Genomic DNA, 57,671 nt, shown 5'->3' with positions numbered 1-57,671 from the left:
GGCGACGCGCAGGCCGGCTTCGTGCTGATGCTGCCGATGGTGCCGAGCCAGCGCGAGAACATGATCGCGTGGCTGGCCGCGCGTTGCGATCCGCCCGGGTACGGCAAGCTGATCGTCTACGCGTTCCCGAAGGACAAGCTGATCTACGGGCCGTACCAGATCGAGGCGCGCATCCAGCAGAGCACGGAAATCTCGCAGCAGATCTCGCTGTGGAACCAGATGGGCTCGCGCGTGATCCGCGGCCATCTCGTGGTCGTGCCGATCGAGAACTCGATTCTCTACGTGTCGCCGCTTTATCTGCGCGCGGCATCGGGCCAATTGCCCGAGCTGAAACGGGTGATTGCAGCCTACGGCGATCGCGTCGTGATGGAGGAGAACCTGAGCGAGGCGCTGGCCGCACTCTTCAAGGAGACGGGGCCGGTGGCTGTTGCGGTGCCGGCCAGCGGCGCAGCGGATACACGCGCCCGCGACGCGCTGGCTCATTACAACCGCGCGATCGAGCGGCTGAAGGCAGGGGATTGGGCCGGCTTCGGCGCGGAACTCGATGCGCTGCGGCCGTTGCTCGAAGCGCTGGGCACCGTTCGCGCGGATAACAAGAAGTGAGCGGGGTGCCGCCGAACGGACGCGCACCCCATACCATTCACGATGGCGCGATCGCCCACCGGTTCGTCAGGTCACCGGCGGCGCGTGCCCATGATCGCCCAACCCTCGCGCGTCGTCGTATTCCCGCGAAATATCCTTGTTCGTGTAGTCACCGAGTTTCGATGCGGCGACCACGCTCAGTACCGCACACACCAGCACGTACGCCGCGATCGCATACCCCGAATGGTAGTAGGCGAACAGCGCCGTCGCGATCAGCGGTGCCGGGCCACCGGCAATGACCGACGCGAGCTGATAACCCATCGACGCGCCGCTATACCGCAACCGCCCGGTAAACGACTCGGCGATCAATGCGGCCTGCGGCCCGTACATCATCGAATGCGGGACCAGCGACAGCACGATGGCCGCGAAGATCCATACCGGGTTCCGGGTATCGACCATCGCGAAGTAGAGGAATCCGAACACACCGACGACAGCCGCACCGATCACGTACATCCGCCGGCGCCCGATCAGATCCGACACGTGCCCGAACAGCGGAATGGTGAAGAACTCGACCACGGATGCCACCAGCACCGCCGTCAGCAGCAGTTCGCGCGACACGCCCAGCGCCGTGATCCCGTACGTGAACACGAACGCCGTATAGATATAGAACGGCGCCTGTTCGGCCATCCGCGCGAATGCCGACAGCACGATATCCCTCGGTTGCTTGCGCAACACTTCGAGCATCGGCGTCTTCTCGATCCGGCGCTCGGCCAGCAGCTTCGCGAAGATCGGCGTCTCGAGAATGTTCAGGCGGATATAGAGCCCGATCGCGACCAGCACGATGCTGAGGAAAAACGGCACACGCCAGCCCCACGCGAGGAAACTGCTGCCGGAAAACCAGCTCATGGCCAGCACGGCGAGGTTGGCGAGGAACAATCCGGCCGGCACGCCGAACTGCGGCCACGATGCGACGAAACCGCGATGTGCATTGGTGCGCGCCCACTCCATCGACATCAGGACCGAGCCGCCCCATTCGCCGCCCACGCCGACGCCCTGGATGAAGCGCAGCACCGTGAGAATGACCGCGCCCCAGATGCCGATCGCGGCGTAGGTCGGCACGAAGGCGACGGCGAACGTGGCGAGTCCCATCAGCAACAGGGTCACGATCAGGGTGGCCTTGCGTCCGATGCGGTCGCCGTAATGGCCGAAGATCGCCGCGCCGACCGGCCGCGCGACAAAGCCGACGGCATAGATCAGGAACGCCTGCAGCGTGCCGACGAGCGGGTGGGATTGCGGGAAATACAGCTTTGCGAAGACCAGGCCGGTGACCGTGCTGTAGAGGAAAAAGTCATACCATTCGATCGTGGTGCCAATCGTGCTGGCGATGACGGCGCGGCGCAACTGGCGCCGGGCTTCCTCGTCGGAGAGGGGCGTGGCCGCGGATTGTGTGGCAGCCATGTTGATATCTCCCGGATAAGGGCGATAGAGAAATCAACCATACGCCCCGAGATAGGTTCCGGCAAGTGCTCACGGCTAGTGGATTGCACGGTGTCTAGGCCTTTCAGTCAGACATCCTGATATATCGCAATGTGATATTTAATGGCTATTCGTTGCGACAAGGACGAGGGACGAGGACAGCGTGATGTTCAAACCGAACACGCGCGCGGATGCCGCTCCGCATTCACCTGCCGGGGCGGGCATGCATGTCGATGAACGCGCGGGTACGCGATGGCTCGGTGAGTTCCGTCCACTGCAGATGCGAGAATTTCGGATCGTCGCGCAGGGTGGCGAACTTGACGCGGTTCTTGTCGAACGTGGTGTATGGCCACAGCAGCACCGAATCTCTGGAGCAGAACGCCATCCGCAGCGACTCCCGGTTGCCGTGCGAAAGCTCGGTGCGCATGAGCCCGCGGCTTACCGTGCGCCAGAGCACGCGGGAGAACACCGTCCATCGCCCGAAGTTGAGCCAGACGACGTGCGTGGCTCTCGACCAGAGCAGGTCGCGCACGGCGCTGTAGTTCCCGTCGGCGACCCATCGGTCGCCGGCCGTCGCGGCGAGCACCGCGTTCTCGAACTGCTCGGGCGGAACGGCTTTCCAGTCTGGGCCCCAGTAGAGCTGATCGAGTTCGATGTACGGGCAGCTCGCGGCAGCCGCCAGCACGCTGGAGAAAGTGGATTTCCCCGACCCGCTTGTTCCGACGACGACGAAGCGCATGTGTTTGACCGCGGTGGAATGGCGAGGCCGCGTATTGTGCCTGATGTGCCGGCCCGATCCCGCTACACGCGCCGGCCCGCCCGCCCTTACTTGCCGCCGCGCGGCGCGCGACGCGTTGGCTTGGCCCGCGCCGCGGGCGGCGCGCTGTCGGTATCGTCGGCGTCCGGGAGCACCAGGTCTTCCATCAACGCGAGCGTGCGCAGGCAGAAATCGTTGCCGGCCTCGCGCTCGGCATCGGAGAAATGCGCCATCGCCGGTGCGATCGACGATTCGTTCGCGAGCTTCACGACGGCCTTGTCGACGACGTCGAGCCCCTTCCGGGTGAGGCGGACGATGAACCCGCCGGCGTGGCCCGGATCGGGCTGACGCTCCACCATCCCGAGGCTCGCGAGGCGGTCGATCTTCTTGGTGATCGCGCCCGACGTCACGAGCAGCGCGCGATACAGATCGGTCGGCCGTTTCGCATACGGGTGCCCGCTGCGGCGCAGTGCAAGCAGCACACGCATGTCGGACCCGCTGATGCCCCACATGCGCTGGCACATCTTGTCGAACGACTGCTCGACAAGGGTGCCGATCCGCATGAAGTAGATCGCCATCAGGAAATTCGACAGATCGAGTTCGCTGTGCTCGTGCTGCCATTGCAGCGTGATCAGTTCGATCAGGCTGTGACGCGGCAGGCTCGCCTTGGGAGCGGATTCCGTCTGCGCCGGCGCTGCTTTCGTGCCGGTTCGGTTGCGGGCGGGCTGCTTTGCGTCTGCGGTGCTCATCTCGATGGCTTCCTTGGAAGGGCGTGCGACCGGATCGATCGTAACGGGGCTATGACCGGCGTGGCTGACCGCCATTGTACGTAAGTTTCCCGGTCGCACGTTCGCGTCGATCGCTACCCGGCGTGTACGGCCGCACGCAGCATGTCGGCCACCTGCCGCTGCGCGAGTGCGGCGGCGCCGACCTCGCCGCGCATGCCGTAAAACGTGTGCAGCATCCCCGCATAACGCACGCACGTCGTCGCCACGCCCGCTTCGGCGAGCTTGCGCGCATAGGCTTCGCCGTCGTCGCACAGCACGTCGCACTCGGCGGTGATCACGAGGGCCGGCGGCAGGTCCGCGTGACTGGCCGCATGGAACGGCGACAACGTCCAGACCGACGGCGACACGCCGTGATCGAGCGCGTACTCGCGGAACGCATGCGCAACGTCGGCGGTGCGCTGCACGAAGCCTTCCGCATAAACGGACCGCGACGCGTGTTGCTGCGTGGCGTCCGTCGCCGGATACACGAGCGCCTGCGCGAGGATGCGCGGGTGTGTCTGTTCCCGCGCAAGCAGGCACACGACGGCGGCAAGATTGCCGCCGGCCGATTCGCCGAACACGGTCAGCCGCCCGGTCGACAACCCGTGCTCGTGCCCGTGCTCGGTTACCCAGCAGGTCGCCGCCCACACGTCTTCCAGCGCCGCCGGGAACGGATGCTCGGGCGCCAGCCGATAGTCGACGCTGATCACGGCCAGCCCGGAATCGTTGGCGAGATGCCGGCACACGGCGTCGAAGCTGTCGAGATTGCCCATCCGCCAGCCGCCGCCGTGAAAGGCCATCGTCACGCCGACGGCGCCGTCGGGATGGTAGATGCGCACCGGGATGCCGCCGTCCGGGCCGGGAATCGCGAGGTCGAAAACCTTGTCGACGCGCGGGCCGGGCGCCCGCGTGGCAGTGCGTGCGGCGATGCCGGCGCGCGCGTCGTCGGCGCTCATCTGCGCCAGGCTAGGCCGCGCGGCGGCCGCGTCGGCGAACGCGCGCAGCGACGGATGAATGAGGTCGCGTGGCGAAGGTTGTGTCATCTGGCTCATGGCGTAGGGGTTGCCGACGGGGCAAACGTGATGGCTGGAATGGCGGCCTTCACGCCGAGGCCGCCGTCGACGGTGACGATCTCACCGGCCATGTGGGCACTCAGGTCGGACGCGAGGAACAGCAGGTGACCGGCGATTTCCGCGGGCGTGGCCGCGCGCCCGATCGGGATCGCTTCGCCGACCCGCGTCCAGGTCGCTTCGTCCAGCCGCTGGTTCAGGCGCGGCGTGCGCACGAACCCTGGAGACACCGCGTTGATGCGCACGTTGTACGGCGCATACTCGACGCCCGCGCAGCGGACCAGATGGTGCAGCGCGGCCTTCGACGCCGCATACGCGACCTCGCTCGGCACCGCACGATCGCCGGCGAGCGAGCCGACGAACGCGAACGTGCCGCCGCCGTCGGCCTTCATCAGCTCGCCGCCGATCTGCAGCGCGAGGTACGCGTGGCGCACGACGATGTCGAATTGCTGATTCCACGACGCATCGTCCACGGCGGCCAGCGGCTTGATGCCCGCGACGCCGATGATGTCGACGACGCCGTGGATGCGGCCGAAGTGCTGGCGCGCCGTGTCGAACACGCGCTGCATGTCGTCGCGCGACGTAGCGTCGGCCGTACACGGAATGCCGTCGACGGCTTCGGCGATGCGACGCGCGAGTGTTTCGTCGCGATCGACGCAAAGTACACGCGCACCGGCCTGCGCGAGCGCATGAACCGTCTGCTCGCCGATGCCCTGGCCGGCGCCGAGCACCACGAAACCGCGCCCGTCGAGTCGCAGCAGGGACAGGTAGTCCGGCGTATCACTGCGGGTTTGATCGTTCGTCATCAAGGTTCTCCTCATGCTTCGATGGTGTCGCGATGCGTCGGCAGCAGTTCCTGCCACGCCGCATCGTCCGCGAGTGGCCGGTCGCACGCGCTGACGCCGCGCAGATCGAGCCCGAGCGCCGGCGGCGGCTCGTTGTTCATCACACGTTTGACCGCTGCCAGCAGCGCACGGCGCACCCGCACCACGGCCTGGTCCGCGGGCACCAGATGCTCGCGTGAACGGTCGTAGAGCGGCCCCTGGGATAGCCCGATCGTCGCGTCCTCGACTTCGACGCCGCGCAGCCCGGTCCAGTTTTCCTTCATCCGCTCGCGGCTCTGGCCGAACGAATCGGCCCAGCTCGCGTTGAACGTGCAGTTCTGGCGATCGTAATACTTCGGATCGTCGAGGCCGAGCAGTTCGATGATCTTGTCTTCCGTGACCGGCGAATCGCCGTGCACGACGATGTAGGTGCTCGTGTGCGTGTCGTCTTCAGGCACTTCGAGCACGGTGAACAAGAACGCCGGCGCCGGAATGATGCGACCGTACGGCACGATGAACGGCACGACGCGCGCATTGCGCACGCCCGGCTCATCGGTCTTGCGCAGCGCGACGTAGTGAAAGCCGAACGCGGTGTCCTCGATCTTCAGCGACGGTTCGAGATCGTTCGACGCGAGCGCGGCCGGATTCACGACGTCCGGATTACGCGTGAACGCGTCGTCCTTCCAGCCGGGCCGCGCCATGTTGGTGTGCAGCACGCCGACGTGCGAGCTGTCCTCGCCGCCTTCGACCAGTTGCAGGTAGTTGCACGCGACGTTGATGCGCAGCACGACGCGATGGTTCGGCGCCGCATCCATGAACGCGTAGCGCGAAAACGCGGGCTCCAGTTCCTTCGGGCCGACGTAGGCCCACACGATGCCGCCGGCCTCGCGCACCGGAAACGCGGGCGCCTTCATCCGCGCCGCGTATTTCGGGTCCGCGTGGTTCGGCGTTTCCAGCACGGCGCCGGACACGCTGAATTTCCAGCCGTGATACAGGCAGCGAATGCCGCCTTCCTCGACACGGCCGAGCGCGAGCGACGCGCCGCGGTGCATGCACAGCTCCTCGAGCAGGCCGACCTGGCCGTTCGAGTCGCGGAACGCGACGTACTGCTCGCCGAGCAGGCGCACGCGCAGCGGTGCGCAGTCCGGGTCCGGCAATTGCGCGGACGTGCAGACCGGGTGCCAGTAACGTCGCATCAATGCGCCGCCGGGCGTGCCCGGACCGACGCGGCACAGCATTTCGTTATCGTCGTGGCTCAACATATCGAACTCCTGTTTCAGACTGGGTTATGCGTTGCGCTGCGTGCGGGTGCCGGAAGACGACACGATCCGGTGGTGCGGAACCAGCTGTCGCCAGTCCTCGCCCGGGCCGATTTCGCCGGACACACCGATCGCACGACCCGATTCCGCGCGCAACGCCGGAATGTCCTGCTGATCGCGCTCCGCACGCGCACACGCGAGCAGCGTGCGATGCAGGCGGCTGATCGCGAGATCCGCGCTCGACAGCATTTCCTGCGACCGGTCGCGGATCGCGCCGCTCGAGATGCTGCATGCGGCGTCTTCCTGCGTGATGCTGTCGAATCCGGTGAAGTGGCCGCCGCGCTGCGCGTGACGATCCTGGCCATAGCCATTGGCGAACGACATCGCCGCCGGCGAGTCGCAGGTGTCGAGCGTCATTCCGTATTTGCGCAGCGTCGGCTCGTCGAGTCCCACGAACTTGAGCTGCGCGCTGCGCAGCGGCTCTTCGCCGACGGGCTTGTCGGCATCCCACCACACGTGGAAGAAATAGCAGCGCTCGTCGTTGATCGGCACCGCGGCGAGCCACACGTCGCCGTTCGCGTTGGCGATGAAGCCCGGCGTGATGAACGACGTGACGCGGGCGATGCGGTTGTCACCGGCCTGGCGGATCGCGACGTAGTGAAAGCCGAAATCCGTTTCATCCGCCTCGATCGCTGGAGCCGCGTCGAACTGCATGTGCGTGATCTTCCCCGCATAATCCAGATCGGAGTCGTTGGTCTGGGCCAGCGCGGAGCTGTGCAGCACGGTCAGATGCGACGAGTCGACGAGCCCTTCGATCACCTGCACGAAGTTGCAGTTGACGATCGCGCACACGTTGATGCGATGCGCATCCGGCTGATCCATGAATGCCCGGTGCGGGAACGGCGGCGCGTTGCCCGCCGGGCCGAGATACGCCCACATCAGACCGCCCGCTTCGCGCACCGGGTAGGTGCGGCCCCTGATGCGGTCCTTGAATTTCGGATCGGGAACGTTCGGCGTGTCGAGCACCGTTCCGTCCACCGCGAATTTCCAGCCGTGATAGATGCAGCGCAGGCCGTCGCCGTCCGCGCGGGCGAGCTGCATCGACGCGCCGCGGTGCAGGCAGCCTTCGTCGTAGAGGCCGGGCCTGCCGTCCCGGTCGCGCCAGACCACGAACCGCTGCCCGAGCAGCTCGATCGTTTTCGGGTCGCCGTCGGGCTGCGGCAGATCGGACGACTGGATCACCGGCAGCCAGAAGCGGCGCATCGCATTGCCCATCGCGGTGCCCGGGCCGGTGCGGCACATCAGTTCATTGTCCTGCTTGGTCAACATGTGGATTCCCTCGTTGCAGTGTTCAGCGGGTCGCGGGCGGCGGCCTCAGAGATCGAGTACCAGCCGTGCAGTCTTCGCGCGCGAGCAGCACGGCATGAAGCTGTCGTTGCGCGCTTTTTCGTCGTCGGTGAGATAGAGATCCCGATGGTCGGGCTCGCCGGCCAGCACCCTCGTCATGCAGGTGCCGCAAACGCCTTGTTCGCACGACAGCGGCAGATTGAAACCGGCATCCAGCAGCGCATGCGCGACGCTTTGGTCGGCCCGCACCTGGATCACTTCGCCGCTGCTGTGAATTTCGATTTCGAACGGACTGTCTTCGTCGGAGGGCTCGACCGGCGCCGCCGCGAAATATTCGCGGTGCAGATGCGCGTCGTCCCAGCCGAGCGCGCGCGCGGTCTGCAGGATGTGATCCATGAAGCCTGTCGGGCCGCAGACATACAGATGCTTGTCGGCCGACGGCGAGCCGATCGCGGCGCGCGCGTCGAGGTGCTGCTCGACCGGGCCGTCGTCGACGTGAACCTGTACCCGTGCGCGCGGATCGTCGACGGACGCCATCTGCTGCACGCGCTCGACGAATGCCATCCGCGCGAGCGATCGGCCGCAGTAGTGCATCGTGAACGGCCGGTGCTCGCGCGCCAGCTGCTGCGCCATGCTGAGGATCGGCGTGATGCCGATACCGCCCGCAAACAGCAGCGATTGCTCGGGGCCACGGTGCAGCGCGAAGTGATTGCGCGGCGTGCTGATCGACAGCACGTCGCCCGCGCGGACGTCGTCGTGCAGGCTCGCGGATCCGCCGCGCGATTGCGGATCGCGCAGCACGCCGATGCGATAGCGCGACGGCTCGCCGGGCAGGTCGTACAGCGAGTACTGGCGCACGAGCCCGCCGGGCAAGTGCACGTCGATATGCGCGCCCGCTTCGAAGTCGGGCAACCGATCGTCCGACAGCGACGCGAATTCATAACCGACGATGTCGTCGGCCAGCCACGTCTTCGCGGATACGCCGACGCGCAGCAACGCGTTCGGTGAGAGGGGGTTCTGTTCCATGATGAGCATTCGAATGAAAAAGGGGGGGACGTGCGTCACGCCGCGACCGCAAGACGGCGCCGGATGACCACCGGGGCCGCGCCCAGTTGTTGCTGAACGAGCCAGCGAGCGAGCCCCTGGTCCATCACGCGCACGTGCTCGGGAAACCATCCGGCCAACGCGCGGGCGAATGCACGGACGACCTGCGGCTGGCCTTCGGCCAGTGCGGCGCGAACCTCGTCGATCGACCGCAGCACGGCCGCGTGCTCGTCGATATGGCAGCCCGCGGAGCCATAGGCCGTGTCGCGCATCGCGGCATCCTCGTCGCCGAAGTGGTGATGCGCATGCTCGGCAAACGCGTCGAGCGCACGTTCGAGATCGTCGTCCGGCGTCGTGAGCAGCGCGTTCACGCACGCGACGAATTCGTGGTGCGTGTCGTCCATCGACCCGTGACCGAGCGCGTAGTCGTCGCTCCAGACGAAGCCGGCGGTGTCGGCCGGCGACGGCATGCTCCGGGGATGAGCGGCCGCCTGATGATCTTCTGACTCTTTCATTTTCCTGTCTCGCCACATGAACTGGATCAGACGAATCTCATTCGTCTTCCGTGGAAGATAGATAACGATGAACCAAAAGTCGAGGTAGGGAAAACTATGATGGGCCGAAATTTCGCGCAAATCGCCCGTACAAGCGCCTCTTCGAACAAGCATAGGGTAACTCACGACCCGGTTACTGGTTGACATGGAAGATGTGTGATTATTATCTTCCGTGGAAGATGTGAACTACATGGAGGCAGCAAAAATGTGTCTGAGGACAAATGGGTTTGGAGAAGGGATAACGCGGCGCAACGCGGTCCGGCTCGGACTGTCGACGCTCGCGATGTGCGCGTCGGGAGCGGCGCACGCGCAATCGAGCGTGACGCTGTACGGGATCATCGATACCGGCGTCGAATACGTGACGAACGTCGGCCCCCAGAAGCAGAGTGTGGTGAAGGTGCCGCAACTCACCGGGTCGTTGCCGTCGCGGTGGGGCCTTCGCGGCAAGGAGGATCTGGGCGGCGGCCTGAGCGCGGTCTTCGTGCTCGAGTCGGGTTTTTCGCCGGGGCAGGGGACGCTGAACCAGAGCGGCCGCCTGTTCGGCCGGCAGGCGTACGTCGGGCTGTCGGGGCGGTGGGGCACGCTGTCGGTCGGCCGTCAGTATTCGCAGATCTATTGGGCGATACCGGGCGATACGATGGGGCCGAACATCTATGCGGCAGGGCTGCTCGACACCTATCTGTCCCAGGCACGTCTCGACAATACGATCGTCTACAGCATTACGTCGTCGGGCCTCACCTTCGGCGTCAGCTATTCGCTCGGGCGGGACGCGGTCGCGCCCGCGGCCGCCGGCGGATGCGCGGGCCAGTCGCCGACCGACTACCGCGCGTGCAAGTCGATCTCCGCGATGCTGAAATACGAGGCGGACAGCTGGGGCATCTCCACCGCGTTCGATCGCAACTATGGCGGCGGCGGGCCCGACTCGCCGCTGCCGAGCAGCTCGCAGACCGACACCCGAGCCGTCATCGACGGCTACGTGAAATTCGGCACGGCGACGATCGGCGGCGGCTTCCTGCACCGCATCAACCACGGGGAGATGGCACCGGGCGTTTTCGATGCGAGCAGCAATTACTGGTGGCTCGGGGCGACCTATCTGCCGGTTCCGAGCATCGTCCTCGACGCGCAGTTCGGCCATCTCACCGTGAACGGATACGACGCCGGCGCCTCCGTGATTGCGGCGCGCGCGATGTATCTGCTGTCGAAGCGCAGCTCCGTGTACGTGACGGCAGGGCGCATCTTCAATCAACGCAACTCCGTGCTCACGATCGACGGCGGCACCGCGGGCACGTCTTCGTGGCCGGCGCCAGGCGTGGACCAGACCGGGGTGATGGTCGGCATTCGCCATATGTTCTGAAGAAACGGTGCGCGCGTCGTTCGTGCGGGCTTGCATCACGGCGAAGACATTTTTACAAGCTTCCACGGATGGTATCCGCTTGTATTTCGAGAGCGTACGCGCGCATCTTTCCACTCGATTTCCCGGGTTGAAATCGTAGATTTCTTCGCCTTTTAAGGGCTGGTCATGCGGAAACCACCTCTCACCGCGATACGGGAAAAATCCCGTATTGACATCTTCCGAGGAAGATATAATGATGCAATCCAGAAACGGTTCAGACGAAGCCCACGCGCGAGTCGTGGCAAGCGTTGCGCCGGTGAAACTCTGGAGGCACGAATGAAGATGCAGCCTGGAACATCCGGGCCCGGCGACGTTGCGACGTTGCGACGCTGCCGGTCAATGGACTGTCCTACGTCAAAGGCGCCACCGGCTCCGCGTTGAGCGAACTGACCGTGCCGGCACTGCTGGCCGAGACCGTGAAGCTTCACGGCGAACGTCCCGCCGTCGTATTCCGCGCGCAGGGCGTGCGCTGGAACTGGCAGGCGTTCGCCGACGAGGTCGATGCGATGGCCGCCGGCCTGCATGCGATGGGGCTGCGCCGGGGCGACCGGATCGGCATCTGGTCACCCAACCGGTTCGAGTGGACCGTGACGCAGTTCGCGACCGCCCGGCTCGGTCTGATCCTGGTCAACGTCAACCCGGCGTATCGGCTTGCGGAGCTTGAATACGCGCTGAACAAGGTGGGCTGCAAGGCCATCGTCGCGCCTGAGTCGTTCAAGACATCCCGCTACCTGGACATGCTGCAGACCCTGGCCCCCGAGCTGCAGCACTGCGCACCCGGCGAATTGCGTGCGGCAAGGCTGCCCACGCTGCGATGGGTGATTCGCATGGAGGAGGTGCGCACGCCGGGCATGCTGACGTATCGGCAGGTGCTTGAGCGCGGCGCGGGCGTGCCGATGGACGAGCTGGATGCGATTTCCGCGGCGCTCGATGCCAACGACCCGATCAACATCCAGTTCACCAGCGGCACCACCGGCGCGCCCAAGGGCGCCACGTTGACGCATCGGAACATCATCAACAATGCACGGTTCGTGGCGGCGGCCATGAACTTGCGGGAAACGGACCGGCTGTGCGTGCCGGTACCGCTGTATCACTGCTTCGGCATGGTGATGTCGGTCCTCGCGTGTACGGCCAGCGGCGCGTGCATGGTGTTTCCGGGCGAGGCGTTCGATGCGTCGGCCACCATGGCGGCCGTGAGCGACGAGCGTTGCACCGCGCTGCACGGCGTCCCGACGATGTTCATCGCGCAGCTCGACCACCCGGATTTCGCTCGCCACGATTTCTCCAGCCTGCGCACCGGCATCATGGCCGGCGCACCGTGTCCGATCGAGGTGATGAAGCGGGTGGTGGCGAACATGCACATGACGGAAGTCACGATTGCCTACGGCATGACGGAAACCAGCCCGGTGTCGTTCCAGAGCGCGACGGACGATCCGCTCGACAAGCGGGTGTCGACAGTCGGCCGCATCCAGCCGCATCTCGAGTGCAAGGTGGTCGATGCGGACGGGAAGGTCGTGCCGATTGGGCAGACGGGCGAACTGTGCACCCGCGGCTACTCGGTCATGCTCGGCTACTGGGATGACGACGCGCGCACGCAGGATTCGATCCGCGACGGCTGGATGGTCACCGGCGACCTCGCGACGATCGATGCCGACGGCTACTGCAATATCGTCGGGCGCGTGAAGGACATGCTCATTCGCGGCGGCGAGAACGTCTACCCGCGCGAGATCGAGGAGTTCCTGTTCCGCCACCCCAAGGTGCAGAGCGTGCAGGTATTCGGGGTGCCCGATCAAAAGTACGGCGAGGAGATCTGCGCGTGGATCGTGCTCAAGCCGGGCGAGGATGCGTCCGAGGACGAAATCCGCGACTTCTGCCGGGACCAGATCGCGCACTTCAAGATCCCGCGTTATATCCGCTTCGTCGAAGACATGCCGATGACGGTGACCGGCAAGGCGCAGAAGTTCGCGATGCGCGAAAGCATGATCCGGGAACTCGATCTGAATACCAGCAAAACTGCCTGATCAAGGAGATACACATGAAATCCGTCCGTTTCGAGCGTCACGATTCCGTTGGCCACATCGTGCTCGGCAACCCGCCGCTCAACCTGATTGCCACCGCGTTTTCTGAACACCTGAGCGACGCGATCCACGAGGCCAGCGAAGCGAACATCCGCACGCTGCTGGTTCGTGCGGAAGGCCCGAATTTCAGCCAGGGCGGCGATATCCTCGATTTCATCGACAAGGAATTCAACGCGTGGCGCACCTTCATCAGCGACATGCATCATTCGTATCGCAAGATCGAAGCGCTGCAGATTCCGACCGTGTGTGCGGTGCGCGGCCGGGCCTGGGGCGGTGCGTTCGAACTGGCGCTCGCATGCGACCTGGTCGTGGCGGCAGATAACGCATCGTTTCGCTGCATCGAGCCGTCGGTCGGCACCATACCCGTCTGCGGTGCCGTTCAACGGATCGCGGAACGGGCGGGGCCGGCGCGTGCGGCACGCTACGTCATGTTGAGCGAGGTGATGTCGGGCACGACGGCGGGTGAACTGGGGATCGCCGCGTTCGTGGTTCCGGAAGCCGATGTGGAAAAAGCGGCGCAGGATCTGGCGATCCGGCTGGCGAATGGCCCGACGCGCTCGTATGCGGCCATCCGCGCGCTGCTGAAAGCGTGGTCGGCGGGCGGTGTGCCGGGCGCCGACCAAGTGGTGCTCGATCTCGGGATGCCGCTGCACAACACCGAAGATGCGCGACGCGGGCGGACCGCGCGCGTCGAGGCGATGCAGCGGGGGTGTGGAACCGGAGCCGGTCGTTTTTTACGGGCGGTGATGCGGGGCGGGGGGCGTTCCAGTGGAGGGGGCGCTCATGCCAACAACGGGTACCTTTGATCCTCGGGCATTGCTCCGATCAGCTCCTCCCCGACCAGAAAGTCGCCGCAGGCCGGCCGCATCCGCGCCGGCCAACCTGTGTGACCTCGATCGAAAGGCTGCTTGGGGCCGTTTGCCACCCGGCATCGGGTCGGACAATGCGTCAACCGTTGCGCGGAAACCTGCTCGCAATCGGCCGGGTAGCGACGTGGTGGCGCACCACGTGTCCTTGTTCCGAGACCGATGTCTGGTGCGGCCGCGTGCGGTAACGCCGCGCGAAATGGCAGTTCACATTGGTCTCCGCGAATAATCGTCGAATCAACCGCGCTCCGGAATTCTGCGTTTGATCCACATACGGCCGGGCGGCTCGAAGTACGTGCCGAACCGTACGAGTCCGGCCTTCTTCAGATGGCACGTCATCTCGAAATTCACCAGTATGCCCGGATCGTCGTTCTCGAGGATCGCGACGTCGATCGAGCGGATACGTGGTTCATATTTCAAAAGCGTCGCTTCCATCTGCTGCTTGAGCAGGTGGGCTGAAGCGGGTAGCGCCTTGTAGATGTTCGTCAGGTCCGGCAGACCATAGTCGGGGAGGTGCTTGAGTGCGCCAGCCCGTGTGTTCAGGATGCGCTGTACGTTCTGCTGGACGCTCATGCATTCCAGTGTCCGGTCGTCATAGGCGCCAAGCGGCTCGCCGCCGATCTGGCCGAGCAGCATGTCATAGAGGGAGGGTCCCGGCTGCATGGTCATCCTCGTCCGTTACACGGACACGGCGGTGGTGGTGGGTTCTGTCGTCCCGGCCGCAGCGTCGTCACGATCGACAAAATCGATTGTCAGATTTCCGTCGGCCGAACCCGACAAAACGATCTTCGCGGGCGTGGTGCCAGCCGCCATGCGCACGAGCAATTCACGGGATACGGTGGGCAGGATGCGCTGGTCAAGGAACGCATCGACGTTGCGTGCGCCGGACTCGCGCGCCAGGCAAAGCTCCGCCATTGCCGCGACCAGCGAGTCATCGCACGCCAGTTCAACTTCGTGCTGCCGGCGCAAGCGTTCGGCGACTTTTGCCACCTTGAGCCGCACGATCGACGCGAGCGCAGTGGTGTCGAGCGGCCGATAGACGATGGATTGGAAGCGAGCCAGTAGGGCAGGCTGAAAGTGCGCCACCAACTGCGGGTGAATTGCGTCGAGTAGCGCCGCCTGCGTGATGTCCGGATTGTTCGCGGTCACGTCGTCGATTTGGGCACTTCCAAGATTGGAGGTCATCAGGATCACGCAGTTGCGGAAATCGATTTCTCGCCCTTCGCCGTCGCGCATCGTGCCGCGGTCGAACACCTGATAGAACATGTCCAGCACGTCGCGGTGGGCCTTCTCGACCTCGTCGAGCAGTACGACACTGTAGGGACGCTGCCGCACGGCTTCGGTCAGGATACCGCCGCGGCCGTAACCGACGTAGCCGGGCGGGGATCCCTTCAGTTGCGATACCGTGTGCGACTCCTGATATTCCGACATGTTGATGGTCGTGAGCGCCGTCTCCCCGCCGAACAGCAAGTCGGCCAGGGCCAGCGCCGTTTCAGTCTTGCCGACCCCCGATGTTCCTGCGAGCAGAAATACGCCGAGTGGCGCATGTTCATTCTTGAGACCCGCCTTCGCGGTACGCAGGCTCTCCGCGAGCGCGGTCAGCGCGTCGTCCTGCGCGACCACGCGCTTGGCCAACTGCTGCTCGAGGGTCAGCAGGCTCTGCAGTTCGTCTTCCATCAGGTTGCCGACAGGCACACCTGTCCATTCCGCGACGACGCGCGCGATCGCCGATGCATCGACGTCCACGAAGACCAATGGCGTCCTGCCTTGTCGATCGGCAAGCTGATGTCTGGTTTCGTCGAGCGGGTTGCGCTCGGGCATCGAGCTGCTTTCGCTGATCGCGGCCCGATGCCGGTGAACGAGACGCACCAGTTCGAGCTCACTGACATAGCGGGCCTTCAGGTCTGTCAGGACGTTGCGTGCCTCGGTCAATGCGCCTTCCAGCACCGCGCGTCGGCCCGCAACGTCGTCGATGCCGGCCTGCGCGTCCGAGTCGAGCATCGCCTGCTCCAGTTCGAGGGCGGCAACCGTTGCGCCTGCACGCTGCAGTTCTGCCGGCGGCGATTCAAGACCCATGCGCACGCGAGCGGCGGCCGTATCGATGAGGTCGACCGCCTTGTCCGGAAGTTGCCGGGCCGGGATGTAGCGGCGCGAAAGCTTGACAGCCGCGACGAGCGCCTCGTCGCGGATGTGCACGTTGTGGTATTCCGCATAGCGGTTCTTCAGGCCGCGCAGCATCAGGCAAGCCGCATCATCGTCGGGTTCGTCGACCTTGATGATCTGGAAACGTCGCTCGAGCGCGGCGTCGCGCTCGAAGAATTCCTTGTACTCGGACCATGTTGTCGCCGCGATCGTGCGCAGTTCGCCGCGCGCGAGTGCGGGTTTGAGCAGGTTGGCTGCGTCGGCACCGCCGGCGGAATTGCCTGCGCCGATCAGCGTATGGGCTTCGTCGATGAAGAGCAGGATCGGCATCGGGGAGGCCTGCACTTCGTCGATCACGTTCTTGAGGCGCTGCTCGAATTCGCCCTTCACGCCGGCGCCGGCCTGCAGCAGTCCGAGATCGAGCGTAAGAATGCGTACGTCGCGAATGACGTTGGGCACGCTCCCGTCGGCAACGCGCAGCGCGAGGCCTTCGACGAGTGCGGTTTTACCGACGCCCGGCTCACCGACGAGGATCGGATTGTTCTTGCGCCGGCGCGCGAGCACATCGACCATCTGCTGGATCTCGCGATCCCGGCCGAATACAGGATCGATGTCGCCGCGGCGGGCCTTGTCGGTCAGGTTGATCGCAAAACGGGCGAGTGCATCGCCTTCGGTGGTCCGCTGGGGCGCAGGCGTCATCGTCGCAATGCGCGCGACCGTCTCCCGGGTATTGTCTTCGGTAGGAGCCGTCGAACTGTCGTCCGTTCCACCTTCACTGCCTTCGTAGAACCGGCCCTCGCAAGACCGATGGGCCAGGCGAGGCAGAATCCGATGGACCTGCGCGCTGCTGACGGACCGCAGCGGCCATGCGTTCCGGGCACGCAGCACATGGGGCGTATCGGCAATCGCCTGCAGCAGGTTGCCGGACCGGATGGTTGCGTCATCCGTCTCCGACGACGCGTGCATCCATGCATCCTGCAGCATGGTCGCCAGTTGCGGGGAGAGCGCGGGCTTACCCCGCAGGTTGCGGGGAAGGTGGTCGATGGCGGCGATGAGCGCATCCCAGACGGTGTCGATGTCGATCCCGTAGTGCCCCAGGATCGCGGGAATATCGCCGTCCGCCGCTTCGAGCAGCTTGAGCAGCCAGTGCTCGACCGTGATTTCGTCCGCGAGACGCGTCTGGCATAGGCTCACGGCCGCTTCGAGCGCCGTGGCGCAGTGCGGATTCAGCCGACGGAGCAGGTGAGTAGTGTCGCGCGGAGTCATGTCGATGCCTGGATACGGAAGGGAGTAAGCCGCAACCATCGGCGTGGCTCGCTCCCGGGTAGAAAAAGGCCGGCCAGACCAGTTCAGGCCGGCAAAGGAACCGCTAAAAGACTCGGCGGTTCCGACCGTGCGATAAGGATCAGGAACGCTCGTTCCAGGTGTCCTTGTGGATGATGTTGCCGTCCTTGTACGACCACGTGATCGTCTCGTAGCGCAACTCGACGTTTTCGAGGTGGTTGTGCTTCTCGTAGTCCGGGTTCTTGATGTCGTACATCACCGGATTCACAGCGACGATCTTGACGTTGTCGAGCTTCGTGTTGAAATACTCCTTCTCCTTGCCCGAGTCGTCGATCTTGTACCACTTGATCTCGACCGACTTCAGCGTCTGGCCGCTCGTCACCGCCTTGTACAGATACGGCGTCGACGCGTCCGTCTCTTTCGTCAGCGTGATGGGCTTGTGAACACGCGTACCCGTCAGTTTGCCGGTGTTGCCGTCGGTCGGGATGTGCACGCCGTGATCGAATGCGACGAGCTCGACGCTGCCTTCACGGCCTTGAACCGTCACCGAACCCTTGATGTCGGCGCCGCCATCATCCTTGAGCCACATATAGGCAGGAATTGCCATTTCTTCACTCCTTTATACGTACTGCTAATGTTGCCCGGAGCGAGCCCCCGAGCCTCAGAATCCCGAAGCGAAATGCTTCAGGGGCTAAAGCCTGTTCTTTACTTGACCACACCGTGGTCGGAGGGGAGATCCGGAATCAGCGTAATTTCGACGCGGCGGTTCCTCGCACGCCCGTCAGGCATGTCATTGCTTGCGATCGGTCGCGTGATGCCATAACCCTGGATCGCAAATTGCGTCGCTGGAATACCCGACGCGTCGATCAGCCAGTCGCGCACGGCCTCTGCGCGCGCCGTGGAGAGTTTCAGGTTGCTGTCCGGATCGCCTACGTTGTCGGTGTAGCCGGCAACGAGAATTCGCTTGTCGGGATGTGACTTGATCATGTCGAGCGCGTCGACCATTGCGCGGTTCGAGCCGGGTTTCAGTTGCGCGCGACCGCTGTCGAACAGCGACATGCTGTCAAGCGTGACCACAGCGGGCGGCGGCGGTGGGGGCACATACGATGCGATCGCATCGTTCAGCACCGGCATCAACCGCGCACCGCGGTACATGCCGAATGACAAGCGCATCGGGATGCCGGTGCGTGCATATCGGTCAAGCTGATCACGATCGGCCACCAATGCCTGCAGCGCGTCGCGTTTCGCGGCGTCACGACCGGCCGGGATCGTCGAATAGCGATGGAGATCGGAACCCATTTGGGTCAGCAGGGCTTCGTTGTTCCTGGCCGCCCCCCAGAACGCGACGGCGGCGGCGCAGGCGAGCAGAGCGAGCGCGTGCGCGATGGCTGCCAGGCGAGGCGACATCCAGTATCGCCGGGGCATCGCCTCGATCAGCGGCTGAGGGAGCGGCCACGGCGCCGGCGACGTGAGGGAGGTTGCACGTCTCACGCGAGTCTGCATTTCGACATCGCGTTCCCACGGAGCGTCCGGTCCGCTTGCGGGGCCGCAGTCGACCCAGCCGGCGCCGAACAATGCCCACGGAGTCGCCGGCTGCAGTCGGTCCGCAAGCGCGCCCAGCACGATGCGCTGCGTCCAACCCACGATCGACGCAAGCGCGGCTGCATGCGTCGCGGCCACGCGATCGTCATGTGCACGCCGGACCGCATCCTCCGCCGCACGGATCACGGACTCGAAACGATCGGCGTCCGTCATTTGAGTAGCCGACGAAACGCCGTACCACTCCGGCATCGAGAAATCGGCCGGGCCGGTGGTAAGTCGCTGGTAGACCGCCACGTACCCTGGTAATCGCGTGCCCAGCATCCGGGTAGCATCGGCAACTGCCTGCCGAATGACGCGCAGCTTTTGCGTCAGCACGTCCACCCCCGCGTGCAACGCCGGTGCGACCGACAGCACGACGCCGTCGGGGGGCCGGCCGTCACGCCATTGCCTGACCGCTACGGCCAGTCGCGACAGATCCTGAGGGCGGTCGACACGCAGCCAGATGCCGCCGTCACCGACGTGCACGTGACGGGATTCGTCAATCCGGTCGAATAACGCGTGCAGGCCATCGCCGGTCATCAGCACGAGCGGCATGCGCGTGCGCAGGTTCACCGGAATGTCCGACGTCGCGGCGCCCAGCGCGGCAAGCACGTTCGCACTCTGCTCACGCGCGCGGGACAGCTGCCATGTGCACCACCCCATCAGCGCGAGCGTAACGACGGCGACGATTACAGTGAGCGTCCAGATGACACCCGGACCGAGCGGCAACACCAGCCAGATCACCGCGAGCGCCAGCGCGGCTGAGTACGCGAAGATGACTCGCGACGGATAGCCGAGCCCTTCGTGACCCCGATCGGGCGTCCGCGTCGAAGCTACAGACAGAACAGGCAGGTCGGACTTCACGGGAGCGCAGCCTTTGCGGTCACAAGATGTGCGAGCTGCGCGTCGAGCGCCGCGGACCAGACGCCCCATACAACCGCGGCGGCGATGCAGGCGAGTCCGGCGATTGCCCATGGGGAAAGCCGGTAGAACCAATCGGACAGCCGCCGTCCGGCACGATCGGCGATAAACGGCCGATCGGAGGTCGAGCGCAGCGTTTCCAGTTTGGCGTCGAGCGACGCAATCAACGCAGCGCGCTTCGCTTCACCGTCGCGAGCGTATCGGCCGACGAATCCCATCCCGAGGATCGCCGAGTAGCACTCGAGAAGGGCGACCGAAGGCGACGGCTCGCGCATGCGGGCGTCGAGTCGCTCGAACACGCGTTCGCCCGCTTCGTGCAGGTTGAACTGCTCCACCTGCAGCGGCTTGCTCTCCCATGCGGACCGGGAGTCGCCCGGCAGATGTCGCAGTGCTGCCTCGTCGAGCAGCCCGCACTGCGCGACCAGCGCCTCGTTGCGGACATCGTCCGGAAAGCCTCGTCGCTCCAGGTCGCTTGCGAACTGCGCGACGAGCTGCACGCACCGTCCGCGCAACGCGACCGGGTCAGGCGTCGTACCACCCGAGCCGAGTGTCGTCACGAGCAGCGCCGTGTCGCGCAGCAGATCGCGAATCCCGTCGACGGTCGGGCCGCCGGCGCCCGCCGCATTCTGCAGCAGGGCAATGTCGTTTCGGTTGGGATTCAGCGCGTTCATGCGTGCAGCACCGCGTAGAGTTCGAGCGAAGCGTCTGGTACCGACGCGGGCAGGTAGATCTGGCACGCCCGCGCGGCGAGCATCCTGGTGTGTACGGCGCTGGCCGAGTCCAGCGCGAAGTAGTGGTTGTCCAGACGCACCGGGATCGCTCCCGGCACGCGCTGGACCGCCTTGAGCGGAATGCCGAGCAGCGCGGAATTGATGATGTGTTCGACATCGTCAGGCGCGCCGATCTTGCACAGCCGCGGAAAGTTTTCAACAAGCTCGAACGCGGGAATCGGCGCGTTGACCGACAGGTACCAGTCTGCGGCGTCCGCAACGATGCGCTCATCGAGGAACTGGCCGGTCCAGGTGGTCGGCCCTTTGCGCGTGAGGCCGATCGATACGACCCGGGACGGAATGATGGCGTCGAGCAACGCCCGGATTGTCGACTCGAGCGTCGCGAACACCTCGTCGGCACGCACGTGGTCGTACGCCGGAATGTCGGTCAGTTGGGCGCCCGTCGAGAAGGTCATCAACGCGCCGGCCAGTTGTGCCAGGGTGGCGTACAGATGTTCCGGAGGCCGGCTCGGATGCGTAGAAAACAGCCGCAACTGCGGCCACGCCGCATGGATGCAGTGAAGCAACCAGAAGAGCTGCACGTCGGCCACGCCGTATTCGGCGACCTGCTCGATGCGCTCGCTACGGCGTGCACCGAGCGCGAGGCTCTTGGCGTGCAGGATGTCCGCAACGCGATTGATCCGCTCGCGATGGAGCGGATGGCTGCCGAGCGTGAGGCACGGCGGCACGAACCGATGATCGACCTGAAACTGGCCACTCGATCCACGCGTCAGTCGAGCGATTGCGCAGACCGTATCGTCGGCATGCGATTCGAAGTCGAACAGCAGGCGAATCGCATGCCGCTCGGCCGCGATTTCGGTCTCGCCGGTTCCATTCAGGTCCGTGACCTTCACGAATTCACGGTATGAGCGCCGCGGGCGAGCAAGGGAGGTTTCGTCGAAACGGCAGTTGCTGCCGTTCGCATCCGGCAGCGCCAGCGCTGCGAGCACGACGACGCTATGAACGTCCGCCGGCACGCCTTGCGTCAGATCGCGCGCGGAAGGCAGCGCATCGGCAATGGTTGTATCGACCGGGGTGCCGTCCGGAAAGCACAGCTTCAGGCGGGCGAGTTTCAGGCGCCCAGTCGCCAGCGCCTCCTCGTCGACCTCGACGGCAAGCGTTCCCCACGGCTCTGAAATTGCCGCGGAGGCGTACTGACGTAGCGCAAATTCGGTCCACCTGTCCTGCTGCTGAAAATGCTGCTGTGTCAGGATGAGGCCCTCGTGCCAAAGTGGCTTCTCGATTCGCATGGTCTCTCGTGTGGTGCGTCTGATCGTTATTCGGTACAAGGGCGTAACCTATACACGATCTTCTGATAAACATGCAACCAATAACGTTAAATCCAAGTAGTTTGGTTTACTAATGACGAGACTGGTGAGCACGGAAAAATGTCAAATATAGACACAATCTATTTCTAGATATTTTGTTTTTGAGATCAATCGAAGCGTCGCCTCGAAAGAGGTGGCACACAAATTGTCAATTCGCGAAACTCAAGTACATAGTGGGTTACACGTAGATTCAGTCACAATTGAAGCGATCTTTTGTGATCGACAAATTCTTTATTTTGATAACGTCGCGATTCTCAAATGTGAACATTAATTCACGATATGACTGTTTTTTACATTTAATTTAATGGCAATGACACGACTCGTTTTGACGGGCGTCGGGTTTACCGTGTATAAGTGCGATGCGATTTCGCCGTACGAACGGAGACCACACGATGAAGCGTCGATCGGGGCATGCCACGCATTGCATGCGTATGCGTTGCATCGAACAGGTCAGCATCGTGCCGAACGCATCGCGTGCCTGCCCATGCATGGCCATCAACAATTAAGGATTGCAAATGGATAGCTTCCAGAGAGAAATTCCGAAGAGTCGCGTATCAATCACGTTGGATCTGCATACGGGCGGGGCCCAGAAGAAGGTCGAGCTACCGTTGAAGCTGCTCGTCGCCGGCGACTTCAGCGCGGGACGCGAGCAGGCGCCGCTGGCCGAGCGGAAGAAGGTCAATATCGACAAGAACAACTTCGATGCTGTCCTGGCCGACTACGCGCCGGATCTCAAGATTGCTGCGGAAAACACCTTGGCCGGCGACGGCTCGGAACTCCCGGTGAATCTCGCATTCCGCTCGATGAAGGATTTCGAGCCGGAGCAGGTCGCTCGCCAGATTCCGGAACTGCAAGCGATGTTGGCGATGCGCAATCTGTTGCGCGACCTCAAGTCGAATTTGCTCGACAACGGCACGTTCCGCCGTGAGTTCGAGAAGATCCTGAAGGACCGGCGCCTCACGGACAAGCTGCGTGGCGAACTGGCACAGATCGCCACGGCCGCTACGCAACCGGAAGGCCATGCCTGAGCAGGGCCGGCCGAAGCGGGCCGTCACCGCCTCGAGCAACCACGCAGCCATACGGAACGGGACTGAGAGAACCATGAAACAGAATGAAGCAGGTCAGAGCGCATCGGAAACGGTCGTGCTCGAGAATGACAGCGTTTACGCCGCGCTGTGCAACAAGATCAACCTGAAGCCGGTCGCTGAAGCGCGGCCGCTCGAAGCGTTTCGCGATAACGATACGCTGTCGGAAGCGTCGGCCGACGAGCGTGTGGCGCGCGGGATGGATGCGCTGCTCAACCTCATCGCGAAGGAAAGCAAGCCGGTCGACCGCCTCGACAAATCGCTGCTCGATTTCTACATTGGGCAACTCGATCGCCAGATCAGCCGGCAGCTCGATGCCGTGATGCACACGCCGGACTTCCAGGCGCTCGAAGGTCGCTGGCGTGGCCTGAAGATGCTCGTCTCGCGCACCGACTTCCGCAAGAACGCTCGCATCGAGGTTCTGGACGTATCGAAGGATGCGCTGCAGCGCGATTTCGAGGATACGCCGGAGCTGATCCAGAGCGGCCTGTATCGCCTGACCTACATCGAGGAGTACGACACGCCGGGCGGGCAGCCGATCAGTGCGATGGTCAGCGACTTCGAGTTCACGCATTTGCCGCAGGACGTGGCGTTGCTGCGCAACATCTCGAAGGTGGCGGCCGCCGCGCACATGCCGTTCATCGGTGCGGTCGGTGCGGCGTTCTTCGGGAAGAAGTCCATGGAGGAGGTCGCGGCCATTCAGGACATCGGCAACTACTTCGATCGCGCCGAATACATCAAGTGGAAGAGCTTCCGCGACACGGACGATGCGCGCTACGTCGGCCTGACGATGCCGCGCGTGCTCGGCCGATTGCCTTACGGCAAGGATACGACGCCTGTTCGTGCCTTCAGCTACGAAGAAGCGGTGAAGGGCCCGGACCACGACAAGTATCTGTGGGTCAACGCGTCGTTCGCGTTCGCGGCAAACATGGTGCGCAGCTTCGTGAACAACGGCTGGTGCGTGCAGATCCGCGGCCCTCAGGCAGGCGGCAAGGTCGAGGACCTGCCGGTCCATCTGTACGACCTCGGCACGGGCGTGCAGCCGAAGATCCCGACCGAAGTGCTGATTCCGGAGACGCGCGAGTTCGAATTCGCGAATCTCGGCTTCATCCCGCTTTCGTTCTACAAGAATCACGACTTCGCGTGCTTCTTCTCGGCCAGCTCGACGCAGAAGCCCGCGCTGTACGAGACCAAGGAAGCGACGGCCAACAGCCGCATCAACGCACGCCTGCCGTACATCTTCCTGCTGTCGCGCATCGCCCACTACCTGAAGCTGATTCAGCGCGAGAACATCGGCACGACCAAGGACCGGCGTCTGCTCGAGCTTGAGCTGAACAGCTGGATCAAGGGTCTCGTGACCGAAATGAAGGACCCGGGCGACGAGCTGCAGGCGTCGCATCCGCTGCGCGAAGCGAAGGTGACCGTCGAGGACATCGAAGACAATCCGGGCTTCTTCCGCATCAAGCTCTTCATCATCCCGCACTTCCAGGTCGAAGGCATGGATATCGGCCTGTCGCTGGTGTCGCAGATGCCGAAGGCCAAGAACTGATCTGACGTATCAAGCACGATCCGCCGGGGCGCCGATGGTTGCCCCGGCAGCGCCTTTGTGTGCGTGCACCTGAGAGAAAACCCATGTCGATGATATTGCCGTCGCAGGCTTATGAATTGAAGCTGGCGCCGCATCCGGCACCGACGTCCGTGCTCCGATTCACGGGCCGCGACGCGGTGAGCGAGCTGTACCGCTACGATATCGAATTCACGAGTCCGATTTCGGGAATCCCGATGGACCAGGTGGTCGGCCGACCGGCGAAATTCATCGTCGCTCCGGTCGATCCGAACATGGACTATCTGCGCAGGATGTTCGGCGAGAACGCGGCGCAATTCAGCGAGATGTCGCCTGCATATACGGTCCACGGCATCGTGACGCAGTTCGACGAGTGCAGTACGTCGGCCGATCAGACACACTATCGGGTCCGGCTCGAGCCGAAGCTCGCCGATCTGAATCGAGGTGTCACGAGCCGGCTGTTTCAGAAGCAGTCGGTCGAGGAGATCGTTACCGACACGCTGCGTCATTACGGCTACCGGGCCGGGGTCGACTTCCTTTTTCAGTTGCGCGGCGAGTACAAGCGGCACGAATACGTCACCCAGTATCACGAGACGACGTTCGCCTTTGTCCAGCGCCTTTGCGCGGAGGAAGGGATCTGGTTCCGGTGGGAGCAGAAGAAGGATCATGCGGTGCTTGTGTTCGGCGACGACCTGGACGCCTATGCGCGCAAGCAACGCACCGTGTCGTACCGGCGCGACTCGGGGCTCGAGAGCTCGGGTACGGATGCGATCAAGACGCTCGAAAAGCGGACCCGACGCGTGCCTGAAGCGGTGCGGCTGCACGACTACAACCACCGGCAGGCCGGTGTGCCGCTGCTGGTCGAAGAAAACGCCGCGCGCGACGACAAGACGACGAATGGCGTCGATTATCGCTGGGGCGAACACTACGAGACGCCCGAAGAAGGCAAGCGCTTCGCTCGTTTGCGGCACGAGGCGTTACTGGCAACGCAGGTCACGTTCAAGGGTACCGGCAACCCGTTCTGGCTGGAGGCCGGTGAAGTCATGCGGCTCGAGCCGAATCCGGCCGACGCGCAGCACGGGATCTTTGTCACATCGGTGGAGTCGCAAGGCGGCCGCGACCAGTCGTATTGGGTGACTTTCGAAGGAATTCCGTCCGACCGCGTGTGGCGCACGTCGACGGCTGAGATTTCGCGCCCGGTCATCGACGGCATTCTGCCCGCGCGCATCACGTCGCCCGGAAACTACAAGTACGCGTACCTGACCGAACAAGGTTGGTATGTGATCAAGTTGCCGTTCGACCTCGATGAATGGAGTCCCGGTGGCACGAGCCGGCCGGTGCGGTTCGCCAAGCCATATAGCGGTGACAACTACGGTCATCATTTCCCGCTGATTGACGGCGCGGAGGTGGCGATCATTCACACCGGGGGCGATCCAAACCGTCCCGTGATCGTCGGTGCGATGCACGACAGCCTGCATCCGGATCTCGTCAATAACCTCAATCACACCCGGAACCTTATCCGTACGACCGCGCAGAACGAGTTGCGGATGGAAGACAAGGAAGGTGTCGAGCACATCCATCTGACGACGCCGTTTCAGGCCAGCGAGCTTAACCTGGGGCATATGGTCGACGGTGACCGCAAGGAGCGTGGGCACGGTGTGGAATTGCGCACCGACGGGCCGGCTGCTGTCCGGGGCGCAAAGGGCGTATTGGTTACCGCTGAAGGACAGCCAGGCGCTGCTGGGCAGCAACTCGCGATGCAGGACGCCGACATGACGCTCGAGCAGGCGGAACAGATCCTGCACACGCTGAATGACTCGGCAAACGCTGCGAAAGCGCTACAGGCTGACATCGATCAACAGCGCGTGCTGATCCAGCAAAAGCTCAAGCAACTTCAGAAACCCGTCATCGTCGCGACAGCCCCCGATGGCATCGGGCTCGCCAGTGGCCAGCAGATGCAACTTGCTGCCCGCAAGCAAATGTTTATCACTGCAGGTGACGGGCTCGACATTGGCGTCATGAAGCGTATCGCAGTCGCCGCTGGCGAGGCGATTTCGGTTTTTGCAGCGCGGCTTGGGATCCGGATCCTCGCCGCGAAGGGGAAGGTTCAGGTCCAGGCGCAGTCCGACACGATGGAACTGATGTCGATGCAGGACATGACAGCCAGTTCGTCAGATGGGGAAGTGGTCATCACTGGCCGCAAAGGTGTCACGCTCGGCGACGGCTCCGGCGCTTACATCAAGCTCTCGGGCGGCAAGATCATTCTCGGCAGTCCGGCCGGAGAAATCGAGCTCAAGGGCAACCTGAAAGTCGACGACCCTGACGGTGGCAGCTTCAAATTCCCGACATGGTCCAAGGCGCCGCTCAACGACGTGAAAGACGCAACGAACTTCGGATTTTCTGAATAAGCTCAATTATGACAAGCCAACCTGCACCGAAGAAGCCGCAAGTGCCCACGCCGGCCCAGACCAAGCTGAAACCGTTGCCGTTTGCCTTTCCATTCCTGCGTAAGGGGCGGGGCCAGTCAGAGGCCTCCGCCCAGTTCACTGACGAACACGAAATTTACCGGCTGCTCGCCGAACGAGAGCCATCAGGCGCGTATCTCGTCAGCCGCAAGGGGATGTGGCACGGCGGTATCCACATCACGGAGGCGGGCGCAGGGCAGTCGCTGGATCTCGATGCTGGCTTGCGCTGCGTCGCCGATGGCGTTCTGATCGCGTTTCGCGCCAACAAGACCTATCCGCTTAGCGAAATCTCCGAGGCTGGCAGCGGATCGCCCATTCAGGCGCCGTTTAGCACGGGCTTCGCGCTGGTACGACACACGATGGAGTTCCCGCAGGGCACGAGGCTGACGTTCTACAGCCTGTACATGCACCTGATGTCCTGGGAGGACTACACGAACTTCCCGAAGCGTGACAAGCCGTCGTACTGGTCGCGGCAATGGCAGGTAACTCAGCATGCGCAGGACAAGCCCTCACCGGGTCGCAACGGGCAAGCCCCCGATCCGTCGCAGCAGGGACTGCGGGTGCGCAAAAGCCACCCACGCGGAGAAACCATTGGCATCCTGCCGCAGGGCGCGAACGTCAGCATCGGCAAAAGGGAGAAGGACTGGGGCCAGGTAACGGACCTGCACGGGGCATCGCCGTATCCGCCCGACGCCGGTGGCTACGTCGAGCCCTCCCGTGCCATCGGCGGCTGGATTTATCTCGGCCAGGAAAACGGCGGGCCGGTCGTCGAGGAGGTCATTCTGGACTCGATGTTCGACCGCGTGATCGTGACGACGAATCAGACGTGCACAAAGGGGGATCCGCAAGGCGATGGAGGCGGCATTCCGGTCAAGGCGGGGGACCTGATTGGCCACCTCGGCCGCTACGACTCGCTGAATCAAAGCACGTCTGGAACCCGGATGGCACACATCGAGGTGTTCTGCGACGAAGGCATCCAGTCGTTCCTCGAACAGGGCCGCGCATGGGTCAACCAGCACGGACCGCACAAGGAGGACTGGGCGGCACTGGGCCTGCCATCCGCGCCAACAATCCTGCGGATTGCACCGGGCACGGTACTGTATCAACGTACCCAGGATAACAAGTTCGTTCCAGGCACTGACCCACAGTCGAGAAAGACGGACGCGGTCCAAGTGTATTCGCTCGCCGAACTGGCACGTGACCCGAAGCTGCGAATCCCCGAGCCGCATCCGAACCCCAATCCCGGTTACCCGGTGAATTGGTGGCATGTCGACGGCGTGAATGCACAAGGTCAATCGATCGACGGCTGGGTTTGCGATTTCAATCACGCAAGTGGGCGGGTGACGCGGGAATTCGCGCAGAAGTGGGTCGACTTTGAGTGCTTCGCGGACGCCCATGATCCGGCGCACACGATCTTTGCGACAACACAGGCGTGGGTTGATTATGCGAGCGGCGCCAATGCTGTCGACCTTGCTTCGCGTTCGAAGCTCAGTCCTTTGATGCTCAAGGTGTATGACGCCCTGTTCAAGAAAGGCGATGGCAAGCAGGCAGCTGATGAGCTATGCACGCTGTCGCAAACCGAGCGAGGCGGATATCCGTGGCTGATGCAGGCGGCATCCCGACTGATCGTAAAGCACGAAAGCGAGTGGGCCAATCCGTCAAAGTGGACGCAGCTGATTACCGAGCTGGAAAAGCAAACGGGCCCAAAGCCACATCACGAGGAAGAACGGAAGCGGATCGAGGCGCTTGCGTGGTGGGATGACGTGAAGGCCGGTATCCCGGGGCCGGATGTCTATCACGTCAATCCTATTGGATTAGTGGGAAATTTCAAGTGCAACTGCAATTGTATCAATGTGGATGAATTTTTGCAAATATATGAAGGGCAACACATTTCTTTTGAGATTGGCACTCAGAAACTTGATGCCACATCGAAGGAAAATTTAAGGATTCTTATCCAAGGAATTCTCGATTATTACGAAAAATACAAAAATAAAGAATGCAATATTCCGTATATAGCCTATATGCTTGGAACAGCTAGACTCGAGACAAAAAAATATCACAAGGGTGAGAAAATATTTATATATTTTGAACCTACGACCGAGGGTGGAGGAGAAAGTTATTTTAATAAATATGATCCAATTTTGGCCGATAATAAAAAGCGTCGACAACGTGCAAAGGATAATGGAAATACAGAGCAAGGAGATGGTTACACTTACCGCGGAAGAGGGTATGTTCAGGTAACGTGGAAAAATAACTATCGGACGATCGGGGAGCAGATCGGAGTCGATCTCGTTCACGAACCCGATCGGATGCTCGAGCCTGAAATCGCTGCGTGGGCGACTGTATACGGGATGGAAAGGGGTATATTCACCGGCAAGAAACTGGCGGATTACGTCAATGCTGATGAGCAGGATTACTTCAACGCCAGAAGAATTATTAATGGCCTTGATCAGGCCGACACAATTGCTTCTTTCGCAGTTCGATTTAAGTCGATTCTTGAGGCCGTGAAATGCTGAAATTTATAACATGCATGTTTATCGCCATTTCCCTGCCACTAGGTGCCCGCGCCGAAATTTTGAAGTTTGTTTCTGCGCGCGACGGCCATACATACGAAGCACGGATAACCTCGAACAATCAGATCAACTCTGTTTCTTTCTACGAAGATGAAAAACCACTTGGCTCGTACGATAATCTCATCGTGAATGAGTCATCCCTATCATCAAGTTTAGTGTCTGTCGTTGGATATGGGATTGCGCTAAAAATAGAATCAGAAGGATCGCGCACCAAATACGAGATTCTTGCGCCAATAGAGTTTGTTGACGGAAATCTGTATGTTGAATGTTTGTACAAAAATACTTACGACTCCGTCGAAGAAACACGAGCGGTTGGCGCAATTTGTCAAAGACAAGAACTTCATCAGTTTGATGTCTCTTCGTCAATCAATACCGCCAACCTAAATATTTATACTGTGAACCACGATTGGCTTAAGAGCTTGTCCCCTGGATCTTGCGCAAGCGCTGTGGGTGTTGAGGCCAGCTCGTACAGAATTGCTAGATGCGCGCCTGAAGGGGCATCGGAGACAAGCAAACAAAAGATTGTCGTGCTCGATCAACATAATAGACAGCTTTTCTCGATCGCCGGGTATGAATTTATTCCATTGAAAAATAGCTCTAAGTTCTTTTTGATGGCAAATCTAAAAGATGACGCGGTGTTGTTTAAGGGTGATTTTTCGTGCTATTCGATTGGATCAATTGTGTCCGATGCCACCAGCGGCACTGCCATGATTCACGGAATTTATGAGATTAACTACTCCATTTCGACAGCCGGAATTTGCCTAAATGGTACCTATAGCTATACCAAAAGAAATCGAAAAATCACATTAGAGGGAAATGTGGAAAATGGGATGTACTACCTCTTGGAGATGGGTTCCGACCGAATTTCCAGTGGAGCATTCATGTTGAATGGAATTGGAAATGGAATTAAAGGATTTTGGGTTGGGGTTCCACCCAAAGGACCATTCTCGGTTTATTGATGGCAATTAGATTTTCTGAAATTTACGAGGAAACACATCAAATGAAAAATCTCGCATACGAAGGCGACGCAACGAGCCACGGCGGCCAGATCCTGACCGGCTCTGATCGCATCAAGGTAAAGGGACGTCGAGCCGCCCGCGTCGGCGACAAAGTGTCGTGCCCGCTCCACGGCGACAACGAGATCGTCGAAGGCAGCGGAAGAATGAGGGATGGCACCACGCCCCTGTCGCGCGACGGCGATCACACGCGGTGTGGGGCGGTCCTCATTGCCTCTTCCACCGGGGCGCAGGTTCAGTAAGCGATGCCCGTCGATTTCAATCGCGTGCCGCCACGGGTAGAGGTACCACCCGCGCCGCAGCCGTCGATGATCGTCTGGACGATCGCGCTAATTCTCGTAATTGGCGTAGGGGCGGCGCTGGCGATCGTGCTCTGGCCCGCGGGCGCGCCGACGAGCACGCTGTGGTTCTGGTTCTGTGTCGCGGGCTACCCGTTCATGGTGTGGGCATTTCTGCTGTGCTCCTGGCTCGGGTATGGCTATGTCCGTCGCAATCAGGCGATTGCGATTAACCGTGTCAGCGATGAGGCAGAACAGGCTTGTCATGCCATGGCGGGCCGGCCAACGACGATACTGGGCCATGCATGGTGCTTTGCCGCGAACGATTCGGAAAACTCGCTCGAAGGAATACTGACCGGAACCGAACTGGCGAAACTACGGCCAAGCGGCGCGGTCCCGGATAGCGAAGTCCATGCACGATGGCTCGACATTCCCGAGATTCGTTTTCAGCCGGGTAACGAACTCGTCGAACATGCCCGCCATCACGCCGTGTGTATGTGGCTGATCGAGCGTCTGATCAACCGTCTCCTGCCGCAGCTCAGCGCTCTTCCACCACACACGAAGCTCCAGGTCGAGCTACATCATCGGTCCAGGCTGAAATCCGACGCTGTCGAGACCCGGCTACGGGAAGTGCTCGCCGAACAAGTGCCTGCATTGAAGGTGGAGGGCGTGGCAGGTGAACACACGATATCGCTCTTCCGGACGGACGCATGGCTTGACAAGCGAGACGTCAACACAGCCCGCTTGCTGTTGGCTATTGAGCTTCGCGATGCAATCAGTGCCATCCTGTCTGACGGTGTTGCAGAGGCGGGCGTCGCCCTGCTCGTTGGGCACCCGCGCCTTACGTCTCCGACCAATCCTGTCAGGCTACGGCTGCATCGGCCAAGCAAAGGCACGCTTGATGTCGCCGCTTCGACGATTGAGCGTGCAGCCCGTTGGGGACAATCCTCGCGCGACAGGCTGCAAACGGTGTGGGTGCATGGCCTGATCGATGACAGTGTGAGTGCGGTTCGGCAAGCCGCATCATTCCCGGATGAGACGCGATGGATCACGCTCGAGACGTCGGTGGGCGACTGTTCAGGCGCAGGGCCGTGGTTGGCCGTCGCCCTTGCCGCAGAAAGTGCTTGGACAACTGGCGATCCTCAATTGGTGCTATGTGGCGAAGGTGAGGAACTGATCGCCCTCATGTGTAGAAAGCAGACATGAACGACAACCAGAACGAAAACAAGACTCGACCAGCCGGCCTCTTCATTGGCATTGCGGCCGTCATCGTCTTCCTTGCGCTCGGTATAGCGATATGGGTGGAAGGGTCTCGTCACGGGTGGTCTCGTGATACCCGGATCATCATCGAACTGTCGCTGTTTTCCACCTTGCTGCTGGTGATCCTGCTGGTCAAGTACTTCGAGGTGGTGCTTCTGGGGATCGCCTCGCTGAGAGCGTCCCGCTGGTTTGCCCGTTACGACACTGGCAAACGCGCTGCGTCCGTTGACCACGACGATCAGGGCCAACCGCCGGGACAAGCCGACCGAGCTGCGGCACTTCGCAATGTCCTGCGCGACCGCAACGGCTGGCGCTGGCGCTACCGCGAACGATGGGTACTCGTCGCCGGCGACGTACCGCTAGTGAAGCGTCTGGCACCGGGGCTCATCGACAGGGGATATCTGATCACCGGCGACACGATCCTGCTGTACGCCAGGCAAACCCGCGACACGCTCGAGACCGAATGGCTCGACCAGATCCGCCGCCTGCGCCGCCGTCGCCCGATCGACGCAATTGTGGCGGTGACCCGTAACCGCAGTTCGGCCAATACGCCGTTCGATACCGACGAACTCGCCCAACGGCTTGCGCGCTACCCGCGTGCCCTGCGCTGGGCTGCGCCCGCGTATCTGCTCAACGTCACCGATTTCGGCAGCGTGACGTCGAGTCCCGACGAGGCGATCGCCTTGACATGGTCCAACGCACGCGTAAGCGCGAACGAGATCGACACGTCACTGCAAGACCTCACCTGCAACCTGGCGGACGCCGGTGTCGTACGCCTGACGAAGGATGCGGATGACCGTTACCCCGCCGAGCTGTCGCAGCATATTTCGAACCTTCGTAGTGCGCTGTCAGGTCTGGTACTGCAAACTTCCCAGTCACGTGTATGGCGGCACGCGGTCCACGGGCTCCTTTTCGCACCGCTGTTCAAGGAACGGGAGCTGGTGCCATCGCTGCCCGCCGAAGCGAACGACGACGAACCGCCGGCCGGACCTCAACACCGAACGATCTGGCAGACCGTCGCCGAGCACAGCCGCAAGATCCACGGTCGCCGCGTTGGCTTCTCGTTGTCGACGACCGCAGCATGGTTCACGACCGCCCTTGTCGGCTGCTGGATCGGCGGCACGATGCTGTCGGGATTCGTCAACCGTGCAACGATCCGGAACGCAGCCGATACGGTCGCGCAGCTATCCGCTGTCCAGGATCGCACGCAGGCCCTGCAAACCCTCAACGGTCTTGACCGGCAAATCGATACGCTGGAAGTCCATCAGCGTGAAGGCGCACCGTGGCCGGCGCGGTTCGGTCTGAACCGCGACAACGCGCTGCTCGATGCACTCTGGCCGAGCTACGCCAATGCGGCAAACCGCATCCTCGTTGTACCGATCCGCCAGAAGCTCGAGGCGCATCTACACCAGCTTGCATCACTGTCGGACGCCGAGATCGCCGGCGGCGGCAATACGCAGGTGCAGGCCGCGTACGACACGCTGAAGGCTTACCTGATGCTCGCGAAGCCCGAACGCGCGGTCGCTGCATTCCTGACCCCGCAACTCGTTGCGACCGCCGCCCCCGAACGCCCTGCGAACTCGCCCCTGTCGTCCGGCGCCTGGGAAGACCTGCGCCAGCACACGATTGCCTTCTTTGCGGGCCATCTCGGCCGCGACACCACGTCGAACATCTCCGCGCTCGCGATCGTGCCAGACGGCAACCTGATTGCCTCGGCCCGCCAGACGGTGATTGGCGTGCGCGGCATCCAGAACTCCAAGGACGCGCTCTATCAGCAGATCATCGATGAAGCGACGCCCAAGTATCCGCCAATCTCCCTCGCGACACTGCTCGGCGACACGACGAGTCGTGGCCTGTTCAACACGACGGCGACTGTTCCCGGCGTGTTCACGCGCACCGCGTGGGACGAACGGATCGCGAAGGCGATCGATGACGCCAGCACCCAGCGCGACGTCTCGGGCGACTGGGTGCTGTCCGACGCCAAGAGCGGCAACCAGACGCCGTCTACGCTGAAAGCCGAGCTGCGCCAGCGCTACTTCGACGATTATGCGCGTGCGTGGGCGCTGTTCCTTAACAGCCTGCGGTGGCAATCCGCGCCGACGTTGTCGGCCACGGCCGACCAGTTGACGTTGCTGGGCGACCCGCAACGCTCGCCGCTCGTCGCGCTGATGAACGTGATTGTTTATCAGGCGGGAGCGGGCGCGAACACGCAGTCACTTTCCGATAGCCTGATCAACAAGGCACAGCAGCTTGTCGGCGCGGACGAGAAAGATCCGTCAAAACAGGTCCAGCCGCAGCTTGCGCCGCTCGCAACGGCCTTTGGACCGATCTTGCGCTTGACCGGCAGCGATCTGGTGTCCGGCGCCCAATCCAACGACAAGGCCGCGGCGCAACTGGCTGCGACAGGGGACCTCAGTCTCGCTCGCTACCTCGAACGGGTCACCGCCATGCGCCTCAAGGCGTCGCAAATCGTCTCCGGCGCCGATCCGGACGCGATTGCCCGTCTCGCCGCGCAATCGGTCCTGCAAGGCAAGACGTCGGACATTTCGGACAGTCGCGACTACGCGAGCCGTGTGGCCGCAAGTCTGGGCGAGCAGTGGGCCGGCTTCGGCGAGCTTTTTCGGACGCCGTTCGACCAGGCATGGCAGGTCGTCGTGCAGCCAGCCGCGTCGAGCCTGAACGAAATCTGGCGCACTGCGATCGTGGCGGACTGGAACAAGGCGTTCGGCGGCCGCTATCCGTTCTCTGACTCGGACAACGACGCGTCGCTACCTGAAATGGCACGCTTCATGCGGCCCGACAACGGCGTGATTGCGCAGTTCGTCACGACTCAACTCGCCGGTGTGGTCGAGCGGCAAGGCGACCGGTGGGTCGCCGCGCAGGGTGCTGACCACGGTGCATTGACGATCGATCCGAGCTTCCTCAGCAGCCTGAATAAGCTGACCCGCGTCTCGACCGTGCTGTTCCCATCCGGAGATGCACGCGTGCGGTACGAACTGCAGGCCGTGCCGACACCGGGTGTGACCGACATGAAATTCGTGCTGTCCGGACGCGAGTTGCGCTACTTCAACCAGAAGCAGGAATGGGTGCCGTTCGAGTGGCCGGGCCAGTCGCTCGAAAACCTGTCTCACATCGAATGGCAGACCGAGCAGGGCGGCTTACGGTCAGCGCTCGATTCGCAGGGCCGGTTCGGCTTGATCCGGCTGCTGGAGCGCGCGAATGTGTCGTCGCAGGACAGCGCACGCTATTTGCTGACGTGGACACCCGATACGAGCCAGGGCATTCCGCTCAAGGTGCAGCTGCGCAGCGAGGCCGGTGCGGGTCCGCTCGACGTGCTGCAACTGCGCAACTTCACGCTGCCGACGCGGATTTTCCTGACGGGTTCCGCGAAGTCGGGAGCGAAGCTCTCGTCCGCGAATCCGCCGCCGCTGCCGCGGTCGATGATCGAAGCGGCCAAACACGCCGCGATGCCGCTTCCACGTGGCGCGTTGCCGGAGGTCGAATGAAACTGGGGGGACTGTTCAAGGGTCTTTTCCCTGCTCGCGAAGACGCCGAGCAGTTGGTACGTGCGCGGCTCGATGCGTGGAATGCGTGGCTGCTCCCGCTCTCGGGTGACAGCGGTGTGGGTCGCGATCCGGGCTACGAAGACGTGTTCTTCGAGCTTCGCGAAGAAACGCAAAAGATTTCCGGCATCGACGACGGGTTGATCGTCAGGTCCTGCGAGCATTTGATCAAGGAAATCGGCAAGGATCTGCGTCTGGCCGGGTACTTCGCGTTCGCGCGACTGCGTCAGGAAGGCACCGCTGGCTTCGCGGACGGGCTCGAATTGGCGGCCGCGCTCGTGGACCGATTCGGAGAGGCCGTCCTGCCCACGCGCGTCGAGGCAAAGAAGGGCGCGCTCGAAATGTTGGCCACCGCACGCGTGATCGAGTTGCTCGACAGCCGCGGTGCATTTGCGCCGGCCGACCTAGAGCGTGCGCTCGCCGCGCTCGACGTGCTGGTAGCCGCCACGAGCGCGTGGCCCGAAGCCGCGCGTCCGAACCTGCAACCACTCGTCTCCCGCTTCGAGCGCAAAGGCGAACCTGCCCGCGGGGCGGAATCGGAAACCGTCGCGATAGCAAGTGCGATCGTCTCAACGACGCCCGTCGCCATCGCCTCCGCACGCGATCTGCTCGATCAGGCACGCACGATGGCGGTCTGGCTGCGTGACCAGGAGAACGGCTACCTGCCGTCGGTCCGACTCGTGCGCTGCATCCGCTGGGACACGCTGCATGAGGTGCCGCCGGCGGATACCGCAACCCGCACGCGCCTCGTCCCGCCACGCGCCGAGCTGCGCCAGCAAATGAAACGACTTGTGTTGCAGAAGCAATGGCACGAGTTGCTCGAGCGCGTCGAGGGTGCGTTCATGGAAGGCGTGAACCACCTTTGGTTCGACCTCCAGTATTTCCAGCACGTCGCCCTCGATCACGCCGGGATGCCGTACAACACGTGCCGCGAACTGCTGCGCGCGGACTTCGCGCTGTTCCTCGAACGGCTGCCCGGCATCGAGCGGCTGGCATTCAACGACGGCACACCGTTCGCCGACGACACGACGCTCGAATGGATCGCACGACACGCGGTCGTGCGCGATCTCGAAGCGGGCGAAGTTGTCGCGCCGTTGCCGGTGTCTGCCGATTGCGAAGGCAATGCCGGCGACTGGCCGGAAATCGAAGCGCAGGCGCGGGAACTGGCCGGGCGCGAAGGCGTGGAAACCGCATTCGCGTGGCTCGAAGCGCTGCCGGGCATGAGGACCGATCGCCACCGCTACCTGCAACGGCTCGTGATGGCGCGCCTTGCCGATCATGCCGGCCGCCCGGATACGGCACTGGCACTGCTTGCCGAGCTCGACACGTCATCCCGGTCGCTGCCGCTGATGCGCTGGGAGCCGGCGCTGGTCTTCGAGGTCAAGCAACAACTGGTTCGTGCGTTGAAAGCAATAAGCAACCGCAAGGACGCCGACAAACCGACACTCGCTCGCCGCATCGGCGAACTGCAGGCGGAACTGACCGTGCTCGATCCGGCGCGCGCACTGACTCTCTCATAACAAGTATTACGATGGAAAATGACGACCCGATCCTGCGCTACTACGAAGCGGAAATGCGCTACCTGCGCGAGTCCGGCAAGGAATTCGCGAAGGCGCATCCTGACCGCGCGCGCTTGCTGAACCTCGATCGCGTCGGCGATCGCGACCCCTACGTCGAGCGATTGTTCGAAGGTTTCGCGTTCCTGACCGGTCGGCTTCGCCAGAAGCTCGACGACGAGCTACCGGAACTGACGGAAGGGCTGGTCAGCCTGCTATGGCCGCATTACCTGCGGATGATCCCGTCGCTGTCGGTCGTCGAGCTTGTCCCGCTTGCGGAAAAGCTTCAAAGAACCGAAGTCGTGCCGGCGGGCGTGCCGGTGCGCTCCGCCCTGATCGCCGTACCCCCCGCAAACGATGCCGAAGGCACGACGTCGAAAACGGTGCAGTGCGTTTACCGAACCACGCAAGCCGTCGCACTGCAGCCGATCACGATCACGCATGCCGGACCGGCGGTGCGCCACGACGGCCGCTCTGTGATCCGCCTCGGGTTCGCGCTCGACGGCTCGGCACGTCGCAAAGAGACTGACTTGTCGCGGTTGCGCCTGCACTTGAGTGCGGATCTGCCGACAGCGTTTGCGATGCACCTTGCACTCACGCGCCAGATCGACACCATCCACTGGCGCATTCCGGAAATCCGCGATGGCGAAGCGCTGCCGCTTGCGGGTGTCACGATCGAGCCGGCCGGCTTCTCGCCCGAAGAACGGTTGTGGCCGAAGGCCGATACGGCGTTCTCGGGTTACCAGCTGCTGCTCGAATACTTTACGTTCCGCGAAAAATTCCTGTTCGTCGACCTGTGCGGACTGGATATCACGAAGCTCCCCGAAAGCTCGACCCGTTTCGAGCTGGAGATCGTGCTGAAGTACGCTTATCCATCGGACCAGCGCTTCAGCGCGGAGAACGTGCGACTGTTCTGTTCTCCCGTGATCAACCTGTTCGAACTGGATGCAGAGCCGATCCAGATCGACCATCACGAAACTGAATACCGCGTGGTGCCGGCAGGCCATCAAGGCGAGCATGTCGAAACGTATTCGGTCGACGCGATCGAGGCATTCGACCACGAAACGGCCGAACGGTACGAATACGTGCCGTTCGCCACGTTCCGGCATCGCGGCGGCATGCTGCGCCATGAGGCACCGGAGCGGTATTTCCACACGCGGGTGAGGCCGGGCGTCTCCGGACTTCACGAGACGTGGGTGATTCTCGGCGGTCACGCCTGGGAAACGATGCAGACCTTGCCGGAAGAAAGCCTGTCGCTGCGTGTGACAGGAACGAACGGGCTGTTGCCGCGCAAAGGATTGCGGGAAGCGAGCCTCAACGAACTCGCGACCAGCACGCAGAACGTCGCCGGCGTGCGCAATCTCGTGTCGCCAACACTGCCGCTGTATCCGCCGACGGAAGATCGCTTCCAGTGGCGCGTGCTGTCTCATCTGGCGCCGAACTTCCTGTCGATGATGAACGCGGAAGTGCTGCGCGGAGCGCTCGCGCTTTACGACTGGACGGACGACGAACTCAACCGTCGGAGGCTCGTGGGCATTCTGCGGGTGTCGCAGGAACTGATCGAGGAAGTGTCCGGTGGTTCGGTCGAGCGTGGCGTACTGATCGAGGTTACGCTCGACAGCCACGCGTTTTCAGGTGAGGGCGACGTGATGTTGTTCGGTGAGTTGCTGCATCGGTTCTTCGCGCTCTACGCCGACATCAATCTGTTCACGAAGCTCGCGATCGTCAGCCTGCCGTCGCAGGCCCGCGTCGAATGGCCACGCAGCAAGGCCGGGCGGGCACCGCTATGAAGCCTCGCGATCTCCCCAATCTCGATCCGCTGTTCGCGTCGCTGTTGGCGCGCGCACCACGCATGAACTTCATGCAGCTGTGCCGGTTGCTCGAAGTCCGTATGCCTGACCTCCCGGGGTTCGGTGCGCGGGACACCCCAGAGCATGATCCGGTGCGATTCCGACCGCGGCCGCGCATGGGCTTCCCCACCGGCGAAGTTGCGTCGGTCGAGTTCGACGACGAACAGCCTGACGCGCCGCCGACCGTGCGCACGACGTTCATGGGTCTGTACGGCGTCGACGCAGCGATGCCTTCGCACATGCTTGACGAGATCGTGCTGCGTGAGGAAGGGCACGAGGTGGTCGAAGCATTTCTCGACCAGTTCAATCACCGGTACGTCACGCTGCTGTATCGCGCCTGGCAGAAGTACCGCTATCCGGAGCACTTCAGGCCCGGCGGTGTCGATGCGCATTCGCGCAGTCTGCTGTGTCTGGCCGGGTTCGGCTGGGGTGACAAGCCGAAGCGTGCCGGCCTGCCTGATTCACGGATGCTGGCGCTGCTGGGGCTCTTGATTCAGCGCACCCGCACCCCGGAAGGGTTGGCCGGCGTCGTCGCGTTGGCGATACCGCGCGTCGGTGTGCGGGTCGACGAGTTCTGGCCTGTCACGACGTCGACCGGCCGACCTCAGCCGCTCACTTCGACCGGCGATGCGATCGGCGCGCCGGAAAGCGGGAAGCGCGGCGGTCTGGGAGGCGGTTATGTACTGGGCAAACGCATGGCGTATCGCAGCCGGGCGGTGCGCGTGACGCTGCATCCCGCCGATGCGGAACAGGCACATGGCCTGCTACCCGGCGGGACGCTGCATCGCGATCTGATGGCTTATCTGCAGTTGTATGTGGGTGTCAAAGCCGATGTGCACGTGCGCATGGAAGTGTCGTCGCGCTACGCACCGGAACCCGCGATCGGTCGGGGCAATGCCGGTCCGGCGCCGCGGCTTGGCTGGACTACCGTGCTGCCGGCTGAAGAGGAGCGTGTCGTCAATATTCCGCTCGGCGTCTACGAAGCGTTCGCCGCGCCCGGGCCCAATCCACACCTTGCCGCAGCACACGCTTGACAGGAAACATGCCATGACCGTCCGATTCACAACGTCAGCGACTGCTTTGGTCTTACTGCGATCAGTGGGTGCCTCATGGCTGGCCCGCTGGCCGGCTGGCTTGTGGCGCAGTTGCAGGGCAACACATTTCCTTCCGGTTACGGGGCTCCGGCGTAAGGCCGCCGGAAATCGAGCGTGGATGCTCGTCCTCGCGTCGCTTGCGATCGCGACGTCGCTGACGACGGCCAACGCTACGGCAACCAATTCTCCATCAACCGCGTCGGGCGTAACCGCCAAGCCATCGCCGGATGTCTGTACGCACGCCGGCATGGCCGGAATTGCCCCCGTCATTGAAAGCAAGGACGGAATACCGATACTGCAAGGCAGGGTGACGGATACCGGTGACGTGCTGACCGAATCGTGCAAGGCATACCTGACTGGACGTCTCGACGACCTCGAACGGACGACGAGTGTCCAGTTGGCGGTGCTGGTCGTGCCGTCGATTGGACAGAATTCGATAGAGCAATTCGCCTCCACGGTTTTCGAGAAATGGAAGCTCGGCCAACGGAACGTCGACAACGGAATCCTGTTGGTGGCAGCGATACAGGATCGCCGCGTTCGAATCGAGGTGGGGTACGGGCTCGAAGGAACGCTCCCTGACGTTGTTGTCGGCGAGATCATCCATGACCGCATCGTCCCGGCATTTCGTGCGGGCAAGATCGAAACTGGGCTTAGCCTGGCAGTCGACGCGTTGGCAAACCGGCTTGCTTCGCCATTGCCAGAATCCGCATCAGGCTTGAAGGACGGACGGAAACCGGCATCAAACGAATCGAGCCCGTTACCGGGCGATTCTTTCTCGCTCTGGCTCGGGCTGGCGAACATTGTCGCTGGCATTGCCGCGGCAAGGTACTGGCCGCGGTGGCCAACCGTTTTATCGTCAAGTTATGCATTGACGGTGCTCGCCATGATCGTCGTCTTGCTGCTGGATCCGATGGAACTGGACATGGTGGGCACAGTCCTTCTCGTTTTCATGGTGTCGGCGTTGATGGGGCCACTCGCGTGTTTGCTCGGCTGGGGATTGCAAACCTGTATCGCACGATGCATTGGATTCTTTCGCAACGATGGCATTCGGAAGTCATGGTCATCCGTGGTGGAGGTGTATCAAGGCTCCGTGCTGATTCATCGAGGTATCGCGATCGCCGGTGTAACGCTACTGGTTCTGTTTCTTCTCGGCCTCGCAGTTGGCTTGTCGGTCGAGGACACGTTGATCCTGATCGGGCTGCTCGTGCTCGGTGTGCTGCTGATCTGTTTGTATCTCTTCGCTACGTTTGCAGGCAATTCGTCGTCGACATCCAGCTCCACGGGAAGATCGAGTTCCAGTTCCGGTTCGCCCGCATCAGACACGTTTTCCGGAAGGGGCGGATCAAGCGGGGGCGGTGGTGCATCGGGAAATTGGTAAGCAGCACAATCATCTCAACGAAGGTCGCACATCACACAATCGCGCTGTTCGGGGCATTTGAAATGAAAGACAAAATGAAGTCACTTTGGATCCTGGTACTTGGGTCGGTAGTTGTTTTGCTCGGAGGGTGCAGCTACAACGCCATCCAGTCAACGGACGAGGCGGTAGATGCTGCCTGGTCCGAGGTGCTCAATCAATACCAACGCCGCGCAGATCTTGTGCCCAACCTCGCGGCGGCGGTCAAGGGATATGCGTCGCATGAGGAAAGGGTTTTGCTGGAGGTCACTGACGCCCGGGCCCGCGTCGGCGGTATCCAGATCACGCCCGAGATGGCAAAGGAACCAGCCGCACTAGCGGCATTCGATCGGCGTCAAGGCGAGCTATCGGGCGCACTGAGTCGATTGATGATGGTCTCCGAGCGGTATCCCGACCTGAAGGCGGACAAGGTTTTCCGGGACTTGCAGGTTCAATTGGAGGGAAACGAGAACCGGATCGCCGTCGCGCGCGGCCGCTATATCCGAACCGTTCAAGCCTATAACGTCCAGATCCGGAAATTCCCTGGCGTGCTGATCGCAAAGGCGTTCGACTATCAACCGAGACCAAACTTCAGTGTGGCGAACGAGGCGGCCATTTCGAAAGCGCCAGTGATCGATTTCACTTCCAATGCGTCGAGCGTTGCGGGACAGTAGCCCGTCGCCGCCGAACAGGAAGACAACTCACAACACGCCTATTTAAGGAGTGTCAATGTCAATTCGTTTCGTAGTTTCGATTGCTGCTTCCGTCGTGCTCCTGTCCGCATGCGGCGCGTGGCAATCCGTTTCCGACGCCTCGTCAAGCGCGTATCACGCGGTGTTCTTCAAGCAAGTGAAGGTGCTCAACGTCGATCTGTCTGCTCGCGAGGCATTGAACCCCGACGACGCAGGCCGCGCGACTTCAGTCGTCGTACGTGTATACCAGTTGAAGGATCGCAAGATGTTCGATGGCGCGTCCTACGAGGACTTGTTGAAGAACGATCGGATCGTCCTCGCCCAGGACATGCAGGCGAGCGTCGCTTCCGTGCTGAATCCAGGTGCGTCGGCCAGCCTCACGCAGCCAATGCAGGCAGACACGAAATATGTCGCGATCGTCGCCTTCTACCGCAACCCTGGCAATGGCGACGGCTGGAAATACGTGATCGACAAGAAAAAGCTCAACGCGGACAAACCGCTGAAGCTCGAGCTCGTTGACCAGTTGCTCGTTGCTGCAGGAGGGGAGCCGAAGAGCGCCTCTCGATAAGCAAACGTCAATGGGATCTCTGTGAGACACGATCGATGAAAAGGTCGTGGCGTGACCTGATGCCCTCGCTCGACGCTTCTGCCCGATTGCAGAGGCACGAATGATATGAACGAGATCTCGCGATTGGATATTCAAATTATGTGACGCTCGATAGATTTTTGAACCGTTCACCGTAGTATGTGGTAGCGCCGTGGGTTCCTGGCTTAGACGATTACGTCAAATTTTTGCGCGCTATCAGTCCATCTTCGCCGAGTCGACCAACAGGAGTTCGCTTTGAGTTACGAAGCAACCGATAAAATTACGACGTGCGCCAGCACGAAGCCACACCAATTCTATTATCTTGACGTGCCGCAGGCGAAGAGCGCCGCACTAGCGGACGTGCTCGATTTTCACGGCGTGCGAGCAATCGGCGAACCGACGAAATACGTTACTCGTGAAGGCATCCGTCAGCAGCTCGGACGTGGGGACGTGGAAAATTACCAAGGTAATCTGATTAATGCCGACCCCACCGGCAAGAATTTGGTTTTCCCAGCTTCGGCGCCGCCGCATTTTGCGACCAATGATCGCGGATGGACTGCTGAACTGATGTACTCGACGGATGGTGGAAAGACCTTTGTCGCTATGAATTATATGGAGCACAGCTTCGACCCGTTCGAAGACTTAAATGACTATGTGATCGCGGCAACCCGAGATAAACTATTTGTCGCTAAAAAATAGCAATACAGGATCGATCGCCCTGATTTCGATCTTATGGTCGATCAGTATCCACTCGATCCAGCTGTTGATCTTCGCAAACCTTTACCGCCGGGTTTTCATTCGGATGGAGCATGAGCGCCAAAGAATAAATTAATGCCGAACGGACTTCGCACACCCTCTAGCCAGAACCAATTTCCCTGTGACCCGTCGATCAAGCCGACGAATCCAGACGCGCAGTTGGTCCCATAAGGAGTTGCGTTCCCCGAGCGCTATGAGCAACATCATTCGTATAGGGTGAATAGTCGTATGTTGCGCGCGGGCGTGAGGGAGCAAGAATACACGGCCGGGATCGTCGATGCGAAACAGGTGGTGAACCAACGGTGGTTCAGCCGAGGCGCGGTGGACGAGCGGAGGATCGCACTGCGATGGACTCCATTTATCGGGCTCGTTGTCGCGGAACTTTTCACGTGGGGCTTCTCACCTGTACGACATCGGCACCGACGTCCGTTCTCCGATTCACGGACTGCGACGCGGGGAGCGAGTTGCACCGCCATCAGATAGAGCTTGTCGGGAATAACCCTAGACTGATTGCGGATACTGGATGATGGTTCTGGAGTGACAGGGAGATTGGTTCGATTGCTGAAAATCCAACGACCACCGGAGACGAGGGCGTCAAAAAATTACTCACCCAATAAACCCCGGATACAAAGATCTTTCTGAACGACAGCGGTTAAAAAGAGAGATTTCCACCAAATTCAAACAAGACTTTTCATCGGAGTGTACTGATGATTAAGAATTATTTTTTCTTGTTGATCGCACTCGCAAGCTGCCCGGCATGCGCAAAGAATACGTGCACCGATATTCACGGTGTACAGAGTTACCCGCCGCTGAGCATAAAGAGTGGAACAATCTGCTTTGTTCGAGAGCAGGCATTGGATCCGAAGACTGGGGAACAAGTCGGCACGGAGGCGATTTCCTTGTATTACATCGCGAATGAAAAATCCCCTTTAAGGGCCGAAGGTCGTGGGCTACTCTATGATGATACACCTGGTGAAATTGTTGACGCATTTTCATTCAAAATCAATGAAGATTATCGAGAAAAAATCTTCGTAATCCACTCAATGACAGTGCGAAACTCTCTCGCGGAACCAAATTCGTCTGGAAAATTCTACTCTGTCGATGTTTTTGATCTGACCGGGAACGTCTTACGTCGTAATGAGCGCGCTTCCAATTGGTTTGGAACGGGTTATAGCTTCATATTAGATCGAACGGAAGTAGTATACAATTTTCCTTGCCAGTCAAGACTGGACGTTCGGCGGGCAATAAATTCGCCTTTCGCCTCCCTGATGAGCGGGGACGATAATATTCCTGTTCGATTGAAGTTTAAAAGCCACCTGTTCGAATTACCCAACATTAGCGACAAGACAAGAAAATTTCTGATCGAAGGAGATCGGCTTACAGTTGAAAAGGTTACAGCAGGATGGTGTCAAGTTAACTACTCAGAAGGCTCGAGGCCACTAGATATGTGGTTAATGTGCTCTTCACTTGAAGTTGAAGATCGTGCGAAGAATGTAGATTGATATTTTATTTATCGGAGTCGATCTCGTTCGCAAACTCGACCGGATACTCGAACCTGAAATCGCCGCATAGGCGACTGAATACGGGGTAGCTGCATAGTATGTTTATTTCCAAGTTGTTGGTGGCGGGTGCGACGCTGTTCGTTTTCACCCTCAGCGGATATGGGGCCGAACGCATCGCGAAATGTCTAGTGGTAAATGTAAGAAACAACGTGTTCGATGCATCTGAGTTGATAAAGAATTCTCGAATTTCTATCGAAAACGGACATCTCGGCTATCCGTTGGTTCTCGATTTTTATCGACCAATAAAAGATGGATGTGAAAAAACAGAATTTGCTCGATACACGATTGAAGGAGGCATCCCGATAGTAGAGTCGATATCTTTTATGCTTCTGGATGGCCACGTTAACATTTTTTCCATTGTTGCATGGGATATAAACAATCGCGGCGATGGTACCTATGGAAAGCTTTACCAAGTATACGCTTATAATTTTGATGAAAATGAAGCGCTAGTGGAAAACAAGCGCGTTTCTGAAGACGGCTCAATGACTGGGGTCGAAGGCTATACTGAAGGCCGGGAGTCTAAATTTCGATATAGAACAGCTTCGGATGTAAAGAGATACTGGCGCAGCAAGTCGCGATAGACTTCCGAGTTTAATCTCGCAAACCACTCAAGTGTTAAGCATCGACTCTTGGAGAAAAATATTTTCGACGGAAAAATTCACTCCATTAATAAGCTCTCTTTTCAAAAAATTTAATTGTTGATTTTAGATGAATAGGCAAAAATAATCGATCGACTCATGATCTGAAAAAAATCAACGTCATGAGTAAAATAATTATCTCAATTTTAGGGTGTACGATCGCTGCGATTTCGACCGACGGATGCGCATCTCGACCCCATCCATTTTCCGGCTGGTGGGAATGGAGTAATTGGCGGGCGCCTACATCGGTTTCGGCGACATCCTGATGTTCACCGTCGGAACCCACATCGATCCGGCATACACGCACCCAATCATGGGCGCTGTGCGCTGACGATCGTCGTGTTCGCCGGATCCGAGCTGTTCACCGGCACCGCGATGTACATGCCGTTTTCCGTATTCCGCCGCGACTCCGGGTTGCGCGAGATGGTTGCCGTGTGGGTCGCGAGCTGGATCGGGAACCTGCTCAGCGCACTGACGCTCGCGGTACATCCTGTACGCGGCCGGCGGCGGCGTGCTGCTGACCGACGGTTCCGCGACGTTCTTCAAGGCGGTCGAGCTCAAGATGACGACGCCGGCCGTGCCGTTGTTCGCAAAGGGCCTGACGTGCAACTGGCTCGTGTGCCTCGCGATCTGGATGGCGGCTAGAACGTCGAACGATGGTGCCAAGCTCGGGCTGAGCTTCGCGTTCGTGGCCAGCGGCGTCGAGCAGCGCGTCGCGAACAGGTTCGTCTCTGATCGCGCCGCATCCCGACACAGTCACGCTGGCGGGCGCGATCCACAACGAAGTATTCATGACGCTCGGCAACCTCGCGGGCGGCACGATCTTCATGGGCCTCGGCTACTGGCTGTAGGACGGCGGAATCGGCCATCCGTCGAAAACCACGGGCAGGTTATTGGCGATCAAGCGCACGAACGTGGAGGCGAAGGCAGAATGAAGGGCATGGTCCGACGCGCGCCGCACGGTTGAAACTTTCGCCGATCAGCCACCTGCAATCGCAGGCGGCTGATCAACACGTGCCTGTCTCACGCGAGAAAACCGCGCGATTTCGATCGGTGTGCCTTCCTCCGAAACGAAGTACCGCCACGCGACCCTCCGGCGTTCAACACACCCACACAAGCGCCATCAATTCACCCCGACCGCACTCCACGCGCGCGCGACCGTTGCACTCTCGGCCGAGTTCGCGCCATACAGATCGTTCGCCGCCTGGATCGACGCACGCCGCGCGTTCGGGTAGCTCGAGTTGGCGTTCAGGTACACGGTCAGCGTCCGGTACCAGATCTTGCCGGCCTTCTCGCGGCCCAGGCCGCTGAAGGTCGTGTCGCCATTGCAAACCAGTTGCGTCCTCGACAGACCGGTATCGGTCGACGGCACCACCGGGCCTTCCGACAGCAGGTAGAACAAGCGGTTGCCGACACCCGACGTGAAGTGCGGATCGTGGCGCGGATTCGACCACGAGAAGCCGCCGGACGGATAGCAGCTGAACGACCGGCCATCGAGATCCTGCTTGTACATCTTGCGCAGGCCGCCGCTCACCACGCGCGCGCCGATCACGTAGTTGCCGGGATCGTTCGGGTTGTTCGCGTAGAACTTCACGAGCGTGCCGAAGATGTCCGACGTCGACTCGTTCAGGCCGCCCGCGTCGCCCGAATAGTTCAGGTTGGCGGTGGCCTCGGTCACGCCGTGGCTCATCTCATGACCGGCCACGTCGACCGACACGACCGGCTTCGGCAGGCTCGTGCCCGGCTGGCCGTCGCCGTACACCATGATATGCGACGGCATCCATGCCGCGTTCGCGCCGGTCGTGCCGCTGCCGGTGTCGAACACCACGTGCGCGAAACTCTTCACGCCGCGCCCGTCGTTGAAGATACCGTTGCGGTTGTGCGTCGTCTTGTAGTAGTCCCAAGTTAATGCGAGACCATAATCGATGTCGGTGGCGACGGTCTGCCGGTCGGTGGTCGTGTTGTTGCCCCACACGTTCGTGCTGCTCGTGAAGATCGGCAGGTCGGTCGCTTGCTCGACGTCTTCCGCGATCAGCCCGCGGCCGTCATACACGGAGCCGCTGCCGCGATTCGGATCGAGCATCCGGTACGAGTTCGTGCCGGTCTGGTCGGTGGTCAGCGTCAGCGTGCCGTAGTACAGCGAGCGGCCGGTGCCGGTCGCGGCGGCGGTCTTGATCAGGTCCTGCGCATCGAGCACGGTGCCCGTGCGCGCGTCGACGTAGTACAGCACCGCATCGCCGTGCGCGTCGGTCGACTTGCCGTATACGCGCACCGCATACGCCAGCGTCGGCGTGACGTCGCGTGCGAACACGACGAGTTCTGCTTCGTCGACACGGCGCACGTCCGAATTGAAACGCGCGGCCGCGATGCGCTTGACCCGGGCCGCGCCCACGTCGGGCGCGTTGCGCACCACGAAGCGGTCGCCAACCTTGCCGACCTTGCCGGCGAGATTGACCGGCGCGGGCTGGGTCACGCTCGCTTGCTTCAGTTGCCCCTTGCTCGAATGGACGACGACGTCGCCGCCGATCACGGGCAGCCCCGCATAGAAGCGGTCGAAGCGCACGTGCTCGGTGCCGTCGGGATCGACGATCACGTCGCGGACCTGGAACTGGTCGCCGTCCGTCGGCGCGCCCGCCAGCGGCGCCGCGAATTTCAACGTGCGTGCGGCGCTGCCGGTAGCCAGACTGAAGGCGGACGGGTTCTGCTGGATCAGTTGCAGCGCCTTGTCGACCGCGGCCGACTGGTCGCCGGCTTGGGCAAAAGCGCTGAGACTCGCAAGGGTAATCGCGGTGATGGACAGCAGACGAGACAGTTTCTTCATGTAATCCCCCAGATTGTGAATAAAAGCGTGAATTTCGAGGAATGCATCAAGCACCAACCTTGATATAAGACATGTCGCGAACCGCAGACGCATGCTAGAAGGTCGCTTTTATAATTACAAGATATTTTCTGTCAGATTAATTTTTAACAATGACGATGTTAATCAAGTCAGGATTTGGTGAGAAATATGAAATGATCTTGTCGGCCGCGTCGACGGTATCGGCAACATCGCGCCGAAGGCGTGCGCGTGGCGAGTTTCTGGAGATTCGGCGTGGAGCGGGGCGGGGCGTGATACCGCCGGAGCGGAACGGGCGATATGAAGCGGAATGACAACGACAGCTGGAATCTGTTTTACTGAATATTGGCCTTGATTGTTACCTTCGCTTGCGTCGAAATAAAATTGACACAAGATGCTGTGTTTATCATCTATGGCGGCAACTGTCTTTAAATATGCAACGGACGTCCGGCATCCACGCAAGTGCGTCTGATGCAGGTACCGCGTAGGCGATCGGATCTGAAGTCGAAACGACACGACTCAGTGGTGACAAGAATACCATCCGTTGTCTGGCGCGAAATTCTGCATTGAATTGGAGATAAAAATAAGCAAATTCATATTTGGGGTAAACGATAGGGCGTTTGTCGCATTTGATTTTAAAAAAATTTCCTAAGATGATCTGGCGGGGATGCGCAGATTGGATTGTCGTCTGTCATCTTAAAATCATTACGACATCGGCCCTTTTTAAAAATAATTTATTGGAAAATTTCACCAGAGCCTCGGGTAGTCGCAAACGGGGCGGGAAGACCTATTCCTGACGGAAAACATTCCGAGCATGAGTGCTGAATGCTTCCGAAAAGCATGCAGCCCGAATCTCGGGTGAAGTGGATTTTATTTGCCAAAAAAATATCGAATCGTCAATCGCGCATTACGGAGGTGCTTATGTAAAAAACCAAGCTATAGATGAAATATGTGCGTCGAGACACAAAATCTATCTTTCATCGTGGAGACCGGAAATGGCTTCTTATTATGTCGATTTCAACAACGGCACCCAACAAACCTGGACGATGGCTGTCTATCAGACCCTGCCGAGTTCCATTGGGTTGGAGAGCGTGTCGTGGAAGCAAACGACCGTCCCGCAAAGCGGTTCCAGCGGTGTGACGTGGGATATTCTTTACAACGTCGCCATTGCCAATTACCAACAGATCGGCGGCATCGGGGTCTATAAAGCTAGTCAGACGTTGAAGGCGGAATTGGGGACGGCATGGGACTGCGTTTTCCAAGATAACGTCCAGCAACTGATCCCGGCGAGCGGATCCGTACCGGCCGATTCCATCGTCATCAATAACAAGTCGGCCAGTCTCGCGAACCTTGGCATCGGCATGAGCGGTCAAGGATCCGTGTACAAGAAGGGTGTGGTCAGCGGCGCATCGGCTCAGTTCCAGGTGACGCCGACTTATTGGGTCGGTTTGTTCAATTCACTCGTCCTCGGCGAAGTGATCTCGAGCAACGTCGTCGTCGGGCCGCTGCAGTTGACCTATCCTAGCGGGCTGAATCTCGCGACCGTCAATGCGACCATGGACGGCAGCACGATCAAGCTCAACATCACTTATGGCCAGCAAGTGGCCGTCGAAAACAATGTGGTGGAAAGGCTCATTGCTGCGCAACCGGCGAGATCCGGGCTTTTGCTCGAATACGATAACTAAACGGCCAGGCCACAGTTGTTATATGAGAGATAGGCGCCGTGACGGCGCCTGTCTCTTTACCCGCCATTTTTCGATCCGGATCATCGACATGCGCACTATTGCCAAGATTCTCTTTCCGACCTTGTTGGCTTGCCTTGTTTTCAACGGAGAAGCCAGCGCCGCCCAAACATCCTTCTGCTATTTCCATCACAATTGTCCCGCCGACGGAAAGCTGCCGAAAGGCCAGTTGCCCGAGCAATACACCAAGCGGCAGTGCACGAACGGAGGGGGAAAGAGCTGGGGCGACGGCCCGAAGAGCTGCGAGAACGTGAACAATTGACGGCGTCGGTGTTGAGGGCCGACTTCAGAGGGGATTACGAAAACGCCGACGCCGCCGCATTTCCGCCGGGCGGAACCGGTCGGTATGGAGAATCTTTCCTGTCACAACTGCTCGATCGTCGCGAAAAACCATCCGAGCGAAGCAGGCTGCGATTGGCTCGACCAACAAGGGGCCGCGAAGCGCCCCTTGTCTTTTGACCGGGTGAGCGGGCGTGTCCACGAAACGCTGGCCGGCCCAAAGCGCACAGCCGCGTCCTGCATTCCGGTATCGATCGGCGCTTATTGCGGGCACGTATCGCACGCTGTATCCAGCACCTCATGTCCCGCCAGGAATCGCAGGAGCGTCCAGTTGAACGTGCCGGCACGATCGACGTTCGGATGATGGCCGCTGCCGGGCAGCATGCCGAACCGGGCGCCTGGAATCATTGCGGCAAGTCGCTGGCCCTCGATGGCCGGATGGATTCCGTCATCCTCGCTTTGCAATACGAGTGTCTCGCTGCGTACGAGATTCAGTCGCCTTCGTACGTCGTAGCTTGCGATGCCGTCGCACAAGCGCGCCAGATAAGCCGGATTGGCCGCAGCCGCTTGTGCGTGTCCGATCTGATACGCGATTTCACCGTCCTCCGATTGCGCGTACTCCGCGCTGACCAGTAACGGCCACATGTCCTCGAACCAGCGGATCGCACCGTCGTCGCGCTGGAATCCGGCTTTCCACAGCTCGAAACGGCGTACCGCATCGTCGGCGGTCGAATTCGAGAATCCGTTGCAGACGACCAGCTTCCCGACGCGCGACGGTGCATCGATTGCCATCGTCAGCGCGATCGCACCACCGAACGAGAGGCCCACCAGCGTCGCGCTGTCAAGACCGAGATGATCGAGGAGATGCTCCAGAGCGCTGGCCAGCGCCGGGGTATCGAGCGTGCGATCCGGATGAGACGATGCGCCGTGACCGGGAAGATCAGGCACGATGACGCGATAACCTGCCTGGCGAAGGAACGGAATCTGCCGCGCCCATGCGCGGCCGCAGCTACCCAGATCGTGAATCAGCATGACCGGAATGCCGCTGCCGACGTCCGCATAATAGATGTCGTGGTCTCTGAGTGATAGTTTTGTCAATTGTCTGCTCCAGTGACGTGCGCACGGGCGCCCTCGTGGTTATCTTAATATTGAGATATATTGATGACAAGCGCTCATCGAGCGCATCTTCGAATGAGAGGACATGCATGACCGTGCGGGGCCAGGAAGATCACGTCGACCACGTCGTTGCGCAATGGCATGGCCAGCGTCCGGAACTCGACGTCGCGTCGATGGAAATCTTTGGACGGCTGGCGCGGCTCGCGAAGCATTGCGAAAAGGCGCGCGCCGAAGCGCTGTCGCCGTTCGGCTTCAAGGAAGGCGAATTCGATGTATTGGCAACGTTACGGCGGGCGGGCAAGCCGTACGAGCTGTCGCCGACGCAGCTCTATCGCTCGCTGATGATCACGTCGGGGGCGATCACCAACCGGTTGATGCGGCTCGAACAGGCCGGCTTCGTCGAGCGCGTGCCGAATCCGCAGGACGGCCGGGGACTTGCCGTGCGGTTGACGAAAGCAGGCCTCGAACTGATCGACCGTGCCGTCGACGTTCACGTCGACACCCAGAACCTGTTGCTCGGCGGCCTGGACGGCGACGCGCGTACGACGCTCGCCGCGTTACTGAAGCGCGCGCTGCTCGCGCTGCCGGGCGAGGCACTGCCGGCGGACGGCGAGGATTAGCGGCGACAGGGGAGAGCGTACGCTCATGCGATATCTGGCCGGGTTTTGCGAGGGGCCTGAAACAGTGACAACAACAACGATCAGGAAATAACGTGCTCAACAACAACGTATTGCGCCAACTTGATCTGCAGGACGTGATGGTGTTCCTGTGCCTGTACGAACACAAAAGTGCGCGACGCACCGCTGAAGTCATGAGCATCAGCCAGCCGACCGTCAGTTATTGCCTGAAACGGCTGCGCAACTGCTTCCACGACGCGTTGTTCGACGTCGATCACGGCAGTCTCGTCGCGACGTCCAAGGCCGAGGCCATCGAGCCTTATCTGCGTAACGTGATCGACGCCGTGAACCACTGCGCGGACATGGATGACGATCAGGTCGTCGCGTCGGCGCGCCGCGTCATTCGCGTATGCGCACCCGAGTACTTCGAGCTGCTGCTGTTGCCGGGCGTGCTCGAGTCGTTCATGAAGCGTGGCCGGGAAACCTCGCTGGTCGTCGACCGGCTTGGCCGCGAACTGCCGGTCGAACGGCTGCTGGCCGGCGAAATTGATTTCGCGATCGGCTTTGGTCCCGGTTATCACCGGCTCCATCCCGACCTGCAATGGGAATCCGTCCTGTCCGACACGTTCGTGTGCCTGACCGCGTCGCGCACACTTGCCCCGTCGACACGCGTATCGCTCGACGAGTTCTGCGACATGCACCACGTCTTTCCGACGCCGTGGATTTCCGAGCGGAACATGATCGACGGCTGGCTCGAAAAGCTCGGACGGTCGCGCAACATCGTCGCGCGGGCGAACACTTACCAGGCCTGCCTGAATATCGTCGCGCGGCTACCGGTCGTCCTGATCCTGCCGCGGCGCCTGATTCCCTACCTGTCGATTCCGGCCGCCGTGCAGATTTGCGAGGTGCCGCTCGGCTTCCCGACCTTCACCCTCGACGTCATCTGGTCCACCCAGATGGAAAAGAACCCCGACATCCGCACGATGCGCACGCTGTTCAAGGATCTCGCGAGCGCGAACGCACTCGAGCCGGGGGAACTGCCCCGAGCGTAACAACCGGCCCCGGCCCGCGTCCGGTTTGTTGACGGTGAGGAAGCAAAGGCCGGCTTCCTTGCAGGACCCTAAACAAAATTTACATTCTCCATTTAATTTTTAAAACGGTCTGCCCAGCCGTGTCGGTAGATTGGTCAGTGTTCGACGAAGCCGCGCTTCGAACTCAAGACCAACCACACTGAGAGGCAACCATGATGGATGTAGTTGACGTAGTCACTGCGCAGGTTCAGCACAAACCATTGCCGCGTTTCGGCTTCGAGTTGATCGAAAGCCTCGAACCGGGCCAGAAGGCGATCGATCTTGTCGATACCGACCAGTTGTACGAGCAGCTCGCCCACTCGGGCGTCGTGATCTACCGCAATTTCGCGGACTCGCTCGAGGATTTCAACCGTTTCGTCAGCCAGCATTCGGCGCGCGTCACGTTCGACCCGGCGCGCAAGACCTCGACGGAGAACACCGCGGAGATCGATGCCGGCGCGCTCGAAATGGGCCTGCACCGCGAAAACGGCAACCTGCCGTTCACGCCCGACCTGCAATGGTTCTACTGCCTCGAGCCGGCGCGCGTCGGCTCCGAGACGACGATCTGCGACGGGCAGCGCGTGCTGCACGAACTGACGCCGGCCGTGCGTCGCCTGTTCGAGCAGCGCCAGATCAAGTATGCGCGCCGCATTCCCTGGCCGAACGTGCAGCGCTTCCTGAGCATCGAGCTGCAGGTGCCGGCCGACGAAGTGAACGACTCGCATCTCGAGGTCGTCAACCAGCGCGTGCGCGGCCAGCAGTATCGCCGTCTCGACCCGTTCCTCGTGTCGTCCGAGCGCGTGACCGACGCGATCACCACCAGCTGCTTCTCCGGCCGCCGCGCGTTCTGCAACTCGCTGCTCGGACCGAGCGTGAACTACGAGCCGCCGCTGATCACCTGGGCCGACGGCACCGACATCGATTTCGAGGTTTGGGACGAAATCAAGGACGTGACCGCCCGCTACACGTATGACCTGTTCTGGAACAAGGGCGACATCGTCGCAATCGACAACAGCCGCGTGATGCATGGCCGCCGCCGCCTCGCGGACACGGGACGCCGCATCTTCGGTGCCCAAAGCTATCGCAAGGAAGCCATCGCATGATCAGCGCACTCATCGAACGTCATTTCGCCGAAGCACCGAACCGCGTCGTCGTGAAGGAAATGGACGGCCGCGAATACTCGCTGGACGAACTGCGCGCGGACGTCGCGCGTATCGCCGCCACACTGCAGGACGTGTACGGCGACTGCAGCGGCCTCGTGTTCGGGGTCGCCGCACGCTCCAGCTACACGTGGGTCGCGACGATGCTCGCCATCTTCCGCGTGAAGGCCGTGCTGCTGCCGGTACCGATCGAATTCTCCGACGAGCAGATCGGCAGCCTGCTGCACAAGGCGACCGCGATCTTCACGCAGGATGCGCATACCGCCGCGCGCATCGGCGCGATCCTGCCGGGCATCGCCTGCCTCGACGCCGCGAGCGGGCGCGACGCGTGGCCGGCAGCCGGCGCACGCGCCGGCGAGCGGATCGAGCCCGGCATCTGCGGGATCATCCATACGTCCGGCACAACCTCGAAGCCGAAGGGCGTGAAGATCCGCGACGAGGCCGTCGGCCTGCTCGTGACCAATGTACTGAAGCGCGTGCCGGCCGGCCCGCTCGACTACCTGTCGATCGTGCCGATGAGCCTGCTGATCGAGCAGGTGCTCGGCGTGTTCCTGCCGGTGCTGTCCGGCGGCTCGCTGACGCTGATGCCGGCGAACTACGCCGAGTACGGCTCGCGCAGCGGAAATGCGCGCGACTACCTGGACCTGATCGCCCGCGTCGATCCGAACTTCCTGTACCTGCCGCCGAAGCTGCTCGAGGAAGCCGACGCGCTGCTCGAATCGACCAGCGTGACGCAGCTGTTCGGCCGCCGCAACCCGCACATCATCACGGGCGGCGCGAAGATTCCGGCCACCGTGCTCGAATCGCTGGACAAGCGCGGCGTGCAGGTCTACGAGGCCTACGGGCTCAGCGAGAACAGCTCGATCATCTCGCTGAACTACCCGGGCCAGCGCCGTATCGGCTCGGCCGGCACGTTGCTCGACGGAATCCTGCCGGTGATCGTCGACGGCGAGCTGCGGGTGCGCACGCCGACCCTCTGCGCGGGCTACTACAACTCGGACGACACGTCGTGCGAGCTGACCGACGGTTACCTGCATACCGGCGACATCGCCGAGATCGTCGACGGCTTCCTGTACATCACCGGCCGCAAGAAGCACGTGATCATCCTGTCGACGGCACGCAACATCTCGCCGGAGTGGGTGGAGACGGTCTACAAGGAAAGCGCGCTGATCGACGACATCGTGGTGTTCGGCGAAGGACGCGAGGAGCCGGCGGCGATCGTGCTGTCCGCGCACGACGAAGCGGCGGTGCGCGACGAGATGGCGCGGCTCGAACCGCGGCTCGCGGATTTCGCGCGGGTTCGGCGGGTCAGGGTGGTGACCGATATCGAGCGCTTCCGCAAGGACTACTACACGGTCACCGGGCGGCCGCGCCGCCAGTTGATCGAGCGCGATCACGCGGCGTCGCTGTACTGACCGGGAGCCCAACGTGCACATCGTACGAACCTTCCATCCGGGTCACGGCGCCTATCGCCAGATCCAGCTCGCGGTCACGCAGCATTACTACCAGGCGCACGGCGCGCGGCCCGAGCCACGGCCGGACCAGTTCTGGTGCCTGACCGACCGCGCGATGTCGTTGCCCGGCTATGCGTGCGTGGGGCTCAGTTGGGGGGACAGCGCGCCGCTGTTCTCCGAACACTACCTCGACGAGTCGCTCACGCGCCTGTACGGGCTGTCGCGCGCGGAACTCGTCGAACTCGGGCAGTTCTCGTCGTTCGGCTCGAAGGGCGCCGGGCGCTACCTGATCTCGAATGTGTTCCGCACGCTGGCCCAGCATCACTACCGGTACGTGCTGATGACGGCGACGGAGCGGGTGCGCCACATCGTGCAGTCGCTGCAGATCGCCTACGACGATCTCGGCCCCGCGTGCGTGAGCCGGGTACGTGACACGCATGTCGACTGGGGCACGTACTACGACAACGCGCCGCGCGTCATCATGGTGAAGATCGACGACCTGGCCGCCCGCAACGATCTGCCAATGTGGAGCCCGCTCGACGATGCACCGTCGGCGCGCATGCCGCTGAGGCAGGTCGAACTGGCCGCAAACGGTCACTGATCCCGACGGGCCGCACGCATGTGCGTCGGCCTGTCCCGTCATTTCAGGAACGTCCCCATGTCCGATTCCAAACGATACGAAAACTTTCTCGTGTTCCTGGCGCCGCTGATCAACAGCGTCGGCGGGATCGCGATCGACCTCTATGCGCCGAGCATTCCGGCCATCGGTCGAGAACTCAACGTCGCGCCGAGCATGATGCAGAACACGATCACGATCACGCTCGTGTTCTATGCGATCGGCCAACTCGCATTCGGCATGCTCGCCGACTGGTGGGGCCGCCGCCCGTCGGTGCTGTTCGGCCTCGCGCTGTTCATCGCCGGCAGCGTGCTCGCGGTCGTCGCCCCATCGTTCGAGGTGCTGATGATCGGGCGCGCGATCCAGGGCTTCGCGATCGGCTCCTGCCAGGTCGTCGCGCGCGCCGTGCTGGTCGACCGGCTGAAGGGCGACCGCTTCCGCGTCGCGATCGTCTATCTCAGCCTGGCATTCGGCCTCGGCCCCGTGATCGCGCCGTATATCGGCGGACACGTACAGGAATGGGCCGGCTGGCGCTGGAACTTCGTCGTCTATTGCGGGTACGGCCTCGTCGTGCTGTCGTTCGCGTTCGCCGGTCTGCGCGAGACGTTGCGGCCGGAACTGCGGCGCACGCCGCGGCAAACCATCGCGGGCTACCGTGAGATCCTGTCCGATCCGCATTTCCTGTCGGCGGTCGCGATGCTCGGGATGAGTTTTTCCGCGTTCCTGATGTGGAACGTGATCGGCCCGTACATCGTGCAGTTCCGTCTCGGTCATTCCGCGTCGTATTTCGGCTCGACGGCGCTTGGC

47 protein-coding genes and 1 pseudogene (2 of these 48 only partly in view) are annotated in these 57,671 nt (G+C 61.5%); 31 read left to right on the top strand and 17 right to left on the bottom strand.

The genetic code is table 11. The features are described from left to right. Positions 1-603 carry the end of a UPF0182 family protein gene (locus VL15_RS09005; protein ID WP_048245020.1) on the top strand. 2,157 nt of this gene lie to the left of the window's left edge, so 603 of the gene's 2,760 nt are visible here — the last part of the coding sequence; its start codon lies off the left edge, out of view; its stop codon occupies positions 601-603. A gap of 66 nt (positions 604-669) precedes the next feature. Here the strand turns inward: VL15_RS09005 and VL15_RS09000 are convergent, their stop codons facing one another. From VL15_RS09000 to VL15_RS08960, 9 genes are all read right to left on the bottom strand, one after another. Then, complete coding sequence (locus VL15_RS09000; protein WP_048245018.1) at positions 670-2,040, bottom strand: MFS transporter; 1,371 nt, start codon at positions 2,038-2,040, stop codon at positions 670-672. 223 nt (positions 2,041-2,263) lie between these two features. Beyond that, positions 2,264-2,797, bottom strand: coding sequence for a toxin (locus VL15_RS08995; RefSeq protein WP_048245017.1), 534 nt, complete (start codon positions 2,795-2,797; stop codon positions 2,264-2,266). An 86-nt stretch (positions 2,798-2,883) separates the two neighbouring features. After that, a complete protein-coding gene (locus VL15_RS08990; protein ID WP_230684393.1) occupies positions 2,884-3,564 on the bottom strand; it encodes a MarR family winged helix-turn-helix transcriptional regulator in 681 nt (226 codons plus the stop codon). A 113-nt stretch (positions 3,565-3,677) separates the two neighbouring features. Next, on the bottom strand, positions 3,678-4,625 hold the full coding sequence (locus VL15_RS08985) for an alpha/beta hydrolase (protein WP_048245015.1): 948 nt from the start codon (positions 4,623-4,625) through the stop codon (positions 3,678-3,680). A gap of 5 nt (positions 4,626-4,630) precedes the next feature. Next, positions 4,631-5,458 (bottom strand): SDR family NAD(P)-dependent oxidoreductase, encoded by an 828-nt coding sequence (locus tag VL15_RS08980; protein ID WP_048245013.1) that lies wholly within the window; start codon positions 5,456-5,458, stop codon positions 4,631-4,633. A gap of 11 nt (positions 5,459-5,469) precedes the next feature. Further along, a complete protein-coding gene (locus VL15_RS08975) occupies positions 5,470-6,738 on the bottom strand; it encodes a Rieske 2Fe-2S domain-containing protein (protein WP_048245011.1) in 1,269 nt (422 codons plus the stop codon). A gap of 24 nt (positions 6,739-6,762) precedes the next feature. Beyond that, on the bottom strand, positions 6,763-8,064 hold the full coding sequence (locus VL15_RS08970) for a Rieske 2Fe-2S domain-containing protein (RefSeq protein ID WP_048245010.1): 1,302 nt from the start codon (positions 8,062-8,064) through the stop codon (positions 6,763-6,765). Between the two features lie 45 nt (positions 8,065-8,109). Next, complete coding sequence (locus tag VL15_RS08965; RefSeq protein ID WP_048245007.1) at positions 8,110-9,108, bottom strand: PDR/VanB family oxidoreductase; 999 nt, start codon at positions 9,106-9,108, stop codon at positions 8,110-8,112. Positions 9,109-9,143: 35 nt separating this feature from the next. Next, positions 9,144-9,641: a bacteriohemerythrin gene (locus VL15_RS08960; RefSeq protein ID WP_230684391.1), complete on the bottom strand. Its 498-nt coding sequence runs from the start codon at positions 9,639-9,641 to the stop codon at positions 9,144-9,146. A 244-nt stretch (positions 9,642-9,885) separates the two neighbouring features. Between VL15_RS08960 and VL15_RS08955 the strand changes: the two genes are divergently transcribed. From VL15_RS08955 to VL15_RS08945, 3 genes are all read left to right on the top strand, one after another. Continuing rightward, positions 9,886-11,034: a porin gene (locus VL15_RS08955; protein WP_053077609.1), complete on the top strand. Its 1,149-nt coding sequence runs from the start codon at positions 9,886-9,888 to the stop codon at positions 11,032-11,034. Between the two features lie 335 nt (positions 11,035-11,369). Further along, positions 11,370-13,094, top strand: a complete 1,725-nt coding sequence (locus tag VL15_RS08950; protein WP_048245002.1) for an AMP-binding protein — start codon at positions 11,370-11,372, stop codon at positions 13,092-13,094. A 14-nt stretch (positions 13,095-13,108) separates the two neighbouring features. Further along, entirely contained in the window at positions 13,109-13,957 is an 849-nt protein-coding gene (locus VL15_RS08945) for an enoyl-CoA hydratase/isomerase family protein (RefSeq protein WP_230684389.1), read from the top strand. 297 nt (positions 13,958-14,254) lie between these two features. Here VL15_RS08945 and tssE read toward each other — a convergent pair whose 3' ends face one another. The 6 genes from tssE to tssK form a co-directional block, all read right to left on the bottom strand. Continuing rightward, positions 14,255-14,680, bottom strand: coding sequence for a type VI secretion system baseplate subunit TssE (gene tssE, locus VL15_RS08940; RefSeq protein ID WP_048245091.1), 426 nt, complete (start codon positions 14,678-14,680; stop codon positions 14,255-14,257). Positions 14,681-14,695: 15 nt separating this feature from the next. Further along, positions 14,696-17,425 (bottom strand): type VI secretion system ATPase TssH, encoded by a 2,730-nt coding sequence (gene tssH / locus VL15_RS08935; RefSeq protein ID WP_048245000.1) that lies wholly within the window; start codon positions 17,423-17,425, stop codon positions 14,696-14,698. A 139-nt stretch (positions 17,426-17,564) separates the two neighbouring features. Then, on the bottom strand, positions 17,565-18,050 hold the full coding sequence (locus tag VL15_RS08930) for an Hcp family type VI secretion system effector (protein WP_048244999.1): 486 nt from the start codon (positions 18,048-18,050) through the stop codon (positions 17,565-17,567). A gap of 98 nt (positions 18,051-18,148) precedes the next feature. Then, positions 18,149-19,888, bottom strand: coding sequence for an OmpA family protein (locus VL15_RS08925; protein ID WP_048244997.1), 1,740 nt, complete (start codon positions 19,886-19,888; stop codon positions 18,149-18,151). Continuing rightward, complete coding sequence (locus VL15_RS08920; RefSeq protein WP_048244995.1) at positions 19,885-20,616, bottom strand: DotU family type IV/VI secretion system protein; 732 nt, start codon at positions 20,614-20,616, stop codon at positions 19,885-19,887. Before VL15_RS08920 ends, VL15_RS08925 begins: the two co-directional genes overlap by 4 nt. Next, positions 20,613-21,965, bottom strand: a complete 1,353-nt coding sequence (gene tssK / locus VL15_RS08915; RefSeq protein WP_048244993.1) for a type VI secretion system baseplate subunit TssK — start codon at positions 21,963-21,965, stop codon at positions 20,613-20,615. The genes VL15_RS08920 and tssK overlap by 4 nt, the downstream gene beginning before the upstream one ends. A gap of 593 nt (positions 21,966-22,558) precedes the next feature. On the opposite strand from tssK, the gene tssB reads away from it, so the two are divergent. From tssB to VL15_RS39825, 19 genes and pseudogenes are all read left to right on the top strand, one after another. After that, positions 22,559-23,071 carry a type VI secretion system contractile sheath small subunit gene (tssB, locus tag VL15_RS08910; protein WP_048244991.1) on the top strand — a complete coding sequence of 171 codons (513 nt, stop codon included), beginning with the start codon at positions 22,559-22,561 and terminating at the stop codon, positions 23,069-23,071. Between the two features lie 73 nt (positions 23,072-23,144). Further along, a complete protein-coding gene (gene tssC, locus VL15_RS08905) occupies positions 23,145-24,677 on the top strand; it encodes a type VI secretion system contractile sheath large subunit (protein ID WP_048244989.1) in 1,533 nt (510 codons plus the stop codon). A gap of 83 nt (positions 24,678-24,760) precedes the next feature. Next, positions 24,761-27,100: a type VI secretion system Vgr family protein gene (locus VL15_RS08900; protein ID WP_048244987.1), complete on the top strand. Its 2,340-nt coding sequence runs from the start codon at positions 24,761-24,763 to the stop codon at positions 27,098-27,100. A gap of 8 nt (positions 27,101-27,108) precedes the next feature. Next, a complete protein-coding gene (locus tag VL15_RS08895; RefSeq protein WP_048244985.1) occupies positions 27,109-29,673 on the top strand; it encodes a chitinase in 2,565 nt (854 codons plus the stop codon). A gap of 14 nt (positions 29,674-29,687) precedes the next feature. Then, the gene (locus VL15_RS41835) at positions 29,688-30,689 is read left to right on the top strand and encodes a hypothetical protein (protein WP_155420167.1); all 1,002 of its coding nucleotides are present in this window, start codon (positions 29,688-29,690) and stop codon (positions 30,687-30,689) included. 41 nt (positions 30,690-30,730) lie between these two features. Continuing rightward, a complete protein-coding gene (locus VL15_RS08890) occupies positions 30,731-30,988 on the top strand; it encodes a PAAR domain-containing protein (RefSeq protein WP_048244983.1) in 258 nt (85 codons plus the stop codon). Between the two features lie 66 nt (positions 30,989-31,054). Beyond that, positions 31,055-32,230: a hypothetical protein gene (locus VL15_RS08885; RefSeq protein WP_230684387.1), complete on the top strand. Its 1,176-nt coding sequence runs from the start codon at positions 31,055-31,057 to the stop codon at positions 32,228-32,230. Further along, complete coding sequence (locus tag VL15_RS08880; RefSeq protein WP_048244979.1) at positions 32,227-35,790, top strand: ImcF-related family protein; 3,564 nt, start codon at positions 32,227-32,229, stop codon at positions 35,788-35,790. The genes VL15_RS08885 and VL15_RS08880 overlap by 4 nt, the downstream gene beginning before the upstream one ends. Further along, positions 35,787-37,367, top strand: a complete 1,581-nt coding sequence (gene tssA, locus VL15_RS08875) for a type VI secretion system protein TssA (protein ID WP_048244977.1) — start codon at positions 35,787-35,789, stop codon at positions 37,365-37,367. The genes VL15_RS08880 and tssA overlap by 4 nt, the downstream gene beginning before the upstream one ends. 11 nt (positions 37,368-37,378) lie before the next feature. Next, a complete protein-coding gene (gene tssF / locus VL15_RS08870; RefSeq protein ID WP_048244974.1) occupies positions 37,379-39,193 on the top strand; it encodes a type VI secretion system baseplate subunit TssF in 1,815 nt (604 codons plus the stop codon). Continuing rightward, positions 39,157-40,287: a type VI secretion system baseplate subunit TssG gene (gene tssG / locus VL15_RS08865; protein ID WP_048244972.1), complete on the top strand. Its 1,131-nt coding sequence runs from the start codon at positions 39,157-39,159 to the stop codon at positions 40,285-40,287. Before tssF ends, tssG begins: the two co-directional genes overlap by 37 nt. Before the next feature lie 178 nt (positions 40,288-40,465). Continuing rightward, the gene (locus tag VL15_RS08860) at positions 40,466-41,725 is read left to right on the top strand and encodes a TPM domain-containing protein (RefSeq protein WP_048244971.1); all 1,260 of its coding nucleotides are present in this window, start codon (positions 40,466-40,468) and stop codon (positions 41,723-41,725) included. A 74-nt stretch (positions 41,726-41,799) separates the two neighbouring features. After that, on the top strand, positions 41,800-42,414 hold the full coding sequence (locus tag VL15_RS08855) for a LemA family protein (RefSeq protein WP_048244969.1): 615 nt from the start codon (positions 41,800-41,802) through the stop codon (positions 42,412-42,414). A 55-nt stretch (positions 42,415-42,469) separates the two neighbouring features. Further along, positions 42,470-43,000 carry a type VI secretion system lipoprotein TssJ gene (gene tssJ, locus VL15_RS08850; RefSeq protein WP_048244967.1) on the top strand — a complete coding sequence of 177 codons (531 nt, stop codon included), beginning with the start codon at positions 42,470-42,472 and terminating at the stop codon, positions 42,998-43,000. A gap of 273 nt (positions 43,001-43,273) precedes the next feature. Continuing rightward, positions 43,274-43,717 (top strand): T6SS immunity protein Tli3 family protein, encoded by a 444-nt coding sequence (locus tag VL15_RS08845; protein ID WP_048244965.1) that lies wholly within the window; start codon positions 43,274-43,276, stop codon positions 43,715-43,717. A gap of 764 nt (positions 43,718-44,481) precedes the next feature. After that, positions 44,482-45,276 carry a hypothetical protein gene (locus VL15_RS41830; RefSeq protein WP_155420166.1) on the top strand — a complete coding sequence of 265 codons (795 nt, stop codon included), beginning with the start codon at positions 44,482-44,484 and terminating at the stop codon, positions 45,274-45,276. 98 nt (positions 45,277-45,374) lie between these two features. Next, complete coding sequence (locus VL15_RS41825) at positions 45,375-45,917, top strand: hypothetical protein (RefSeq protein ID WP_155420165.1); 543 nt, start codon at positions 45,375-45,377, stop codon at positions 45,915-45,917. Positions 45,918-46,349: 432 nt separating this feature from the next. Next, positions 46,350-46,400: pseudogene (locus tag VL15_RS43760) on the top strand (hypothetical protein); the annotation flags it as partial. Between the two features lie 85 nt (positions 46,401-46,485). Then, positions 46,486-46,941, top strand: a complete 456-nt coding sequence (locus VL15_RS39825; protein WP_268991191.1) for a formate/nitrite transporter family protein — start codon at positions 46,486-46,488, stop codon at positions 46,939-46,941. Positions 46,942-47,097: 156 nt separating this feature from the next. On the opposite strand, the gene VL15_RS08835 is transcribed toward VL15_RS39825, so the two are convergent. Beyond that, positions 47,098-48,795 (bottom strand): M4 family metallopeptidase, encoded by a 1,698-nt coding sequence (locus tag VL15_RS08835; protein ID WP_048244961.1) that lies wholly within the window; start codon positions 48,793-48,795, stop codon positions 47,098-47,100. 1,010 nt (positions 48,796-49,805) lie between these two features. Between VL15_RS08835 and VL15_RS08830 the strand changes: the two genes are divergently transcribed. Together VL15_RS08830 and VL15_RS08825 are read left to right on the top strand one after the other, a co-directional pair. Then, on the top strand, positions 49,806-50,495 hold the full coding sequence (locus VL15_RS08830; RefSeq protein WP_048244960.1) for a hypothetical protein: 690 nt from the start codon (positions 49,806-49,808) through the stop codon (positions 50,493-50,495). An 88-nt stretch (positions 50,496-50,583) separates the two neighbouring features. Then, positions 50,584-50,814, top strand: coding sequence for a hypothetical protein (locus tag VL15_RS08825; protein WP_048245088.1), 231 nt, complete (start codon positions 50,584-50,586; stop codon positions 50,812-50,814). Positions 50,815-51,092: 278 nt separating this feature from the next. Here VL15_RS08825 and VL15_RS08820 read toward each other — a convergent pair whose 3' ends face one another. Then, complete coding sequence (locus tag VL15_RS08820; RefSeq protein ID WP_048244957.1) at positions 51,093-51,929, bottom strand: alpha/beta fold hydrolase; 837 nt, start codon at positions 51,927-51,929, stop codon at positions 51,093-51,095. Between the two features lie 107 nt (positions 51,930-52,036). Here VL15_RS08820 and VL15_RS08815 point away from each other — a divergent pair, with 107 nt between their 5' ends. The 6 genes from VL15_RS08815 to VL15_RS08790 all read left to right on the top strand — a co-directional run. After that, positions 52,037-52,567 carry a MarR family winged helix-turn-helix transcriptional regulator gene (locus tag VL15_RS08815; RefSeq protein WP_048244955.1) on the top strand — a complete coding sequence of 177 codons (531 nt, stop codon included), beginning with the start codon at positions 52,037-52,039 and terminating at the stop codon, positions 52,565-52,567. A 92-nt stretch (positions 52,568-52,659) separates the two neighbouring features. Continuing rightward, positions 52,660-53,616 (top strand): LysR family transcriptional regulator, encoded by a 957-nt coding sequence (locus VL15_RS08810; protein ID WP_048244953.1) that lies wholly within the window; start codon positions 52,660-52,662, stop codon positions 53,614-53,616. Positions 53,617-53,807: 191 nt separating this feature from the next. Continuing rightward, on the top strand, positions 53,808-54,737 hold the full coding sequence (locus VL15_RS08805) for a TauD/TfdA family dioxygenase (RefSeq protein ID WP_048244951.1): 930 nt from the start codon (positions 53,808-53,810) through the stop codon (positions 54,735-54,737). Next, entirely contained in the window at positions 54,734-56,209 is a 1,476-nt protein-coding gene (locus VL15_RS08800) for an AMP-binding protein (RefSeq protein WP_048244950.1), read from the top strand. The genes VL15_RS08805 and VL15_RS08800 overlap by 4 nt, the downstream gene beginning before the upstream one ends. 13 nt (positions 56,210-56,222) lie before the next feature. After that, on the top strand, positions 56,223-56,849 hold the full coding sequence (locus tag VL15_RS08795; protein ID WP_048244947.1) for a thermostable hemolysin: 627 nt from the start codon (positions 56,223-56,225) through the stop codon (positions 56,847-56,849). A gap of 57 nt (positions 56,850-56,906) precedes the next feature. Continuing rightward, positions 56,907-57,671 carry the 5' portion of a multidrug effflux MFS transporter gene (locus tag VL15_RS08790; protein WP_048244945.1) on the top strand. It continues 426 nt past the right edge of the window, so only the first 765 of its 1,191 coding nucleotides appear in the window; its start codon is at positions 56,907-56,909; its stop codon lies beyond the right edge, outside the window.

Source organism: Burkholderia cepacia (assembly GCF_001039005.1).
Classification (GTDB): domain Bacteria; phylum Pseudomonadota; class Gammaproteobacteria; order Burkholderiales; family Burkholderiaceae; genus Burkholderia; species Burkholderia theae.
This window is presented reverse-complemented; position numbering and strand designations above follow the sequence as displayed.

Excerpts from the sequence above, each read along its gene's own strand:
- VL15_RS08965 (WP_048245007.1), bottom strand. The coding sequence starts at position 9,108 with ATGGAACAGAACCCCCTCTCACCGAACGCGTTGCTGCGCGTCGGCGTA.
- VL15_RS08985 (WP_048245015.1), bottom strand. The coding sequence starts at position 4,625 with ATGACACAACCTTCGCCACGCGACCTCATTCATCCGTCGCTGCGCGCG.
- VL15_RS08900 (WP_048244987.1), top strand. The coding sequence starts at position 24,761 with ATGTCGATGATATTGCCGTCGCAGGCTTATGAATTGAAGCTGGCGCCG.
- VL15_RS08955 (WP_053077609.1), top strand. The coding sequence starts at position 9,886 with ATGTGTCTGAGGACAAATGGGTTTGGAGAAGGGATAACGCGGCGCAAC.
- VL15_RS08960 (WP_230684391.1), bottom strand. The coding sequence starts at position 9,641 with ATGAAAGAGTCAGAAGATCATCAGGCGGCCGCTCATCCCCGGAGCATG.
- VL15_RS08970 (WP_048245010.1), bottom strand. The coding sequence starts at position 8,064 with ATGTTGACCAAGCAGGACAATGAACTGATGTGCCGCACCGGCCCGGGC.
- VL15_RS08815 (WP_048244955.1), top strand. The coding sequence starts at position 52,037 with ATGACCGTGCGGGGCCAGGAAGATCACGTCGACCACGTCGTTGCGCAA.
- VL15_RS41825 (WP_155420165.1), top strand. The coding sequence starts at position 45,375 with ATGTTTATTTCCAAGTTGTTGGTGGCGGGTGCGACGCTGTTCGTTTTC.
- tssA (WP_048244977.1), top strand. The coding sequence starts at position 35,787 with ATGAAACTGGGGGGACTGTTCAAGGGTCTTTTCCCTGCTCGCGAAGAC.
- VL15_RS08890 (WP_048244983.1), top strand. The coding sequence starts at position 30,731 with ATGAAAAATCTCGCATACGAAGGCGACGCAACGAGCCACGGCGGCCAG.
- tssF (WP_048244974.1), top strand. The coding sequence starts at position 37,379 with ATGGAAAATGACGACCCGATCCTGCGCTACTACGAAGCGGAAATGCGC.
- VL15_RS08825 (WP_048245088.1), top strand. The coding sequence starts at position 50,584 with ATGCGCACTATTGCCAAGATTCTCTTTCCGACCTTGTTGGCTTGCCTT.
- VL15_RS08855 (WP_048244969.1), top strand. The coding sequence starts at position 41,800 with ATGAAGTCACTTTGGATCCTGGTACTTGGGTCGGTAGTTGTTTTGCTC.
- VL15_RS08805 (WP_048244951.1), top strand. The coding sequence starts at position 53,808 with ATGATGGATGTAGTTGACGTAGTCACTGCGCAGGTTCAGCACAAACCA.
- VL15_RS08990 (WP_230684393.1), bottom strand. The coding sequence starts at position 3,564 with ATGAGCACCGCAGACGCAAAGCAGCCCGCCCGCAACCGAACCGGCACG.
- VL15_RS41835 (WP_155420167.1), top strand. The coding sequence starts at position 29,688 with ATGTTTATCGCCATTTCCCTGCCACTAGGTGCCCGCGCCGAAATTTTG.
- tssG (WP_048244972.1), top strand. The coding sequence starts at position 39,157 with ATGGCCACGCAGCAAGGCCGGGCGGGCACCGCTATGAAGCCTCGCGAT.
- VL15_RS08835 (WP_048244961.1), bottom strand. The coding sequence starts at position 48,795 with ATGAAGAAACTGTCTCGTCTGCTGTCCATCACCGCGATTACCCTTGCG.
- tssE (WP_048245091.1), bottom strand. The coding sequence starts at position 14,680 with ATGCAGCCGGGACCCTCCCTCTATGACATGCTGCTCGGCCAGATCGGC.
- VL15_RS09000 (WP_048245018.1), bottom strand. The coding sequence starts at position 2,040 with ATGGCTGCCACACAATCCGCGGCCACGCCCCTCTCCGACGAGGAAGCC.
- VL15_RS08975 (WP_048245011.1), bottom strand. The coding sequence starts at position 6,738 with ATGTTGAGCCACGACGATAACGAAATGCTGTGCCGCGTCGGTCCGGGC.
- VL15_RS08830 (WP_048244960.1), top strand. The coding sequence starts at position 49,806 with ATGGCTTCTTATTATGTCGATTTCAACAACGGCACCCAACAAACCTGG.
- VL15_RS08880 (WP_048244979.1), top strand. The coding sequence starts at position 32,227 with ATGAACGACAACCAGAACGAAAACAAGACTCGACCAGCCGGCCTCTTC.
- tssK (WP_048244993.1), bottom strand. The coding sequence starts at position 21,965 with ATGCGAATCGAGAAGCCACTTTGGCACGAGGGCCTCATCCTGACACAG.
- VL15_RS08885 (WP_230684387.1), top strand. The coding sequence starts at position 31,055 with ATGATCGTCTGGACGATCGCGCTAATTCTCGTAATTGGCGTAGGGGCG.
- VL15_RS08995 (WP_048245017.1), bottom strand. The coding sequence starts at position 2,797 with ATGCGCTTCGTCGTCGTCGGAACAAGCGGGTCGGGGAAATCCACTTTC.
- tssB (WP_048244991.1), top strand. The coding sequence starts at position 22,559 with ATGGATAGCTTCCAGAGAGAAATTCCGAAGAGTCGCGTATCAATCACG.
- VL15_RS08945 (WP_230684389.1), top strand. The coding sequence starts at position 13,109 with ATGAAATCCGTCCGTTTCGAGCGTCACGATTCCGTTGGCCACATCGTG.
- VL15_RS41830 (WP_155420166.1), top strand. The coding sequence starts at position 44,482 with ATGATTAAGAATTATTTTTTCTTGTTGATCGCACTCGCAAGCTGCCCG.
- VL15_RS08980 (WP_048245013.1), bottom strand. The coding sequence starts at position 5,458 with ATGACGAACGATCAAACCCGCAGTGATACGCCGGACTACCTGTCCCTG.
- VL15_RS08895 (WP_048244985.1), top strand. The coding sequence starts at position 27,109 with ATGACAAGCCAACCTGCACCGAAGAAGCCGCAAGTGCCCACGCCGGCC.
- tssJ (WP_048244967.1), top strand. The coding sequence starts at position 42,470 with ATGTCAATTCGTTTCGTAGTTTCGATTGCTGCTTCCGTCGTGCTCCTG.
- VL15_RS08920 (WP_048244995.1), bottom strand. The coding sequence starts at position 20,616 with ATGAACGCGCTGAATCCCAACCGAAACGACATTGCCCTGCTGCAGAAT.
- tssC (WP_048244989.1), top strand. The coding sequence starts at position 23,145 with ATGAAACAGAATGAAGCAGGTCAGAGCGCATCGGAAACGGTCGTGCTC.
- tssH (WP_048245000.1), bottom strand. The coding sequence starts at position 17,425 with ATGACTCCGCGCGACACTACTCACCTGCTCCGTCGGCTGAATCCGCAC.
- VL15_RS08860 (WP_048244971.1), top strand. The coding sequence starts at position 40,466 with ATGCTCGTCCTCGCGTCGCTTGCGATCGCGACGTCGCTGACGACGGCC.
- VL15_RS08800 (WP_048244950.1), top strand. The coding sequence starts at position 54,734 with ATGATCAGCGCACTCATCGAACGTCATTTCGCCGAAGCACCGAACCGC.
- VL15_RS08930 (WP_048244999.1), bottom strand. The coding sequence starts at position 18,050 with ATGGCAATTCCTGCCTATATGTGGCTCAAGGATGATGGCGGCGCCGAC.